Annotated in this window: 52 protein-coding genes (1 of these 52 cut by a window edge); 48 read left to right on the top strand and 4 right to left on the bottom strand. The window is 65.8% G+C overall.

The window, feature by feature from the left end; all coding sequences use genetic code 11:
- The first annotated feature begins 76 nt into the window (after nt 1-76).
- The 22 genes from CH339_RS06035 to CH339_RS05930 all read left to right on the top strand — a co-directional run bounded on the left by CH339_RS06035 (nt 77) and on the right by CH339_RS05930 (nt 22,986).
- Nucleotides 77-442, top strand: a complete 366-nt coding sequence (locus CH339_RS06035; protein WP_111433431.1) for an NADH-quinone oxidoreductase subunit A — start codon at nt 77-79, stop codon at nt 440-442.
- Entirely contained in the window at nt 433-1,014 is a 582-nt protein-coding gene (locus CH339_RS06030) for a NuoB/complex I 20 kDa subunit family protein (RefSeq protein ID WP_111433430.1), read from the top strand. The genes CH339_RS06035 and CH339_RS06030 overlap by 10 nt, the downstream gene beginning before the upstream one ends.
- Nucleotides 1,015-1,031: 17 nt before the next feature.
- Complete coding sequence (locus CH339_RS06025; protein WP_111433429.1) at nt 1,032-1,640, top strand: NADH-quinone oxidoreductase subunit C; 609 nt, start codon at nt 1,032-1,034, stop codon at nt 1,638-1,640.
- 105 nt (nt 1,641-1,745) lie between these two features.
- Complete coding sequence (locus CH339_RS06020) at nt 1,746-2,936, top strand: NADH-quinone oxidoreductase subunit D (protein WP_111433428.1); 1,191 nt, start codon at nt 1,746-1,748, stop codon at nt 2,934-2,936.
- Between the two features lie 58 nt (nt 2,937-2,994).
- Complete coding sequence (nuoE, locus tag CH339_RS06015) at nt 2,995-4,203, top strand: NADH-quinone oxidoreductase subunit NuoE (protein WP_111433427.1); 1,209 nt, start codon at nt 2,995-2,997, stop codon at nt 4,201-4,203.
- Nucleotides 4,204-4,217: 14 nt separating this feature from the next.
- The gene (gene nuoF / locus CH339_RS06010; RefSeq protein WP_111433426.1) at nt 4,218-5,522 is read left to right on the top strand and encodes an NADH-quinone oxidoreductase subunit NuoF; all 1,305 of its coding nucleotides are present in this window, start codon (nt 4,218-4,220) and stop codon (nt 5,520-5,522) included.
- 26 nt (nt 5,523-5,548) lie between these two features.
- Nucleotides 5,549-7,630: an NADH-quinone oxidoreductase subunit NuoG gene (nuoG, locus tag CH339_RS06005; RefSeq protein ID WP_111433425.1), complete on the top strand. Its 2,082-nt coding sequence runs from the start codon at nt 5,549-5,551 to the stop codon at nt 7,628-7,630.
- A gap of 9 nt (nt 7,631-7,639) precedes the next feature.
- Nucleotides 7,640-8,710 carry an NADH-quinone oxidoreductase subunit NuoH gene (gene nuoH / locus CH339_RS06000; RefSeq protein ID WP_111433424.1) on the top strand — a complete coding sequence of 357 codons (1,071 nt, stop codon included), beginning with the start codon at nt 7,640-7,642 and terminating at the stop codon, nt 8,708-8,710.
- Between the two features lie 12 nt (nt 8,711-8,722).
- Nucleotides 8,723-8,965 (top strand): hypothetical protein, encoded by a 243-nt coding sequence (locus tag CH339_RS05995; protein ID WP_111433423.1) that lies wholly within the window; start codon nt 8,723-8,725, stop codon nt 8,963-8,965.
- A 46-nt stretch (nt 8,966-9,011) separates the two neighbouring features.
- Nucleotides 9,012-9,500 (top strand): NADH-quinone oxidoreductase subunit NuoI, encoded by a 489-nt coding sequence (nuoI, locus tag CH339_RS05990; RefSeq protein ID WP_111433422.1) that lies wholly within the window; start codon nt 9,012-9,014, stop codon nt 9,498-9,500.
- Nucleotides 9,501-9,576: 76 nt separating this feature from the next.
- Entirely contained in the window at nt 9,577-10,188 is a 612-nt protein-coding gene (locus CH339_RS05985; RefSeq protein ID WP_111433421.1) for an NADH-quinone oxidoreductase subunit J, read from the top strand.
- 136 nt (nt 10,189-10,324) lie between these two features.
- Complete coding sequence (gene nuoK, locus CH339_RS05980) at nt 10,325-10,633, top strand: NADH-quinone oxidoreductase subunit NuoK (RefSeq protein WP_111433420.1); 309 nt, start codon at nt 10,325-10,327, stop codon at nt 10,631-10,633.
- Nucleotides 10,634-10,639: 6 nt separating this feature from the next.
- The gene (gene nuoL, locus CH339_RS05975; protein WP_111433419.1) at nt 10,640-12,580 is read left to right on the top strand and encodes an NADH-quinone oxidoreductase subunit L; all 1,941 of its coding nucleotides are present in this window, start codon (nt 10,640-10,642) and stop codon (nt 12,578-12,580) included.
- Nucleotides 12,580-14,094 (top strand): NADH-quinone oxidoreductase subunit M, encoded by a 1,515-nt coding sequence (locus CH339_RS05970; RefSeq protein ID WP_111433418.1) that lies wholly within the window; start codon nt 12,580-12,582, stop codon nt 14,092-14,094. The genes nuoL and CH339_RS05970 overlap by 1 nt, the downstream gene beginning before the upstream one ends.
- A 26-nt stretch (nt 14,095-14,120) precedes the next feature.
- Nucleotides 14,121-15,563 carry an NADH-quinone oxidoreductase subunit NuoN gene (gene nuoN, locus CH339_RS05965; protein ID WP_111433417.1) on the top strand — a complete coding sequence of 481 codons (1,443 nt, stop codon included), beginning with the start codon at nt 14,121-14,123 and terminating at the stop codon, nt 15,561-15,563.
- Between the two features lie 6 nt (nt 15,564-15,569).
- Entirely contained in the window at nt 15,570-16,346 is a 777-nt protein-coding gene (locus CH339_RS05960) for a biotin--[acetyl-CoA-carboxylase] ligase (protein ID WP_111433416.1), read from the top strand.
- A gap of 13 nt (nt 16,347-16,359) precedes the next feature.
- Nucleotides 16,360-18,024: a ribonuclease J gene (locus CH339_RS05955; RefSeq protein WP_111433415.1), complete on the top strand. Its 1,665-nt coding sequence runs from the start codon at nt 16,360-16,362 to the stop codon at nt 18,022-18,024.
- A 242-nt stretch (nt 18,025-18,266) separates the two neighbouring features.
- Nucleotides 18,267-18,671: a methylmalonyl-CoA epimerase gene (gene mce / locus CH339_RS05950; RefSeq protein ID WP_111433448.1), complete on the top strand. Its 405-nt coding sequence runs from the start codon at nt 18,267-18,269 to the stop codon at nt 18,669-18,671.
- 6 nt (nt 18,672-18,677) lie between these two features.
- Nucleotides 18,678-18,938, top strand: coding sequence for a DUF1467 family protein (locus tag CH339_RS05945; protein ID WP_111433414.1), 261 nt, complete (start codon nt 18,678-18,680; stop codon nt 18,936-18,938).
- 701 nt (nt 18,939-19,639) lie between these two features.
- Nucleotides 19,640-20,974, top strand: a complete 1,335-nt coding sequence (gene proS, locus CH339_RS05940; RefSeq protein WP_111433413.1) for a proline--tRNA ligase — start codon at nt 19,640-19,642, stop codon at nt 20,972-20,974.
- Between the two features lie 23 nt (nt 20,975-20,997).
- Nucleotides 20,998-22,278, top strand: a complete 1,281-nt coding sequence (locus tag CH339_RS05935; RefSeq protein WP_244668979.1) for a lipoprotein-releasing ABC transporter permease subunit — start codon at nt 20,998-21,000, stop codon at nt 22,276-22,278.
- A gap of 3 nt (nt 22,279-22,281) precedes the next feature.
- Complete coding sequence (locus tag CH339_RS05930; protein WP_111433412.1) at nt 22,282-22,986, top strand: ABC transporter ATP-binding protein; 705 nt, start codon at nt 22,282-22,284, stop codon at nt 22,984-22,986.
- Between the two features lie 19 nt (nt 22,987-23,005).
- Here the strand turns inward: CH339_RS05930 and CH339_RS05925 are convergent, their stop codons facing one another.
- Entirely contained in the window at nt 23,006-23,992 is a 987-nt protein-coding gene (locus tag CH339_RS05925) for a sensor domain-containing diguanylate cyclase (RefSeq protein ID WP_111433411.1), read from the bottom strand.
- 632 nt (nt 23,993-24,624) lie between these two features.
- Here CH339_RS05925 and dnaE point away from each other — a divergent pair.
- The 15 genes from dnaE (at nt 24,625) to lpxB (ending at nt 43,304) form a co-directional block, all read left to right on the top strand.
- Nucleotides 24,625-28,107 carry a DNA polymerase III subunit alpha gene (gene dnaE, locus CH339_RS05920; RefSeq protein WP_244668972.1) on the top strand — a complete coding sequence of 1,161 codons (3,483 nt, stop codon included), beginning with the start codon at nt 24,625-24,627 and terminating at the stop codon, nt 28,105-28,107.
- Between the two features lie 214 nt (nt 28,108-28,321).
- Nucleotides 28,322-29,446 (top strand): 30S ribosomal protein S2, encoded by a 1,125-nt coding sequence (locus tag CH339_RS05915; RefSeq protein WP_111433409.1) that lies wholly within the window; start codon nt 28,322-28,324, stop codon nt 29,444-29,446.
- A gap of 127 nt (nt 29,447-29,573) precedes the next feature.
- On the top strand, nt 29,574-30,500 hold the full coding sequence (gene tsf / locus CH339_RS05910; RefSeq protein ID WP_111433408.1) for a translation elongation factor Ts: 927 nt from the start codon (nt 29,574-29,576) through the stop codon (nt 30,498-30,500).
- Between the two features lie 88 nt (nt 30,501-30,588).
- Entirely contained in the window at nt 30,589-31,308 is a 720-nt protein-coding gene (gene pyrH, locus CH339_RS05905) for a UMP kinase (RefSeq protein ID WP_111433407.1), read from the top strand.
- A gap of 64 nt (nt 31,309-31,372) precedes the next feature.
- Nucleotides 31,373-31,936, top strand: a complete 564-nt coding sequence (gene frr / locus CH339_RS05900; RefSeq protein ID WP_111433406.1) for a ribosome recycling factor — start codon at nt 31,373-31,375, stop codon at nt 31,934-31,936.
- A 33-nt stretch (nt 31,937-31,969) separates the two neighbouring features.
- On the top strand, nt 31,970-32,740 hold the full coding sequence (locus CH339_RS05895; protein ID WP_111433405.1) for an isoprenyl transferase: 771 nt from the start codon (nt 31,970-31,972) through the stop codon (nt 32,738-32,740).
- Nucleotides 32,737-33,618 (top strand): phosphatidate cytidylyltransferase, encoded by an 882-nt coding sequence (locus tag CH339_RS05890; RefSeq protein ID WP_111433404.1) that lies wholly within the window; start codon nt 32,737-32,739, stop codon nt 33,616-33,618. The genes CH339_RS05895 and CH339_RS05890 overlap by 4 nt, the downstream gene beginning before the upstream one ends.
- 5 nt (nt 33,619-33,623) lie before the next feature.
- On the top strand, nt 33,624-34,850 hold the full coding sequence (locus CH339_RS05885; RefSeq protein WP_184443285.1) for a 1-deoxy-D-xylulose-5-phosphate reductoisomerase: 1,227 nt from the start codon (nt 33,624-33,626) through the stop codon (nt 34,848-34,850).
- 160 nt (nt 34,851-35,010) lie between these two features.
- A complete protein-coding gene (gene rseP, locus CH339_RS05880; protein ID WP_111433401.1) occupies nt 35,011-36,162 on the top strand; it encodes an RIP metalloprotease RseP in 1,152 nt (383 codons plus the stop codon).
- A gap of 247 nt (nt 36,163-36,409) precedes the next feature.
- Nucleotides 36,410-38,737 carry an outer membrane protein assembly factor BamA gene (gene bamA, locus CH339_RS05875; RefSeq protein ID WP_201240901.1) on the top strand — a complete coding sequence of 776 codons (2,328 nt, stop codon included), beginning with the start codon at nt 36,410-36,412 and terminating at the stop codon, nt 38,735-38,737.
- A 64-nt stretch (nt 38,738-38,801) separates the two neighbouring features.
- Entirely contained in the window at nt 38,802-39,857 is a 1,056-nt protein-coding gene (gene lpxD / locus CH339_RS05870; protein WP_111433397.1) for a UDP-3-O-(3-hydroxymyristoyl)glucosamine N-acyltransferase, read from the top strand.
- Nucleotides 39,858-39,925: 68 nt separating this feature from the next.
- A complete protein-coding gene (gene fabZ / locus CH339_RS05865) occupies nt 39,926-40,390 on the top strand; it encodes a 3-hydroxyacyl-ACP dehydratase FabZ (protein WP_111433395.1) in 465 nt (154 codons plus the stop codon).
- 11 nt (nt 40,391-40,401) lie between these two features.
- Complete coding sequence (gene lpxA, locus CH339_RS05860) at nt 40,402-41,202, top strand: acyl-ACP--UDP-N-acetylglucosamine O-acyltransferase (RefSeq protein WP_111433393.1); 801 nt, start codon at nt 40,402-40,404, stop codon at nt 41,200-41,202.
- Between the two features lie 33 nt (nt 41,203-41,235).
- Nucleotides 41,236-42,111 (top strand): LpxI family protein, encoded by an 876-nt coding sequence (locus CH339_RS05855; RefSeq protein ID WP_111433391.1) that lies wholly within the window; start codon nt 41,236-41,238, stop codon nt 42,109-42,111.
- Nucleotides 42,108-43,304, top strand: a complete 1,197-nt coding sequence (gene lpxB / locus CH339_RS05850) for a lipid-A-disaccharide synthase (protein ID WP_111433389.1) — start codon at nt 42,108-42,110, stop codon at nt 43,302-43,304. Before CH339_RS05855 ends, lpxB begins: the two co-directional genes overlap by 4 nt.
- Before the next feature lie 3 nt (nt 43,305-43,307).
- Here lpxB and CH339_RS05845 read toward each other — a convergent pair whose 3' ends face one another.
- Nucleotides 43,308-44,531: an SPOR domain-containing protein gene (locus CH339_RS05845; RefSeq protein WP_146610120.1), complete on the bottom strand. Its 1,224-nt coding sequence runs from the start codon at nt 44,529-44,531 to the stop codon at nt 43,308-43,310.
- A 250-nt stretch (nt 44,532-44,781) separates the two neighbouring features.
- On the opposite strand from CH339_RS05845, the gene glmU reads away from it, so the two are divergent.
- From glmU to CH339_RS05790, 11 genes are all read left to right on the top strand, one after another.
- Nucleotides 44,782-46,137, top strand: coding sequence for a bifunctional UDP-N-acetylglucosamine diphosphorylase/glucosamine-1-phosphate N-acetyltransferase GlmU (gene glmU / locus CH339_RS05840; RefSeq protein WP_111433385.1), 1,356 nt, complete (start codon nt 44,782-44,784; stop codon nt 46,135-46,137).
- A 166-nt stretch (nt 46,138-46,303) separates the two neighbouring features.
- Nucleotides 46,304-48,130, top strand: coding sequence for a glutamine--fructose-6-phosphate transaminase (isomerizing) (gene glmS, locus CH339_RS05835; protein WP_111433383.1), 1,827 nt, complete (start codon nt 46,304-46,306; stop codon nt 48,128-48,130).
- A gap of 165 nt (nt 48,131-48,295) precedes the next feature.
- Entirely contained in the window at nt 48,296-49,039 is a 744-nt protein-coding gene (locus CH339_RS05830; RefSeq protein WP_245408101.1) for a DUF502 domain-containing protein, read from the top strand.
- A gap of 150 nt (nt 49,040-49,189) precedes the next feature.
- On the top strand, nt 49,190-49,510 hold the full coding sequence (locus tag CH339_RS05825; RefSeq protein ID WP_111433379.1) for an FtsB family cell division protein: 321 nt from the start codon (nt 49,190-49,192) through the stop codon (nt 49,508-49,510).
- 179 nt (nt 49,511-49,689) lie between these two features.
- Nucleotides 49,690-50,757 (top strand): pyruvate dehydrogenase (acetyl-transferring) E1 component subunit alpha, encoded by a 1,068-nt coding sequence (pdhA, locus tag CH339_RS05820; RefSeq protein WP_111433446.1) that lies wholly within the window; start codon nt 49,690-49,692, stop codon nt 50,755-50,757.
- A 15-nt stretch (nt 50,758-50,772) separates the two neighbouring features.
- On the top strand, nt 50,773-52,206 hold the full coding sequence (locus tag CH339_RS05815) for a pyruvate dehydrogenase complex E1 component subunit beta (RefSeq protein WP_111433377.1): 1,434 nt from the start codon (nt 50,773-50,775) through the stop codon (nt 52,204-52,206).
- Between the two features lie 57 nt (nt 52,207-52,263).
- Nucleotides 52,264-53,634 (top strand): pyruvate dehydrogenase complex dihydrolipoamide acetyltransferase, encoded by a 1,371-nt coding sequence (locus CH339_RS05810; RefSeq protein WP_111433375.1) that lies wholly within the window; start codon nt 52,264-52,266, stop codon nt 53,632-53,634.
- Nucleotides 53,635-53,716: 82 nt separating this feature from the next.
- Nucleotides 53,717-55,132: a dihydrolipoyl dehydrogenase gene (gene lpdA, locus CH339_RS05805; protein WP_111433373.1), complete on the top strand. Its 1,416-nt coding sequence runs from the start codon at nt 53,717-53,719 to the stop codon at nt 55,130-55,132.
- 73 nt (nt 55,133-55,205) lie between these two features.
- Entirely contained in the window at nt 55,206-55,454 is a 249-nt protein-coding gene (locus CH339_RS05800; RefSeq protein ID WP_111433371.1) for a GlsB/YeaQ/YmgE family stress response membrane protein, read from the top strand.
- 103 nt (nt 55,455-55,557) lie between these two features.
- Nucleotides 55,558-56,544 (top strand): lipoyl synthase, encoded by a 987-nt coding sequence (gene lipA, locus CH339_RS05795; protein ID WP_111433369.1) that lies wholly within the window; start codon nt 55,558-55,560, stop codon nt 56,542-56,544.
- Nucleotides 56,545-56,561: 17 nt separating this feature from the next.
- Nucleotides 56,562-57,053, top strand: a complete 492-nt coding sequence (locus tag CH339_RS05790) for a type II toxin-antitoxin system RatA family toxin (RefSeq protein WP_111433368.1) — start codon at nt 56,562-56,564, stop codon at nt 57,051-57,053.
- A gap of 18 nt (nt 57,054-57,071) precedes the next feature.
- Here the strand turns inward: CH339_RS05790 and CH339_RS05785 are convergent, their stop codons facing one another.
- Both CH339_RS05785 and CH339_RS05780 read right to left on the bottom strand, forming a co-directional pair.
- The gene (locus tag CH339_RS05785; protein WP_111433445.1) at nt 57,072-57,569 is read right to left on the bottom strand and encodes a CinA family protein; all 498 of its coding nucleotides are present in this window, start codon (nt 57,567-57,569) and stop codon (nt 57,072-57,074) included.
- On the bottom strand, nt 57,562-57,671 hold the end of the coding sequence (locus tag CH339_RS05780) for a bifunctional 2-C-methyl-D-erythritol 4-phosphate cytidylyltransferase/2-C-methyl-D-erythritol 2,4-cyclodiphosphate synthase (RefSeq protein WP_111433366.1). Its footprint extends 1,123 nt past the window's final position; only the last 110 of its 1,233 coding nucleotides appear in the window; the start codon falls outside the window, past its right edge — the gene reads right to left on this strand; it ends in the stop codon at nt 57,562-57,564. Before CH339_RS05780 ends, CH339_RS05785 begins: the two co-directional genes overlap by 8 nt.

Raw genomic sequence — 57,671 nt, 5'->3', positions numbered from 1 at the left:
GCCCGGCTCATGTGCCGCTGAAATCCCAGGCGGTCGATGGTTCGAGCGGCAGGCATTGCGCGAGGGCCGCGATACGATGGAAGAGCTCTTGAAGGAATACGTGCCGATTATCGTGTTCATCGGTATATCGGCGTTTATCGGGCTGGCCCTGTTGGTCGCGCCGTTCCTGATTGCGTACAAGCAACCCGATTCGGAAAAGCTGTCGGCCTATGAATGCGGCTTCGAGGCGTTCGACGACGCCCGCATGAAATTCGACGTCCGATTCTATCTCGTCTCCATCCTCTTCATCATCTTCGATCTGGAAGTGGCCTTCCTGTTTCCCTGGGCCGCGGCCTTCAAGGAGGTCGGCTGGCTCGGCTTCTGGTCGATGATGACGTTCCTGGGCGTGTTGACGATCGGCTTCATCTACGAATGGCGAAAAGGGGCACTTGAATGGGATTGACCCCGACTTCCGGCACGGTGATGGCGCCCCAGCCAAAGGGCATCATCGACCCGCGCACCGGCAAGCCTGTCGGTGCCGACGATCCGACGTTCATCGGCATCAATGACGAACTGGCCGACAAGGGCTTCGTCGTCACCGCCACCGACAATCTCATCCAGTGGGCGCGCACCGGCTCGCTGATGTGGATGACGTTCGGGCTGGCCTGCTGCGCCATCGAGATGATGCAGATGTCGATGCCGCGCTATGACGGCGAACGCTTCGGCTTTGCGCCGCGGGCGAGCCCGCGCCAGTCGGACGTGATGATCGTCGCCGGCACGCTGACCAACAAGATGGCGCCCGCGATCCGCAAGGTCTACGACCAGATGCCGGAGCCGCGCTACGTCATTTCCATGGGCTCGTGCGCCAATGGCGGCGGCTACTATCACTATTCCTATTCGGTCGTGCGCGGCTGCGACCGGGTTTTGCCGGTCGACATCTACGTACCCGGCTGCCCGCCGACCGCCGAGGCGCTGCTTTACGGCGTCATGCTTCTGCAAAAGAAGATCCGGCGCACCGGAACCATCGAACGCTAGGGACGGACGGCCAGGACATGGACGAAACCCTTGAGGAAATCGGCGCCTATCTGGAGCTTTCGCAGGGCGAGGCGATCGAGAGCTGGCACGTTCGCCACGGCGAGCTGACGGCGACGGTCTCGCGCACCTCGATCGACAGCGTCGCACGGTTCCTGCGCGACGACCCGCGCTGCCAGTTCGTCTGTTTCATCGATGCCTGCGGCGTCGATTATCCTGAGCGCGAGAAGCGCTTCGACGTCGTCTATCACCTGTTGTCGCCGAAGCAGAACATCCGCATCCGCCTCAAGGTCGAGACCGACGACGCCTCGCCGGTGCCCTCGCTCACCGGTGTCTATCCGGGCGCCGAATGGTTCGAACGGGAGGCCTACGACCTTTACGGCGTGCTCTTCTCCGGCCATCCGGACCTGCGCCGCATCCTCACCGACTACGGCTTCGACGGCCATCCGCTGCGCAAGGATTTCCCGCTCACCGGCTTCGTCGAGGTGCGCTACGACGACGAGGCCAAGCGGGTCGTCTACGAGCCGGTCCGGCTCGCCCAGGAGTTCCGCAGCTTCGACTTCCTGTCACCGTGGGAGGGCGATGCGCCCGTATTGCCCGGCGACGAGAAAGCGCAGGAAAACCAATGATGAAGCGGTATCGGCATGGGGCAGGCCGGTGCAAGGCGGCGGCCGGAACCAAGGCTTCCCGGTTGTCCCGGCCCCGGAAGGCGCGTTTGAACGGAGCCGCTGAGCATGGCTGAGGCACAGATCCGCAACTTCAACATCAATTTCGGCCCGCAGCATCCGGCGGCCCACGGCGTGTTGCGCCTGGTGCTGGAGCTCGACGGCGAGATCGTCACCCGCGCCGATCCGCATGTGGGCCTGTTGCACCGCGGCACCGAAAAGCTGATCGAACACAAGACCTATCACCAGGCCGTGCCCTATTTCGACCGCCTCGACTATGTGGCGCCGATGAATCAGGAGCACGCCTTCTGCCTGGCCGCCGAAAAGCTCCTTGGCGTCACGGTGCCGATCCGCGGCCAGCTCATCCGCGTGCTCTATGCGGAGATGGGCCGTCTGCTCTCGCATGTCCTCAACATCACCACCCAGGCGATGGACGTCGGTGCGCTGACGCCGCCGCTGTGGGGGTTCGAGGATCGCGAGAAGATGATGGCGTTCTACGAGCGTGCCTGCGGGGCGCGCCTGCACGCCGCCTATTTCCGCATCGGCGGCGTCCACCAGGACCTGCCGCAGGAGCTGCTCGACGACATCTGGGACTTCCTCGATCCGTTCCTGAAGACGATCGACGACCTGGAAGGCCTTCTGACCGAAAATCGCATCTTCAAGCAGCGCAATGTCGACATCGCCGCCTTCACGGCCGAAGAGGGATGGTCCTGGGGCTTTTCCGGCGTGATGATGCGCTCGGCCGGCGTCGCCTGGGACCTGCGCAAGGCGCAGCCCTATGAGTGCTACGACCAGCTCGACTTCGACATTCCCGTCGGCAAGCACGGCGACTGCTACGACCGCTACGTCATCCGCATCCTGGAGATGCACGAATCCGTCAAGATCATGAAGCAGTGCCTGGAGCGGCTCGGCTCGGCCGCCGGCAAGGGGCCGGTGTCGACGACGGACGGCAAGGTCGCCCCGCCCAAGCGCGGCGACATGAAACGCTCCATGGAAGCGCTGATCCACCACTTCAAGCTCTATACCGAAGGCGTGAAGGTGCCAGAAGGCGAGGCCTATGCCGCCGTCGAGGCGCCGAAGGGCGAGTTCGGCGTCTATCTGGTCTCCGACGGCACCAACAAGCCCTATCGCTGCAAGATCCGCGCGCCGGGCTTTGCCCATCTGGCGGCCATGGACTTCCTGTCCCGCGGCCACATGCTGGCGGACATCGCCGCCATCATCGGCTCCATCGACGTGGTGTTCGGGGAGGTCGACCGGTGATCCGCGCAGCAGCAAGATCAAAAACAACTCATTTCGCGACGGAGTAGGGACAACATCGATGTCGGTCCGACGCCTCTACAACGACCAGCCCGAGAGTTTTGCGTTTACGCCCGAGAACGAGGCGTGGGCGGAAAAACGCGTCGCGCTCTACCCGGAAGACCGCAAGCAGTCGGCCGTCATCCCGCTGCTGATGCGCGCACAGGAACAGGACGGCTGGCTCACCCGCGCCGCCATCGAGGCCATCGCCAGGCGGCTCGAAATGCCGGTGATCCGGGTGCTCGAGGTCGCCACCTTCTACACTCAGTTCCAGCTCGCCCCGGTCGGCTCCAAGGCCCATATCCAGGTCTGCGGCACGACGCCGTGCATGCTGCGCGGCTCGGAGGACATTCTCCGCGTCTGCCGCACCCGCATCGCCGAACGGGCCCATGAGCTGTCGGCGGACGGCGCCTTTTCCTGGGAAGAGGTCGAGTGCCTCGGCGCCTGCGTCAACGCGCCGATGGTCCAGGTCGGCGCCGACACCTACGAGGACCTGACGGTGGAAAGCTTCGAGGCAGTCCTCGACGCCTTCGACCGCGGCGAGACGCCGACGCCGGGCCCGCAGGTGGACCGCCAGTTCGCAGCCCCCGAGGGCGGTGCGACGACGCTGACCGAACCCGCGCTCTATGACGGCTCGGCGCCGGCGCGCTGGGAAGAGACCCGGGCCAAGAAGGCGGCCGAGGCGGAAAAGGCAAAGGCCTCCGAAGAGGCCAAGAAGGCCGACAAGGAAAAGCCGGCGCCGCCGGCCCCGCCCGCCGCCGAAGGCAAGGGCAGCACGGGCAAGACCGCCGCCGAAGGCAAGGGCACCGCGGGCAAGACCGCCGCCGAAGGCAAGGGCCCCGACGGCAAGACCGAAGACGGCAAGACGGCCGATATGGAGGCCGCGCTCGCCAAGCTTCCGGCCGATGCGTCCAACGAAGACAAGGCCAACGCCGTCGGCACCCGGCCGGAAGGTCTCGATGCCCCGCGCGGGGAGGCCGACGACCTGAAGCGGATCCGCGGCATCGGCAAGGTCAATGAGGGCAAGCTCAACGACCTCGGTATCTTCCATTTCGACCAGATCGCCGCCTGGGACGAGGCGCAGATCCGCTGGGTCGGCACCTATCTGGCGTTTCCCGGCCGCATCGAGCGCGAAGACTGGGTCGGCCAGGCCGGAACGCTCGCCGAAGGCGGTGCGACCGAATTCTCCAAGCGCGTCGATGCCGGCGACGTGCCGTCGAGCCAGGAATAGGGTGGAGCCAAGCGATGCTGCAGGACAAGGACCGCATCTTCACCAACATCTACGGTGTCCACGACTGGGGCCTTGAGGGCGCCAAGAAGCGTGGCCAGTGGAGTGGCACCAAGGACATCATCGCGCGTGGGCGCGACTGGATCATCGACCAGGTCAAGGCCTCGGGCCTGCGCGGCCGCGGCGGCGCCGGCTTCCCGACCGGCCTCAAATGGTCGTTCATGCCCAAGGAATCCGACGGCCGGCCGAGCTATCTGGTCGTCAACGCCGACGAATCGGAACCCGGTACCTGCAAGGACCGGGAGATCATGCGCCACGACCCGCACCATCTGGTCGAGGGCTGCCTGATCGCCGGCTTTGCCATGAACGCCCACACCGCCTTCATCTATGTGCGCGGCGAGTTCATCCGCGAGCGCCAGAACCTGCAGGCGGCCATCGACCAGGCCTATGACGCCGGGCTGCTCGGCAAGAACAACGTCCATGGCTGGGATTTCGACATCGTCGTCCACCACGGCGCCGGCGCCTATATCTGCGGCGAGGAATCGGCACTCCTGGAATCGCTGGAAGGCAAGAAGGGCCAGCCGCGGCTGAAGCCGCCGTTCCCGGCGGCTGTCGGCCTCTATGGCTGCCCGACCACCGTCAACAACGTGGAATCGATCGCCGCCGTGCCGACGATCCTGCGCCGCGGCGCCGACTGGTTCTCCAGCCTCGGCAAGCCCGGCAACGCCGGCACCAAGCTGTTCTGCATCTCCGGCCACGTGGAACGGCCGTGCACGGTGGAAGAGGAGATGGGCATTCCGCTGCGCGAGCTTCTCGAAAAGCACTGCGGCGGCGTGCGCGGCGGCTGGGACAATCTTCTCGCCGTCATTCCCGGTGGCTCGTCGGTGCCTTGCGTTCCGGCGAATATGTGCGATGACCTCGGCATGGACTTCGACTCGCTGAAGGCCGTGAAGTCCGGCCTCGGCACCGCCGCGGTGATCGTCATGGACAAGTCCACCGACATCATCAAGGCGATCGCCCGGCTCTCCTACTTCTACAAGCACGAGAGCTGCGGCCAGTGCACGCCGTGCCGCGAGGGCACCGGCTGGATGTGGCGGGTGATGGAGCGCATGGTCCGCGGCGAGGCGGAAAAGCGCGAGATCGACATGCTGATCGAGGTGTCGACCCAGATCGAGGGTCACACCATCTGCGCCCTCGGCGATGCCGCGGCCTGGCCGGTCCAGGGCCTGGTACGGCATTTCCGGCACGTCATCGAGGCGCGCATCGACGAATACACCGCCCGGGCCACCCGTGAGGGCTCGGTGATGGAAGCAGCGGAATAGACGGGATAGAAGGCGGAATAGAAGACATGCCAAAAATCATCGTCGACGGAAACGAGATCGAGGTCCCGGCGGACTACACGCTGATGCAGGCGTGTGAGGCCGCGGACGTCGAAATTCCGCGGTTCTGCTTCCACGAGCGCCTCTCGGTCGCCGGCAACTGCCGCATGTGCCTGGTCGAGCTGAAGGGCGCGCCGAAGCCGGTCGCCTCCTGCTCCTGGCTGGTGCGCGACTGCCGGCCCGGCCCGAACGGCGAGCTGCCCGAGGTCAAGACCAAGTCGGACGTCGCCAAGAAGGCGCGCCGCGGCGTCATGGAGTTCCTGCTCATCAACCATCCGCTCGACTGCCCGATCTGCGACCAGGGCGGCGAGTGCGACCTGCAGGACCAGGCGATGGCCTTCGGCGTCGACGGCTCGCGGTTCCACGAGAACAAGCGCGCGGTCGAGGACAAGTATATCGGCCCGCTGGTCAAGACGATCATGACGCGCTGCATCCACTGCACGCGCTGCGTCCGCTTCACGACGGAAATCGCCGGCGTCTCCGAACTCGGCCTCATCGGCCGCGGCGAGGACGCCGAGATCACCACTTATCTGGAAGCCGCTCTGACCTCCGAGATGCAGGGCAACGTCATCGACCTGTGCCCCGTCGGCGCGCTGACCGCGCGGCCCTATGCCTTCCACGCAAGGCCGTGGGAACTGGTCAAGACCGAGTCGGTCGACGTCATGGACGGCGTCGGCTGTGCGATCCGGGTCGACACCCGCGGCCGCGAGGTCATGCGTATCCTGCCGCGTCTCAACGAGGCGGTGAACGAGGAGTGGATCTCCGACAAGACCCGCTTCATCTGGGACGGGCTCCGCACCCAGCGCCTCGACCGGCCTTACGTCAAGAAGGACGGCCGCCTGACCCCCGCCTCATGGCAGGAGGCGTTCGCCGCCATCGCCGCCAAGGTGAAGGGCACGGATGCGAAAAAGATCGGCGCCATCTCCGGCGAACTGGCGAGCGCGGAAGAGATCTTCGCGCTGAAGAGCCTGATGGCGGGGCTCGGCGTTGCCAACACGGACTGCCGGCCGGCCCATTCGCCGCTGCATCCGGCGAGCGGCCGCGCCAGCTACCTCTTCAACACCTCGATCGCCGGCATTGAAGACGCCGACGCGATCATGCTGATCGGCACCAACCCGCGCAAAGAGGCGCCGGTGCTGAATGCGCGCATCCGCAAGCGCTTCCTGCGGGGCGGCCTGGAAGTCGGCCTCGTCGGCGCCAAGGCGGACCTGACCTATCCCGTCACCTATTGCGGCGCCGGTCCGGACAGCATCCAGGCGCTGATCGACGACAAATCCTATGACGGCAAGGCCGAGCGGCCGATGGTCATCGTCGGCGAGGGCGCCCTCAACCGGCCGGACGGCGCCGCGATCCTGTCGCTGGCCGCCAAGTTCGCCGTCGCCAGAGGCGCGATCCGCGAGGACTGGAACGGCTTCAACGTCCTCCATTCGGCGGCCGCCACCGTCGGCGGCCTCGACGTCGGCTTCGTGCCGGGCGAGGGCGGTCTGGGCACCGCCGGCATGGTGGAGGCGGCCGGAACGGGCGACCTCGACGTCCTCTTCCTGATGGGCGCCGACGAGATCGACATGCAGGCGCTCGGCAATGCCTTCGTCGTCTATATGGGCTCGCACGGCGATGCCGGCGCCCACCGCGCCGACGTCATCCTGCCGGGTGCCGCCTACACGGAAAAATCGGGCCTCTACGTCAACACCGAGGGCCGGGTGCAGCTTGGGCTCCGCGCCGCCTTCCCGCCGGGCGAGGCCCGCGAGGACTGGGCGATCCTGCGCGCACTGTCCGGCGAACTCGGCGCCAAGCTGCCCTTCGACACGCTGGTGGCGCTCCGCGCCGCGCTCGTTGCCGCCCATCCGCATTTCGCGCTCGTCGACGAGATCGCGGAAAGCGACCCCAAGGCGGTCGAGGCGCTGGCCGGCGCGGGCGGCTCGCTCGACAGCGCGCCGTTCGAGCCCTGGATCGACGATTTCTACCTCACCAATCCGATCGCCCGCGCCTCCAAGGTGATGGCGGAATGTTCGGCGCTGGCGCACGGCCTTCAGGCCGAGGCGGCGGAATAGGAAGCGACGATGACGTTTTGGGACGGACTATATTACCTCCTCGGCGTGAGCATTTCGCCGTTCTTCATCGGCGTCGTCTGGCAGACGCTGATCCTGATCGTCGTGCTCCTGGTCGCCATCGCCTACATCCTCTACGCCGACCGCAAGATCTGGGCAGCGGTGCAACTTCGCCGCGGTCCCAACGTCGTCGGGCCCTGGGGCCTGTTCCAGTCCTTTGCCGACATGCTGAAATTCGTCTTTAAGGAGCCGGTCATTCCGGCGGCCTCCAACAAGACGATCTTCATCTTGGCGCCGCTCGTGTCGGTGACCCTGGCGCTCGGCGCCTGGGCGGTGATCCCGGTCGCGGAGAACTGGGTGATCGCCGACATCAATGTCGGCATCCTCTACATCCTCGCCTTCTCCTCGCTCGGCGTCTACGGCATCATCATGGGCGGCTGGGCGTCGAACTCGAAATATCCGTTCCTGTCGGCGCTGCGCTCGGCCGCCCAGATGGTCTCCTACGAGGTCTCCATCGGCTTCGTCATCATCACGGTGCTGCTGTGCGCCGGATCGCTGAACCTGACGGAGATCGTCAAGTCGCAGGAATCGGGCCTTGCCAACATGATCGGCCTGCCCTGGCTGTCGTTCCTCAACTGGTACTGGCTGCCGCTGCTGCCGATGTTCGCAATCTTCTTCATCTCGGCGCTGGCGGAGACCAACCGGCCGCCCTTCGACCTTGCCGAAGCGGAATCGGAACTCGTCGCCGGCTTCATGGTCGAATACGGCTCGATCCTCTACATGATGTTCATGCTCGGCGAGTATGTCTCGATCTCGCTGATGTGCTCGCTGATGACGATCATGTTCCTCGGCGGCTGGGCCTCGCCCATCGACATCCCGCCCTTCACCTGGGTGCCCGGCGTCATCTGGTTCACGATCAAGGCCTGCGCCGTCTTCTTCATGTTCGCCATGGTCAAGGCGATGGTCCCGCGCTACCGCTACGATCAGCTTATGCGCCTCGGCTGGAAGGTGTTCCTGCCGCTGTCGCTGGCCGCTGTCTTCGTCGTCGCCCTGGTGCTGCAACTGACCGGGTGGGCATCGTGAGGAGCGTCAACCATGCTGTTTTCCCTGGCCGGACTGGTCGGCGCCCTGGTGGGGCTTGGAGTGGGCTGGCTCGACTGGCGGATGCTCTCCGGCATCCTTCGCGCGCGCCACGTCCAGAAATCGATGGCGATGCCGAAGGACGAAGCGGGACGGGCCGAAAAGCGGCTCAACGGCATCCTCGCCGTCATCTTTGTTCTCTGTTTCGTCGGAATTCCTCTCGTCGGGTACTGGACGGGGGTTGCCATCGCCGGCTGACCGTTATGTTGAGTGGTATGGATCACGGCCAGGAAAGGATTGTGCGATGAGGCTTGATCGTGCCGCGAAGTCGCTGCTGCTGCTGGAGTTCGTTTCGGCGTTCTTCCTGGCGATGCGTTATTTCTTCAAGCCCAAGGCAACGCTGAACTACCCCTTCGAGAAGGGGCCGCTGTCGCCGCGTTTCCGCGGCGAGCATGCGCTTCGGCGTTACCCGAACGGCGAGGAACGGTGCATCGCCTGCAAGCTGTGCGAGGCCGTCTGCCCCGCCCAGGCCATCACCATCGAGGCCGGACCGCGCGGCAATGACGGATCGCGCCGCACCACCCGCTACGACATCGACATGGTGAAATGCATCTATTGCGGCTTCTGCCAGGAAGCCTGCCCGGTGGATGCCATCGTCGAGGGACCGAACTTCGAATTTGCCACCGAGACGCGCGAAGAACTGCTCTACGACAAGCAGAAACTGCTCGACAATGGTGACCGGTGGGAGCGCGAAATCTCGCGCAGTCTGAGGGATGACGCGCCCTATAGATAGGCGCTCAATTTGATAACGCCGGCGGGCGCCGCGCATTTGCGGCGTCCCTGACCGGAGCAACGGGGATCTAATCGGAATGCTCTTGCAGGCGATCTTCTTTTACCTGTTCGCCGCGATCAGCGTGGCCGCCGCCGTGATGGTGATTTCGTCCCGTAATCCCGTCCACTCGGTGCTGTTCCTGATCCTGACCTTCTTCAGTGCCGCGGGCCTGTTCATCATGCTCGGCGCCGAGTTCCTGGCGATGATCCTGATCGTCGTCTATGTCGGCGCGGTCGCGGTGCTGTTCCTGTTCGTGGTGATGATGCTCGACGTCGATTTCGTCGAGCTGCGCCAGGGCTTCCTGCAATACCTGCCGGTCGGCGGGCTGATCGGCCTGATCCTGCTGGTCGAGCTGATTGCGGTGCTGACCTGGTCGACCATGTCGCCGGAGCTGACGGCGGTCGCCCAGGTGCCGATTCCGCCGGCGGGCGAGGTCTCCAACATCGAGGCCATCGGCCAGCTCCTCTACACCCGCTACATCTATTTCTTCCAGACCGCGGGCCTGATCCTCCTGGTCGCCATGGTCGGCGCCATCGTGCTGACCCTGCGCCACAAGGAGGGCGTCCGGCGCCAGAACATCGCCGACCAAGTCTATCGCGATCCCAAGACCGTCAAGCTGCACAAGGTCGAGTCCGGCAAGGGTATCTAGCGCGTATTCCCGAAAAGTGGGGGCCGGTTTTCGGACCAGAATACGCGTCAAGACAAATGCCTAGAGCATGTTGAGTGGTTCAAGAAACACTGGAAATGCCCTAGGGCGAAAAAGGAACGTTTGAGGCAAGACAACAATGGAAATCGGGCTGTCCCACTACCTGTCGGTCGCGGCGATCCTTTTCACGATCGGTGTTTTCGGCATCTTCCTGAACCGCAAGAACGTCATCGTCATCCTGATGTCGGTCGAACTGGTGCTTCTCGCCGTCAACATCAACTTCGTCGCCTTTTCCGCCTTCCTCGGCGATCTGGTCGGCCAGATCTTCGTGCTCCTGATCCTCACCGTCGCTGCCGCCGAGGCCGCGATCGGACTTGCCATCCTCGTGGTTTACTACCGCAACCGCGGCTCCATCGCGGTTGAAGACATCAACATGATGAAGGGCTAGGCGGAGATGTATTCAGCCATCGTCTTCCTGCCGCTGCTTGGCTTCCTGATCGCCGGCCTGTTCGGCCGCATCATCGGAGACAAGGCGTCGGAATATATCACCAGCGGCCTTCTCGTCGTGTCCTGCCTTCTGTCGTGGATCGCCTTCTTTTCCGTCGGTTACGGCGACGGCCCGGTCGAGCAGGTGCCGATCGCGACCTGGATCACGTCCGGCGCGCTCTCCATCGACTGGTCGCTGAGGATCGACACGCTGACCGTCGTCATGCTGGTCGTCGTCACCACGATCTCGGCGCTGGTCCACATCTATTCGATCGGCTACATGCACCACGACCCGTCGCGGGCGCGGTTCTTCGCCTATCTGTCGCTGTTCACCTTCGCCATGCTGATGCTGGTGACCGCCGACAACCTTTTGCAGATGTTCTTCGGCTGGGAGGGCGTCGGTCTCGCCTCCTACCTCCTGATCGGCTTCTGGTACCACAAGCCGTCCGCCAACGCCGCGGCCATGAAGGCCTTCATCGTCAACCGCGTCGGCGACTTCGGCTTCTCGCTCGGCATCTTCGCGCTGTTCGCGCTGACCGGCTCGATCGGCCTCGATGCGGTCTTCGCCGCCGCCGGCGATCTCCAGGAGACGACGTTCCTGTTCCTGTCCTGGGACGTGAACGCGCTCACCGTCATCTGCCTGCTCCTGTTCATGGGCGCCATGGGCAAGTCGGCCCAGTTCCTGCTGCACACCTGGCTGCCGGACGCGATGGAAGGCCCGACCCCGGTCTCGGCGCTGATCCACGCCGCGACCATGGTCACCGCCGGCGTCTTCATGGTGGCGCGCCTGTCGCCGCTGTTCGAGCTCTCCCACACAGCGCTCACCGTCGTCGTCATCATCGGCGCCACGACGGCGTTCTTTGCCGCCACCGTCGGCCTCGTCCAGAACGACATCAAGCGCGTGATCGCCTATTCGACGTGCTCGCAGCTCGGCTACATGTTCGTCGCCCTCGGCGTCGGTGCCTACGGCGCGGGCATCTTCCACCTGTTCACCCACGCCTTCTTCAAGGCGCTCCTGTTCCTCTCCGCCGGCTCGGTCATCCATGCCGTCTCCGACGAGCAGGACATGCGCAAGATGGGCGGCCTCAGGAACCACATCCCGGTCACCTTCTGGATGATGATCATCGGCACCCTGGCGCTCACCGGCTTCCCGCTGACCGCCGGCTTCTTCTCCAAGGACGCGATCATCGAATCCTCCTTCGTCGGCCATGGCGCGGCCGCCGAATACGCCTTCTGGATGGTCGTCATCGCCGCGCTCTTCACCTCGTTCTATTCCTGGCGGCTGATCTTCATGACCTTCTTCGGCAAGCCGCGGGCCTCCGCCGAGGTGATGGGCCACGTCCACGAGTCGCCGCGGGTGATGACCGTGCCGCTGATGATCCTGGCGCTCGGCGCACTCGCCGCCGGCGTGCTGTTTGCCGGCAGCTTCATCGGCGAGGGCTACGGCGAGTTCTGGAAGACGGCGCTGTTCGTCTCGGAGGAGAACCATATCCTCCACGAAATGCACAACGTGCCGCTCTGGGTGAAGTTCGCGCCCTTCGTGATGATGGTCGCCGGCTTCGTTATTGCCTTCTATTTCTACATCATGTCGCCGGAGACGCCGAAGAAGCTCGCCAAGCAGCATGACGGGCTCTACCAGTTCCTGCTCAACAAGTGGTACTTCGACGAGCTCTACGACGTCCTGTTCGTGCGCTCGGCCAAATGGCTCGGCCGCTTCCTGTGGAAGCAGGGCGACGGCAGGGTCATCGACGGCTACGGGCCGGACGGCGTTTCGGCCCGGGTGCTGCAGGCCACCGGCTGGGTGGTCCGGCTGCAGACCGGCTATCTCTATCACTATGCATTCGCGATCCTGATCGGCGTCGCCGCGCTGATCACCTGGGCGATGTTCACCGGCGGAGGGGCAAACTAATGGGCGACTGGCCACTGCTCACAATTGTCACCTTCCTGCCGCTGATCGGCGTGCTGGCGATCCTGACGGTCCAGGACGACGACGCGATCGCCCGGCAGAACATCCGCCGGGCGGCGCTGTTCGCCACGTCGATGACGTTCCTCGTCTCGCTCTTGATCTGGGCCTCCTTCGATCCCTCCGATCCGGGCTTCCAGATGGTCGAGAAGCGCGACTGGCTCGGCGGCGCGATGTCCTATCACGTCGGCGTCGACGGCATTTCGATGCTGTTCGTCATTCTCACCACCTTCCTGATGCCGTTCTGCATCCTGGCGAGCTGGAAGTCGGTGGAGGACCGGGTCAAGGAATACATGATCGCCTTCCTGGTGCTGGAGACGCTGATGATCGGCGTCTTCACGGCGCTCGACCTGGTCATCTTCTACGTCTTCTTCGAAGGCGGCCTGATCCCGATGTTCCTGATCATCGGCGTGTGGGGCGGCAAGCGGCGCATCTATGCCAGCTTCAAGTTCTTCCTCTACACGCTGCTCGGCTCGGTGCTGATGCTGCTGGCCATCATGGCCATGTACTGGCAGGCCGGCACCACGGACATCACGGTGCTGCTCGACCACGATTTCCCGGCCGGCATGCAGACCTGGCTGTGGCTTGCGTTCTTTGCCTCCTTCGCCGTCAAGATGCCGATGTGGCCGGTCCACACCTGGCTGCCTGACGCCCACGTCGAGGCGCCGACGGCCGGCTCGGTGATCCTTGCCGCGATCCTTCTGAAGATGGGCGGCTACGGCTTCATCCGGTTCTCGCTGCCGATGTTTCCGCTCGCCTCGGAGATGTTCGCGCCCTTCGTCTTCGCGCTCTCCGTCGTCGCCATCATCTACACCTCGCTGGTGGCGCTGATGCAGGAGGACATCAAGAAGCTGATCGCCTATTCGTCGGTCGCCCATATGGGCTTCGTCACCATGGGCATCTTCACCATGACGACCCAGGGCGTGCAGGGCGGCATCTTCCAGATGCTCTCCCACGGCATCGTCTCCGGCGCCCTGTTCCTGTGCGTCGGCGTCATCTACGACCGCATGCACACCCGCGAGATCGCCGCCTATGGCGGGCTCGTCAACCGCATGCCCTGGTACGCCGTCGCCTTCATGGTGTTCACGCTGGCCAATGTCGGGCTGCCCGGCACCAGCGGCTTCGTCGGCGAGTTCCTGACCCTGGTCGCCGCCTTCAAGGTCAACACCTGGGTCGCGTTCCTTGCCACCTTCGGCGTCATCCTGTCGGCCTGCTATGCGCTCTGGCTTTATCGCCGGGTCGTCTTCGGCACCCTCGACAAGGAGAGCCTGAAGTCGATCCTCGACCTCAGCACGCGGGAAAAGGCGATCCTCATCCCGCTGATCGTCCTCACCATCCTGTTCGGCTTCTATCCGATGCCGATCCTCGACGTGACGGCGGCCTCGGTCGACCAGCTCATCACCAAGGTTCAGGCGGCGACGGCCGCCGCCCAGCAAACCGCCCTGATCGTCGGCAACTGATTTAGGCCCGGCACGAGAGACGCCCAATGCAGACCGAACTTTACATGCTTCCCGATCTGGCACCGGTTCTCCCGGAGCTGCTGCTGGCGATCGGCGCGCTGGTCCTCGTTCTCATCGGCGCCGTCGCCGGCGAGCGCGCCACCTCCGTGGTCACCGGCATCAGCGCGGCGCTCCTCATCGTCGCCGGCCTCGTGCTCGTCGTCGTCACGCCCGACGGCACCTCCTTCCACGGCGCCTTCGTGCTCGACGCCTTCGGCCGCTACATGAAGCTGCTGGCCCTGATCGGCTCGACCTTCGCCATCGTCATGTCGGTGGGCTACGCGAGGGCCGAGCGTTTCGAGCGCTTCGAGTATCCGATCCTCATCGTGCTGGCGACGCTCGGCATGATGCTGATGATCTCCGCGACCGACCTGATCTCGGTCTATCTCGGCCTGGAACTGCAGAGCCTGGCGCTCTACGTCGTTGCCGCGATCAACCGGGATTCCACCAAGGCCACGGAAGCGGGCCTGAAATATTTCGTCCTCGGCGCCCTGTCGTCCGGCATGATGCTCTACGGCATGTCCCTGGTCTACGGCTTCACCGGCAACACCTCGTTCGACGGCATCGCCCAGGCGATCGCCGGCGAGGGCCGCTCGCTCGGCATCGTCTTCGGCCTGGTCTTCATGATGGTCGGCTTTGCCTTCAAGGTCTCGGCGGTGCCGTTCCACATGTGGACGCCGGACGTCTATGAAGGCGCGCCGACGCCGGTCACCGCGTTCTTTGCCGCCGCGCCCAAGATCGCCGCCATGGCGCTGTTCGTGCGCGTCGTCTTCACCGCCTTCGAGCCCGTCGCCGCCGACTGGCAGCAGATCGTCTCCTTCATCGCGATCCTGTCCATGGTGCTCGGCGCCTTTGCCGCCATTGGCCAGAGCAACATCAAGCGGCTGATGGCCTATTCCTCCATCGGCCATATGGGCTACGCGCTGGTCGGCCTGGCCGCCGGATCCAAGGCCGGTGTCCAGGGCGTCATCATCTATGTGTCGATCTATCTGGCAATGACGCTCGGCGCGTTCGCCTGCATCCTCGCCATGCGCCGGCGCGAGGGCATGGTGGAGGACATCAACGAGCTTGCCGGCCTCGGCCGCACCCGGCCGATGATGGCCTTCCTGTTCGCCATGATCCTGTTCTCGCTCGCCGGCATTCCGCCGCTCGCCGGCTTCTTTGCCAAGTTCTACGTCTTCCTCGCCGCCATCGAGGCCAACCTTTACGCGCTTGCCGTCATCGGCGTGCTGGCCAGCGTCGTCGGCGCCTACTACTACCTGCGCATCGTCAAGATCATGTATTTCGACGAGCCGTCCGAGGCGTTCGAGCCGATGTATGGCGAGCTCAAGGTGGTGCTCGGGGCGAGCGGCGTCTTCGTCATCTTCTTCTTCCTGTTCGCCGGGCCCATGGTCGGCGTGGCGGAAACCGCAGCGCGGGCGCTGTTCTGACGCCCGATGCCGCAGCTTAAGGAGACCAGTTCGGGGATCCGGCGCGACCATCGCGCGCTGGTCGATTCGACCAACGCGGCCGCGCTCGCCGAGGCCCGCAAGGGCTGGCGCGCACCGCTCTGGGTCACAGCCGACCGCCAGGAGGTCGGCCGCGGCCGCCAGGGCCGCCGCTGGGTGTCCGAGCCGGGCAACCTCTATGCCTCTCTGCTCCTCATCGATCCGGCGCCGCCGCATGCGCTGCCGCAGCTCGGCCTCGTCGCCGCCGTCGCGCTCGCCCGCGCCATCGAGGCGGCCGGGCCCCTGAGCGAGCCCGTCGGCCTCAAATGGCCGAACGATGCCATCGTCGCCGGCAAGAAGCTGTCGGGCATGCTGCTGGAAGCCGAGGTCGTCGACGACCACACGACCGCCACCGTCATCGGCATCGGCGTCAACGTCGTCTCTGCGCCGGAGGGTCTGGCCTATCCGACCGCCTCGACCTCCGCCCTGGGCGGCGTCGCCGATCCGGAGGTTCTGTTCGCCGCCCTCGACGTCACCCTGGCCGATGCCCTTGACGAATGGGCCCGCGGCGAGGGCTTTGCCGACATCCGCCGCCACTGGCTGGAGCGCGCCGTCGGCCTCGGCGGGCCGCTGAAGGTGCGCCTCGGCGACGACATGATCACCGGCATCTTCCGCGATCTCGACACCAATGGTCACCTGATCCTGGAAGCGGAAGACGGAACCTTGTCGACGATCGCCGCCGGCGACGTCTTCTTCCCCGACTGGCCGTCCGGCGAAGATCGCTGAGGACGGCAGGCGCATGGCAGACGACAACGAACTGGTCTTCCTCCCGCTCGGCGGTGTCGGCGAAATCGGCATGAACATGGCGCTCTACGGCTACGGGCCAGCGGACGCGCGCACCTGGATGATGGTCGATTGCGGCATCACTTTCGCCCATGAGAGCCTGCCGGGCGTCGACGTCATCTTTCCCGACACGCGCTTCATCGAGGAAGAGCGGGCGAACCTTGCCGGCATCGTCCTGACCCACGCCCATGAGGACCATTACGGCGCCGTACTGGAGCTGTGGCCGCGACTTGAAAAGCAGGTGTTCGCGACGCGCTTCACCGCCGGGCTGCTGGCCGCGAAGGCGGAAGGCATGCAGGGCGCGCCGAAGGTGCCGGTGACCGTGGTGGGGCAGGGCGACCGCGTCACCGTCGGCCCCTTCGAGGTCGAATATGTGGCGCTCTCCCATTCCATCCCCGAGCCGAACGCGCTCGCCATCCGCACCCCCCTCGGCACCGTGATCCATTCCGGCGACTGGAAGATCGACGCCGAGCCCGGCGTCGGCAAGGCGATCGACCTGCCGCGGCTTGCCGAGATCGGCCGGGAAGGGGTCCGCGCCCTCATCTGCGATTCCACCAACGCGCTCCGCGAAGGCCGCAGCCGCAGCGAGGCCGAGGTCGCAAAGGCCCTGAAGGAGGTCGTTGCCGCCGCCCCTGGCCGCGTCGCGGTGACGCTGTTCTCCTCCAACGTCGCCCGCATCCGTGCCGTCGGCGAGGCGGCCCGCGCGGCCGGGCGCAGCGTCGTCGTCGTCGGCCGCTCGCTGTGGCGGATGATCGATGTCGCCACCGAATGCGGTTATCTCGGCGACCTGACCTTCCTGGAAGAGGAAGCCTACAAGGACCTGCCGCGCCAGAACCTCGTCCTTCTGTGCACCGGCTCGCAAGGCGAAAGCCGCGCCGCGCTCGCCCGCATCGCCGGCGGCGACCACCGGCATATCGACCTAACGAAGGGCGATACGGTGATCTTTTCCTCGCGCACCATCCCCGGCAACGAACGCGCGGTGAACACCGTTATCAACCAGCTCTGCGACAAGGGCGTCAGGATCATCACCGACCGCGAGGCGCCGATCCACACCTCCGGCCATCCGTGCCGGGACGAGCTGCGCGAGCTCTACGGGTTGCTCAAGCCCGAGGTCGCCGTGCCGGTCCATGGCGAGGCGTTGCACCTCACGCGCCATGCGGAGCTTGCCCGCATCCTTGGCGTTCCGGAGGTGATGCTCGCCGAAAACGGTAAGATGGTCCGGCTCGCGCCGGGACCCGCCGAGATCATCGACGAGGCGCCCGTCGGCGTCCTTTACAGGGACGGCGACCTCATCGTCGACCCGGACGAAAGCGGCGTCCGCGAGCGGCGCAAGCTGTCTTTCGCCGGCGCCGTGTTCGTGTCGCTGCTGCTCGATTCCAAGGGCAACATCATCGCCGATCCCGACGTCGCCGTCATCGGCCTGCCGGACACCGACGACGTCGGCGAGCCGTTTCGGGCCATCGTCTTCGATGCCGTGGAGAACGCCATCCACAGCATCCCGCGCTCGCGCCGCCGCGATCCCGACCTGGTCGGCGAGGCCGCCCGCCGCGCGGCCCGCGCCGCCGTGCTGGAGCGCTGGGGCAAGAAGACCCATGTCGTTGTCATGGCCAGCATCGTGTGAGGCACATGCGTCCGCAATGGATACGACGTGGTCAGGCGTCGCAAGCCCGCCTCACGTCGGGTCTTGCCCGACTTGCGGAGTTTGGGTGTTCAACGCGGAAACATCCGCGTTGAATGCGCCGGCGCCAATGCGCCGGAAAGCCTGCATGGCGTCTGAACGCACAGATCGATTCCACCATTCGGAGCATTTGCGGACCGGGGCGGATGCACTAGAACGATGGAAACGATGAGGAGTTGAAGGACATGATCGGACGTCTGAACCATGTGGCGATTGCCGTTTCCGACATCGATGCGGCGACCGCGGTCTATCGCGACACCCTCGGCGGTACGGTGTCGGACAAGGTGCCGCAGCCGGACCACGGCGTCACCACGGTCTTCGTGGAGCTGCCGAACACCAAGATCGAGCTGCTGGAGCCGCTCGGCGAGGGCTCGCCGATCCAGAACTTCCTCGATCGCAACCCGACCGGCGGCATCCATCACCTGTGCTACGAGGTCGACGACATCATCGCCGCCCGCGATCACCTGAAGGCGGAAGGCGCGCGCGTCCTCGGCAACGGCGATCCGAAGATCGGCGCCCACGGCAAGCGGGTGCTGTTCCTGCATCCCAAGGACTTCTGCGGCACCCTCGTCGAGCTGGAAGAAGCCTGATCGACCATGTCGTTCTGGAGCGCCCTTGCGATCTATTTCATCATCTGGTGGGTGGTGCTGTTCGCCGTCCTGCCCTTTGGCGTGCGCACCCAGGCGGAGGAAGACGACATCGTGCCCGGCTCCGCGCCGAGCGCTCCGGCGCGGCCGATGCTGATCCGCAAATTCCTCGCCACCACCGTCGTTGCGGGACTCATTTTCGCCGGCCTCTACGCCCTGTGGGCAGCCGGCTTCCGAATCGACGACATCCCGCTTCCGGGGCCGCGATAGGGCTCACGTCGCGGCTGCGGGCGTACGTTTTGGCCCGTGCCGCTGACGCGTCGCGCGATGGTCCCCCGATCGTAATTTCGACATCCTGACCACACCGCCGTTCTGAAAACGCGCGCCATCCTTGCGGGAAGAGGCGTCCGGACACACGGCGTGTCGCCCCCGCGCTGGCGGTAAGGTGTGCTGCGCGAATAACTACGGTGTTGAAAGATAAGTGACTTTTTTGGTGGCAGGAGAGGGCGCGATTGCGGGAGGCATTGGCAACAAAAAAATAAGCAAGGCCTTGTGAGCCTTGCTTACCAAAGTTACGCGTCTAAACTCCCATAGCTCTTTTACAGGAAATCAGGGATCTCCTGCGTTTGAGCGGCTGCGACCCTAAGGTGCGCCAGGGAGTCCTTCCTCCCAAGACTCAGACCGCGATGCCTCGTTAGGATCATCCACTTAGAGCGGCGATCCCTTGTATTTATCCTATAAGACTAACCCATCGAAATCGGTTTGTCATCATTTTGTGCACCTGTCGCCGCAAAATTGATCATATTTTCTGTGAGGGCTCTGACCGATCTAGGGAAAAGGTTAATTTCCGCCATTGGAGACCCCGGCGCGACGGCGCGCCTCTGTGCAAGGGCTTGTAATTTCCACCCGCATCCGGTTTGACTTCACACGCGTTTTCGAAACGCCCGATTCCCGATAAAGCGAGCTCCCCCATGCGATTGTCCCGGTATTTCCTGCCGATTTTGAAAGAGACCCCGAAAGAGGCGGAGATCGTTTCCCACCGTTTGATGCTGCGCGCCGGCATGATGCGTCAGCAAGCCGCGGGCATCTATTCCTGGCTGCCGCTCGGCCTGAAGGTGCTGCGCAAGATCGAGGGGATCGTCCGCGAGGAGCAGAACCGCGCCGGTGCGCTGGAAATGCTGATGCCGACGGTGCAGCCGGCCGATCTGTGGATCGAAAGCGGCCGCTATGACGACTACGGCAAGGAGATGCTGCGCATCAGCGACCGGCACGACCGCTCGATGCTCTACGGCCCGACGAACGAGGAGATGATCACCGAGATCTTCCGCTCCTATGTGCGCTCGTTCCGCGACCTGCCGCTCAACCTCTACCACATTCAGTGGAAGTTCCGCGACGAGGTGCGCCCACGCTTCGGCGTCATGCGCGGCCGCGAATTCTTCATGAAGGACGCCTATTCCTTCGACCTCGACAAGGAGAGCGCTCGCCGGGCCTATCACCGTATGTTCGTGGCCTATCTGAGGACCTTTGCCCGCCTCGGCATGCAGGCGATCCCGATGAAGGCGGACTCCGGCCCGATCGGCGGCGACATGAGCCACGAGTTCATCGTCCTTGCCTCGACCGGCGAGAGCGGCGTCTTCTGCCACAAGGACCTTCTCGACATGCCCGTGCCCGGCGAGGACGTCGACTTCGACAGCGACCTGTCGCCGATCGTCGATGCCTGGACCTCGCTCTATGCCGCCACCGACGAAAAGCACGACGAGGCGGCTTTCGCGGCCGTGCCGGAAGACAGGCGCATCGCCGCCCGCGGCATCGAGGTCGGCCACATCTTCTATTTCGGCACCAAATATTCCGATCCCATGAACGCCAAGGTGACGACGGCCGACGGCCAGAACGTGCCGGTGCATATGGGCTCCTACGGCATCGGCGTGTCGCGCCTCGTCGGCGCCATCATCGAGGCGAGCCATGACGACAACGGCATCATCTGGCCGGCCTCGGTCGCCCCGTTCGATGCCGCCGTCGTCAACCTGAAGCAGGGCGACGCCGCCACCGACGCCATGTGCGAGCGGCTCTATGGCGAGATGCGCGCCGCCGGCTTCGATGCGCTCTATGACGACACCGACCAGCGCGCCGGCGCCAAGTTCGCCACCATGGACCTGATCGGCGTGCCCTGGCAGGTCGTCGTCGGACCGAAGGGGCTGGCTTCGGGCGAGGTGGAGCTGAAGAACCGGGCGACCGGCGAGCGCGCCTCGCTGACGCCGGAAGCCGCCATGAACCGCCTTGTCGCGGAGGCAAGGGGCGCATCGTGACGGAGACAGGCGCACCCGACGCCATGGATGCTGCAGGCGCGCCGCCGGGTGCGACCCGCCCCTTTGCGGCGTTCGAGTGGATGCTCGCCTGGCGCTATCTGCGCGCCCGCCGCCGCGAGGCGTTCATCTCCGTCATCGCCGGCTTTTCCTTCTTCGGCATCATGCTCGGCGTTGCCACCCTGATCATCGTCATGGCGGTGATGAACGGGTTCCGGACCGAGCTCCTCGACAAGATCCTCGGCGTCAACGGCCATTTCCTGGTCCAGCCGATCGACGGCCCGCTGACCGACTATGCCGACGTCACGGCCCGCCTCGACATGGTCGACGGCGTCGTCTTTGCCATGCCCTATGTGGAGGGCCAGGCGCTCGTCTCCGGGCCGGCCGGCGCCTTCGGCGCGCTGGTCCGCGGCGTGCGCGACGTCGACCTGGAACGCCTGCCGCTGGTCGGCGGCACGGTGATCGCCGGCTCGCTGGAGAATTTCGACACCGGCAAGGGGATTGCCGTCGGCTCCCGGCTCGCCCGCTCCATGGGCGTTGCTGTCGGCGACCAGGTGACCATCGTCACCCCGCGCGGCAACGCCACACCGCTCGGCGTCACCCCGCGGGTGAAGGCCTATCCGGTCGCCGCCGTCTTTGAGGTCGGCATGTCGGAATACGACAACACCCTCGTCTTCATGCCGTTCGCGCAGGCCCAGCTCTATTTTAACCAGGAGGGCCGGGCGACGGCGATTGACGTCTTCGTCGACCATCCCGACGACGTCGGCGAGATGCGCCCGACGGTGGAAAAGGCGGCCGGGCGGCCGACCTTCATCGTCGACTGGCGACAGCGCAACACCACCTTCTTTTCCGCCCTTGAGGTGGAGCGAAACGTGATGTTCCTGATCCTGACGCTGATCGTGCTCGTCGCCGCGCTCAACATCATCTCCGGCCTCATCATGCTGGTGAAGGACAAGGGCAGCGACATCGCCATCCTGCGCACCATGGGCGCGACCCGCGGCGCCATCATGCGTGTCTTCTTCATCACCGGCGCGGCCATCGGCACGATCGGCACGCTCGCCGGGTTCCTGCTCGGCGTCGTCGTCTGCGCCAACATCGAATCGATCCGCCAGTTCACCGCCTGGCTGACCAGCACCGAACTGTTCTCGCCGGAGCTTTATTTCCTCGCCGAGATGCCGGCCGACATGGACAATGGCGAGACGGTCACGGTCGTCGTCATGGCCCTGGTGCTTTGCTTCCTTGCCACCCTTTACCCGGCTTGGCGCGCCGCCCGCCTCGATCCCGTCGAAGCGCTTCGCTACGAGTAGGCGATGACCGACACCGCACCCACTGCCGACCGGCCGCCGACCCTGCAGCTTTCCGGCGTTCAGCGCGCCTATCGCGAGGGCGAGGGGCGGCTCGACGTCCTCACCGGTGCCGACCTTGAGATCGGTGCCGGCGAACTGGTCGCGCTGGTCGCACCGTCCGGCGCCGGCAAGTCGACGCTTCTGCACATCGCCGGCCTCCTGGAGCGGCCCGACGAGGGCGAGGTCTATATCAACGGCACCGCCTGCGGCTCCTTGCGCGATGCCGACCGCACCCGCATCCGCCGCCTCGACATCGGCTTCGTCTACCAGTTCCACCACCTGCTGCCGGAGTTCACCGCGGTCGAGAATCTCGTCCTGCCGCAGATGATCTGCGGCCTCGGGCGCAAGGAAGCGGCCGTGCGCGCCGAGCAGCTTCTCGCTTATATGCGGCTGAAGGATCGCGGCGACCATCGCCCGGCCGAGCTGTCCGGCGGCGAGCGCCAGCGCGTGGCGATCGCCCGCGCCGTCGTCAACGCGCCGCGGCTGGTGCTGGCCGACGAGCCGACCGGCAACCTCGACCCGCGCACCTCGGCCCATGTCTTCGACGCGCTGGCAGCCCTCGTGCGCGCCACCGGCCTTGCCGCGCTGATCGCTACCCATAACCTGGAGCTTGCCCGCCGCATGGACCGGCGCATCACGCTGCAGGAGGGAAGGGTGGTGGAGATCTGATCGGGCTCGGGCCGCCGGCCTAGCCGGTCGCCGCCTCAGCCGGCGCCAGCAGCATGGTGCTGACGACCCGGTTCCGGCCGTCCGCCTTGGCCTTGTAGAGCGCATTGTCGGCGGCCATCAACAGGCCTCCGGGCGTGCCCATCGTGCCGCCGCTGCGGGCAAGCGCCGTGGCAACGCCGATGCTGGCGGTCACCAGTCCGTTGCCCGCCGTATTGTCCTCGTTCGGCAGGCCGAGATCCTCTATCGCCTTGCGGACATGCTCGGCAACCGCCGTGGCATCGGCAGAGCCGGTGTCGGGCAGGATGACGACGAGTTCCTCGCCGCCATAGCGCGCCGCAAGGTCGCGCCGCCGCCGTGCCCCGGCCTTCATGAGCGTCGCGGACACCGTCCGCAGACAGTCGTCGCCGACCTGGTGGCCGTAGCGGTCGTTGAGGCCCTTGAAGCGGTCGAGGTCGAGAAGCAGCAGCGACAACTGGCTGCTTGAGCGCAGCGAGCTGTGCCAGGCGCGTTCCAGCGCCTCATCGAAGGACCGCCGGTTGGCGAGGCCCGTCAGGACGTCGGTGGCGGCGAGCTGGCGGACTTCCTGCTCTTCCAGCTTCTCGCTGGTGACGTCGCGCAGCGTCACGACGATGTTCGGCTCCCTCCCGCCGACGGCATCCTTGAGGACATGGGCGCACCCGTCCAGCCATTTCAGCGTGCCGTCCTTGGCAACGGTCCGGAACGTCTTGCGGGAGCTGACGATCTCGCCCTGGAGGATCTTTTCGCCGCGCTCCACCAGACAGAACATCTCCTCTTTCACGGCCATGCGTTCCGGATGATCCAGCATTTCTTCCGGCGTCCACCCGAGAACTTCAGTAACCGAGGGCGAGACGTAAATGAAGCGGTGTTTGCGGTCAACCTGGATAACAATATCCATGCTCGACTCGACCAATGCGCGAAAATCGACGGAAGACCGCTTTCGTAGAAAACGTTTCAATACTTCCGAGAAATTGGCGAGAGGATGCATCAAGGGTTGTCCATACCTTGTTAGACTGAACGGTTTCTAGCCGTGAGCAGCCGAATAAAGTGTTAAAATACAAAACGAGCCGCGCTGTCAAAATCCCGCAAATCCGCGGATTTTCGCACCGCTCAATGAAATGTGATCCGTCTTGCGGGGCCCCGGTCCGCATCCGCACCTGCTTCGGAGGCTGGCGGACGCTTCGTCTTCGGCCCCGGTCGCGGGCGCATTTGCAGGCGGCATCCTGACATTTCAAACGCCTGCAAGATCCCGGGCGGGGAGAACTTGACAGGAGAACAAAAAACGAACATAGTCCGGAAGAACAAATGGTGTACAAGGAGATTGACCGATGCAAGCCCTTGCCCGCGACGTTGCCGCCCTCGTTGCCCTTGCCCTCTTTGCTTCCTCGCTGACGCTCTGGATCAACATCCTCGCCCAGGTCGGCTGACGCCGCCCGCCGGCGCGCCGGCGGCGCTTCCCCGCGAGGGGGCGGCCGACCGGCAGGCCATGCCGACGGTTCCCCGCGAAAAGGGATCGGCTGTGGACGAGGACGGCGGGACAGTCGCCGCAGGCCCCTTAAGGGTCGACTCCGCCACCCGTTCTTTTCAAACTCGCCCCGACGGGCGGCGTGAGTCGCCGCCATGCGGATGGGGACGATGGACGCGGTCGGCTTCTTACATTTGCGGGTGCATTCCGGCTACTCGCTGCTGGAAGGGGCGCTGCCGCTCAAGCGGCTGCTGGACCTGGCGCTTGGTGACCGGCAGCCTGCGCTCGGCATCGCCGACACCGGCAACCTCTTCGGCGCGCTGGAATTTTCCGAAAAGGCTGCCGGCGCCGGTATCCAGCCGATCGTCGGTTGCCAGCTCGCCGTCGATTTCGAGGATGCCACCGCCGACGAGCGGCGGCCCCACAACGGCGGCCAGCACAAGGGCCGGGAGCTCCCGAGCCTTGTGCTCATCGCCGCCGACGAGGCCGGCTACGGCAATCTCGTGCGCCTCGTCAGCCACTCGTTCCTCGACACCGACAATACCATGAAGCCGCACGTGACCATGGACCGGCTCGCCGCTGCAAGCGACGGCCTGATCGTTTTGACCGGCGGCACCGGCGGCCCGGTCAACCAGGCGCTTCTGGCAGATAGTCCGGTCCAGGCCGAGGCCCGCCTCGACCGGCTTGCCGCCGCCTTCGGCAACCGCCTCTATGTGGAACTGCAGCGCCACGAAGACCCGCGCGAGGCCCGCACCGAAGGCCCGCTGGTGGAGCTTGCCTACAGGAAGGGCCTGCCGCTCGTTGCCACCAACGAGCCGTTCTTTCCCGCCCGCGACGATTTCGAGGCCCATGACGCGCTGATCTGCATTGCCGAAAGCCGGGTCGTCATCGAGGAGGACCGGCGCCGGCTGACCCCCGACCACTATTTCAAGACCCGCGCGGAAATGGTCGAGCTCTTTGCCGACCTGCCGGAGGCGGTTCAAAACACCGTCGAGATCGCCCGGCGCTGCCATTTCCGCCCGCATACCCACAAGCCGATCCTGCCGCGTTTCACCGCCGATGCGGAGGGCGCCGATCCGGGGGAAGCCGCTGCCGCCGAGGCCGAGGAGCTGCGCGCCCAGGCGATCCGCGGCCTGGAGCACCGGCTGGAGGTGCACGGCCTTGCGCCGGGCGTCGAACGCGACGCCTACGAGGCGCGCCTGGAACACGAACTCGGCACCATCAGCCGCATGCAATATGCCGGCTACTTCCTGATCGTCTCCGACTTCATCAAATGGGCCAAGGGCGAAGGCATCCCGGTCGGCCCGGGCCGCGGTTCGGGCGCCGGCTCGCTGGTCGCCTATGCGCTGACCATCACCGACCTCGACCCGCTGCGCTTCGGGCTCCTGTTCGAGCGCTTCCTCAATCCTGAACGCGTGTCGATGCCGGACTTCGACATCGACTTCTGCCAGGACCGGCGCGACGAGGTCATCCGCTACGTCCAGGAGAAATACGGCCGCGACCAGGTCGCCCAGATCATCACCTTCGGAACCCTGCAGGCCCGCGCCGTGATGCGCGACGTCGGCCGCGTCCTGCAGATGCCCTACGGCCAGGTCGACAAGCTGGCCAAGCTGGTGCCGAACAATCCGGCCAACCCGACGCCGCTGCACAAGGCCATCGCCGAAGAGCCGCGCCTGCAGGAAGAGGCCAAGGCCGAGCCGATCGTCGAAAAGCTGTTCTCGATCGCAACCCGGCTGGAAGGCCTCTACCGCCACGCCTCGACCCACGCCGCCGGCATCGTCATCGGCGACCGGCCGCTCGACGAGCTGGTCCCGCTCTACCGCGATCCGCGTTCCGACATGCCGGTCACCCAGTTCAACATGAAGTGGGTGGAACAGGCGGGGCTGGTGAAATTCGACTTCCTCGGCCTGAAGACGCTGACGGTCCTGCAGACGGCGGTCCGCCTCATTGCCCGTCGCGGTATCGACATCGACCTGTCGACCCTGCCGCTCGACGATGCAACCACCTACGAGATGCTCGGCCGCGGCGAGACGGTCGGCGTGTTCCAGGTGGAAAGCCAGGGCATGCGCCGGGCGCTCGCCGGCATGCGCGCCGACCGCTTCGAGGACATCGTCGCCCTCGTTGCCCTCTACCGGCCGGGCCCGATGGACAACATCCCGATCTACAACGCCCGAAAGCACGGCGAGGAGGAGCCGGACTACCTGCATCCGCTGCTGGAGCCGATCCTGAAGGAGACCTTCGGCGTCATCATCTACCAGGAACAGGTGATGCAGATCGCCCAGGTGATGTCGGGCTATTCGCTGGGCGAAGCCGACCTTCTGCGCCGCGCCATGGGCAAGAAGATCCAGGCGGAGATGGACGCCCAGCGCGAGCGCTTCGTGGGCGGCGCGATCGACAACGGCATCGGCAACGCCAAGGCCAACCAGATCTTCGATCTTCTCGCCAAGTTCGCCAATTACGGCTTCAACAAGTCGCACGCCGCGGCCTATGCGCTGGTCGCCTACCAGACCGCCTATCTGAAGGCCAACTATCCGGTGGAGTTCCTGGCCGCCTCCATGACGCTGGACATGGGCAACACCGACAAGCTGCACGAGTTCAAGCGCGAGGCGGAACGCCTCGGCATTCCGGTCGTGCCGCCCTCGGTCAACCGCACCGCGACCGAGTTCGACGTCGCCGACGGATCGATCGTCTATACGCTTGCCGCGCTGAAGGGCGTCGGCCGCCAGGTCGTCGAACACATCGTCGAGACGCGCGGCGACAAGCCGTTCAAGGATCTTACCGATTTCGCCGGCCGCATCAGCCCGCGCTACGTCAACAAGAGGTGCCTGGAAAGCCTCGTTGCCGCCGGCGCGCTAAGCGACATGGAGCCGAACCGGGCCCGGCTGATGAACGGGCTCGACCGCATCCTCGGCGAGGCGGCCCGCACCAGCGCCGACGAGGGCGCCGGCCAGAGCCAGCTCTTTTCCGGCTTCGATGCCCCGAGCGTCCGTCTCGATCCGGTCGATGCCTGGCTGCCGGCCGAGCAGCTCCAGCGCGAGTTCGACGCCATCGGTTTTTATCTCTCCGCCCACCCACTCGACGAATACCGCTCCGTCCTGAAGAAGCTGAACATCCAGTTCTGGGCCGAGTTCGTGGAGGCGGCAAAGGGCGGCGCGCCGGGCGGCCGCCTCGTCGGCACCATCACCTCGCGCCAGGAGCGCCGCTCGCGCAACGGCAACCGCATCGGCATCATCCAGCTCTCCGATCCGACCGGCCAGTTCGAGGCGATGCTGTTCTCCGACATGCTCAACGAATACCGCGACCTGCTGGAGCCGGGCACCTCCGTGGTGCTGGACGTGCTGACGCGGCTGGAAGAGGACAGCGTCGGCGTCCGCGTCCAGACGATCCGCCCGCTCGACGACGTGGCGGTCAAGGCGAACAAGGAAATGCGCGTCTATGTGCGCGACGGAAAGCTGGCGGAAAACCTGTCGCGCCGGCTCGACAAACGCGGCGGCGGCGGCGACGTCAGCGTCGTCCTCTTGCTCGACGGCGGCATGCGCGAGGTCGAGATCCGGCTTCCCGGCAGCTACAACGTCTCGCCGCAGATCGCCGGCGCCCTGAAGACGATTTCCGGCGTCATTCAGGTGGAAATGCAGTAGGCGCCGCCGTAACGCCCGCCACCGGCGCGGCGGTTTCGCGGATTTTCAGGCCCGAAGCCGCTTGCAACGGGCGGAATCCCGCCTTATAAGGCGCCCATTCCACACGCGAGGGCAGGGCGCGTCCCCACACAGGGACGGGTCCATCCGGTGTATCGACGGCCATGAGGCCGTGCTCTCGCGGAGGCTGAACCGGAAAAACGGAGAAACGCGAGCCATGGCTCTGCCTGATTTTACCATGCGCCAGCTCCTGGAAGCAGGCGTGCACTTCGGACATCAACGTCACCGCTGGAACCCGAAGATGGATCCCTTCATCTTCGGTCTTCGCAACAACGTCCACATCATCGACCTCGCCCAGACGGTGCCGCTGCTGCATCAGGCGCTGAAGGTCGTGTCCGACACCGTCTCCGGCGGCGGGCGCGTGCTGTTCGTCGGCACCAAGCGCCAGGCCCAGAATTCGGTCGCCGATGCGGCGCGGCGCTCGGCCCAGTATTTCGTCAACGCCCGCTGGCTCGGCGGCATGCTGACCAACTGGAAGACCATTTCCAACTCGATCCAGCGCCTGCGCAAGCTGGAGGAGATGCTGGACGGTGGCTCCGCCCAGGCGCTGACCAAGAAGGAGCGCCTGTTCCTGTCGCGCGAGCGAGAGAAGCTTGAGCGCAACCTCGGCGGCATCAAGGACATGGGCGGTATCCCGAACCTTCTGTTCGTGATCGACACCAACCGCGAATCGATCGCCATCCAGGAAGCGCGCCGGCTGAACATCCCGGTCGCCGCCATCCTCGACACCAACTGCGATCCGGCCGGCATCGACTTCCCGATCCCGGGCAATGACGACGCCGCCCGCGCCATCGACCTTTACTGCGACCTGATCGCCCGCGCCGCCATCGACGGCATCGGCCGGGCCCAGGGCTCCATGGGTGTCGACATCGGCGAGGCCGAGGAGATCTTCACCGAGGAGCCGGCGCTCGCCGACGTCGCGACCGAGGCCCCGGCAACCGAGGAAGTCGCCGCTGAGGCTCCCACCGCCGAGGAGGTTGCCGCCGAGGCGCCGGCCGCAGAGCCTGCCGCCGAAGCTGCTTCCGAAGATGCGGGCGAGGAAGAGCTCGTCGCGCTCTTTGAGGCGCCGGAAGGCGAGCCGGACGATCTGAAGAAGATCAACGGCATCGGCCCGGTGATCGAGACCAAGCTCAACAAGCTCGGTATCGCCAAGTTCGCGCAGGTGGCCGGCCTTTCCGCGGAAGACATCGCGCGCATCGACGAGGCGCTGGCCTTCAAGGGCCGCATCGAGCGCGAGGAATGGGTCTCCCAGGCCGCCACCCTCGCAGGCGCGGACGCGTAACACCACGCCGCCGGCCGGCAGACGGCCGGAGATCATAAATGTGTCGCACCGTCGATGGATTGTGTCCGCCGGCGGTGCGCGCCTTTGACACCCCTTCGCTGAGACAAACCGACAACGAGGCGATCCGATGAGCATTTCAGCCACCCAAGTCAAGGAACTGCGCGAGAAGACCGGCGCAGGCATGATGGACTGCAAGAAGGCCCTGATGGAGAACGACGGCGACATGGAAGCCGCCATCGACTGGCTGCGCACCAAGGGGCTTGCCAAAGCCGCCAAGAAGGCCGGCCGCGTCGCCTCCGAGGGCCTCGTGGGCGTGGCAACGGACGGCGCCAAGTCGGCCATCGTGGAGATCAACTCCGAGACCGACTTCGTCGCCCGCAACGACGGCTTCCAGAAGCTGGTGCGCGACATCGCCGAGACCGCGCTGACCGTCGGCGGCGACCGCGACGCGACGGCCGCTGCGACCTATCCCGGCAAGTCGCACAGCGTCGACGACGAGCTGCGCGAGCAGATCGCCACCATCGGCGAGAACATGACGTTCCGCCGCGCCGCCGGCCTTGCCGTCGATGCCGGCGTCATCTCGTCCTATGTGCACAACGCGATCGCGCCGGGTCTTGGCAAGATCGGCGTCATCGTCGCCATGGAATCGACCGGCGATGCCGAGGCCGTCAACGCGCTCGGCCGCCAGATCGCCATGCACGTTGCCGCCTCCAATCCGCTCGCCGTGACGCCCGATGAGGTCGATGCCGACGTCGCCGCCCGCGAGCGCGCGGTCTATTCGGAGCAGGCGCGCGAATCCGGCAAGCCGGAGAACATCATCGAGAAGATGGTGGAAGGCCGCATGCGCAAGTTCTTCGAGGAAGTGGCGCTCCTGAAGCAGCCCTTCGTCGTCGATCCGGACAACACCGTCGAAAAGGCCGTCGAGGCCGCATCGAAGGAGATCGGCGCGCCGATCAAGGTCGCCGGGTTCGTCCGCTTCGAGGTCGGCGAGGGCGTCGACAAGAAGGACGACGACTTCGCCGCCGAAGTCCAGGCGATGGCCGGCGGCAACTGATTTGGCAAACGGCGCCGGACGAAAAATCCGGCGCCGTTTTTGTATCTGCGTTGCGCACCGATAACCCGACCCGGATAAGGAACGTCCGATGACGGAAACCGCCCGCTACGGCAAGGTCATCCTGAAGCTGTCCGGCGAGGCCCTGATGGGCGACAAAGGCTACGGCATCGATGGCGCCTTCGTTGACCGCATCGCCGGCGAGATCGCCGAGGCGGTCGACCTCGGGGTCAAGGTCGGCCTCGTCATCGGCGGCGGCAACATCGTGCGCGGCATGACGGTGGCGGCCGAGGGCGGCAACCGCGTCGCCGGCGATCACATGGGCATGCTGGCGACGGTCATCAACTGCATCGCCGTCCACGGCGCACTCGCCAAGCGCGGGGTGCCGGCAACCGTGCTCTCTGCGGTGCCGATGCCGAACATCTGCGAGCCGTTTTCCCAGCGCGCGGCGACGGCCGCGATGGACGAGGGCAGGGTGGTGCTGTTTGCCGGCGGTACCGGCAATCCGTTCTTCACCACCGATTCCGGCGCCGCGCTGCGCGCCGCCGAGATGGGCTGCGACGCCATCCTGAAGGGCACCCAGGTCGACGGCGTCTATTCCGCCGACCCCAAGACCGATCCCTCCGCCGTCCGCTACGAGCGCCTCGGCCACCGCGAGGCGATCGAAAAAGGCCTCGCGGTGATGGATATGGCCGCCTTTGCTCTTGCCCGCGACAATTCGATTCCGATAATCGTGTTCTCGATTCACCAGGCCGGTGCGATTGTTGACGTCTTGTGTGGCAGCGGCCGGGCGACCGTCGTCGGCGACTGACCACCACTGGCCTGCTTCTCTCTGCGTCCGGCCGACGCCAAAAGCATATGTTTGCGAGGAAATCATGGAACATCAATCAGTCGATTTCGACGACCTCGGTCGGCGCATGGACGGCGCGGTCTCGGTACTGAAGACGGAGCTGTCGGGCCTGCGCACCGGGCGCGCTTCGGCGGCGCTGCTTGAGCCGATCACCGTGGAGGCCTACGGCCAGCAGATGCCGATCAACCAGGTGGCCACGGTCAGTGTTCCCGAGTCGCGCATGATTTCCGTCCAGGTCTGGGACAAGTCGATGGTCCATGCCGTCGACAAGGCGATCCGCGAATCAAGCCTCGGCCTCAACCCGGTCATGGACGGGCAATTGCTGCGCCTTCCGATCCCGGAGTTGAATGAGGAACGCCGGTTGGAATTGGCCAAAATCGCCCACAAGTATGCCGAGCAGGCCCGCGTTGCAGTGCGTCATGTCCGCCGCGACGGCATGGAGACCTTGAAAAAGCTCGAAAAAGAAGGCGTTATGAGCAAGGACGAGCATCACGCCCAAGGCGAAGAAATTCAGGCCCTGACGGACACATATATTGAAAGCATTGATGAATTGCTCGCCCATAAGGAAGAAGAAATCAAGCAGGTCTGAGGCGGTCGCCGCGGACCTTTGGTGGTAGACGCAATGACCGTGCGCCTCGAAGCCTCTACTCTTCCGCTGGAGTTGCCCGGCGACGATCTGGCACCGTCGCATGTGGCGATCATCATGGACGGCAACGGTCGCTGGGCAAGCGCCCGCGGCCTGCCGCGCGCGGAGGGGCATAGGCGCGGGGTGGAAGCGGTGCGCAAGACGGTGCGCTATGCCCGCGAGCGCGGCATCGACTATCTCACCCTGTTCAGCTTTTCGTCCGAGAACTGGTCGCGGCCACCGGCAGAGATCGCCGAGCTGATGCTGCTCCTGAGGCTGTTCATCCGCTCCGATCTCGCCGACCTCAACCGCAAGAATGTCCGGGTGCGCATCATCGGCACCCGCGACCGGCTCAATCCCGACCTGCGCCGGCTTCTTCACGACGCCGAGACGACGACCCGCAGCAATACCGGCATGACGCTGGTCATCGCTTTCAACTATGGCGCCCGCGACGAGATCGTGCGCGCCGTGCAGCGCATCGCCGCGGCCGTCGCAGCCGGCGAGATGAGTCCGGACGCCATCGACCAGACGGCGCTGACGGCCGCCCTCGACACCCGCGACGTGCCCGATCCGGACCTCATCATCCGCACCAGTGGCGAGCAGCGCCTTTCCAATTTCCTGCTCTGGCAGGCCGCCTATTCGGAATTCGTTTTCATTCCGACCTACTGGCCGGATTTCGATGAAACCGCCTTCGGGGCGGCCCTTGCCGAATTCAACGCCCGCGACCGGCGTTTCGGGGGTGTCGAGGCGCGCGCGAGGCCGAGATGAGCGGCGCCGAGCCGCTACGGCCCAGGGTTCGCCGGCCGGTGCGGCCGGCGGCGCCCGTTCAGCCGAAAAAGCACGAATTGCTGCTGCGCATCGCCTCTGCGGTGGTGCTGCTGCCGCTCGCCGTTGCCGCGACCTGGTTCGGCGGTCTCTTCTATGCCGGCCTCGTCGTTCTCGGCACGGCCATCGTCTTTCTGGAATGGGCCTCGATCACGATCCGCGGCGCCTCCAAGGTCGGCGTCGGCATCGTCGGCGCCGCGACGGTCGCCGCCGTTGCCGCAACGGCGGTTCTCGGGCCGGTGCCTGGGCTGGCTCTCATCGCGGTCGCGACCGGAATCCTGTTCATGCTGGTCAGGCTCGTGCGCTCGTCCTTCGGGCTCGCCACCGGCCTCCTATACGCCGGCCTCGGCGGCGTCGCGCTGATCTCGCTGCGCGCCGGGCCGCTCGGCCTTGCCGCCGTCCTGTTCCTGTTCGCGGTCGTCTGGGCGAGCGACATCGCCGCCTATTTCACCGGCCGCGGGCTCGGCGGGCCGAAGCTCTGGCCGAAGGTCTCGCCGAACAAGACCTGGTCCGGCGCCATCGGCGGCCTCGTCATCGGCGTTGCCGCCGGCATGGGTGTCGTCATTGCCGCAGGCCTTCCGGCCGGCATCGGCGTTGCCGCCACCGCCGCGCTCCTTTCCGTCGCCGGCCAGCTCGGCGATCTCTTCGAATCGGCGATCAAGCGCCGGGTCGGCCGCAAGGATTCCGGATCGCTGATCCCGGGCCATGGTGGGCTGATGGACCGCGTTGACGCCCTCATTGCCGCTGCCATTCTGGGCGCATTGATCGGCTGGCTCCGCGGCGGACTGTTCCACCCGGCCGCCGGATTGCTGTTATGGTAGATGTGATGTCGAGACCCCAACCGGACCTTACGATCGCCGAAGCGCCCGACGCCCGACCCAGCGCTGCCGGGCAGATGAGCCTTTCCGTCTTCGGCGCCACCGGGTCGATCGGCACCAGCACCCTCGATCTCGTGGACCGCGCGCCGGACCGCTACCGGCTGGTTGCCGTCACCGCCCAGTCGAGCGTCGACAAGCTGATCGAGATCGCGCTGAAATTCCGGCCCGAGCGCGCCGTCATTGCCGACGATGCGCATTATGCAACGCTCGCCGACGCCCTTGCCGGCACCGGCATCGAGGCAGCTAGCGGCCGTGCCGCCCTGATCGAAGCGGCGACCATGCCGGCCGACATGGTGATGGCCGGCATCACCGGGGCCGCCGGCCTTGAGCCGGCCCTGCGCGCCGTCCAGGGCGGCGGGCGCATCGGCCTTGCAAACAAGGAATGCCTCGTCTGTGCCGGATCCCTCTTCATGGCCGAGGTGGCGCGCGCCGGCGCCCGGGTGCTGCCGGTGGATTCCGAGCACAACGCCGTCTTCCAGGTCTTCGACCGGGAAAATGTCGGCCGCATCGAAAAGGTGATTCTGACCGCGTCGGGCGGCCCGTTCCGCACCTGGACCCGCGCGGAGATGGAACAGGCAAAGCCCAGCCAGGCCCTCAAGCACCCCAACTGGTCGATGGGCGCCAAGATCACCATCGATTCGGCGACCCTGATGAACAAGGGCCTGGAGATCATCGAGGCCTTCCATCTGTTCCCGCTCGAAGCGCATCAGTTCGAGGCCCTGATCCACCCGCAATCGGCGATCCACGGCCTCGTCCAGTACGAGGACGGCTCGCTGCTCGCGCAGTTGGGCGCGCCGGACATGCGCACGCCGATCGCCCATTGCCTGTCCTGGCCGGAGCGCGGCACCGCGCCGAGCGCCCGGCTCGACCTGGCGGCGCTGGCGACACTCACCTTCGAAAAGCCCGACTTCGACCGCTTCCCGGCATTTGCCCTGGCGCTTGCCGCGCTGAAGCGGGGCGAGGGGGCACCGACGGTTCTCAACGCCGCCAACGAGATCGCCGTCCACGCCTTTCTCGCCGAGCGGATCGGTTTTCTCGACATCGCCGGCACCGTCGAGGCGGCGCTGGATGCCGCCGAAAAGCGCGGTCTCCTGAAGGAGCCCGGCTCGCTCGAGGCCGCCCTGGAGCTCGATTCGGAAACCCGCGCCCTGACCCGCCACATCATGGCCGCATGATGGGCGTAACGAGGGCGCCAACGACAACCGCAGTCGAGCGATACCGGGCACGCAGCGGTTGACGACGCCCGGCAGGTAACATTTTGTAGGAAAGTTCGGTTAGCCTGGCGCTTTCCCGGCGCGGTGCTGCCGTCGACGCATGATTTAAGAAGGCCGTCACATGGAAATCATCACTGGAACCGGGTCGGTGCTGGTAGGAACCATCCTGCCGTTCCTCATCGTCCTGACCGTCGTCGTGTTTTTCCACGAGCTCGGCCATTTCCTCGTCGCCCGCTGGTGCGGCATCCGGGTGCTGGTGTTCTCCATCGGCTTCGGCCCGGAGCTGTTCGGCCGCGTGGATCGGCACGGCACCCGCTGGAAGGTCTCGGCCATCCCGCTCGGCGGATTCGTCAAGTTCTACGGCGACGAGGGCGCCGCCAGCACGCCGGACCGGGATGCCGTCGCCGCCATGAACGCCAGCGAACGCTCCGTCAGCTTCCCGGCCAAGCCGCTGTGGCAGCGCGCCGCCGTCGTTGCCGCCGGACCGCTTGCGAATTTCGTCCTGGCGATCGCCATTTTCACGCTGTTTTTCAGCATTTACGGCAAGCAGATGGTGTCGGCCCGCGTCGATACCGTGCAGCCGCAGAGCGCCGCGGCGGCAGCCGGTTTCGAGCCCGGCGACCGGATCGTGGAGATCGACGGCCAGTCGATCGAGAGCTTCGCCGACGTCCAGCGCATGGTCAGCGTCAATGCCGGACTGCCGCTCGACGTCGTCGTGGAGCGCGACGGCACCCGCCGCGACCTGGTGGTGACGCCGGAGCTGCGCACCATCGAGGACCGCTTCGGCAACGAGCAGCGCCTCGGCATTCTCGGCATCGGCCGCAGCACCAAGCCGTCCGACGTCATCGTCAAGACCTACCTGCCGCACACCGCCTTCGCGGCAGCGGTCGAAGAGACCTGGGACGTCCTGGAGCGCACCGTCGACTATGTCGGCGGCGTCATCGCCGGCCGCAATCCGGCCGACCAGCTCGGCGGCCCGATTCGTGTCGCCCACATCTCCGGCCAGGTGGCGTCCCTCGGCGTCATGCAGCTCATCAACCTGATCGCGGTGCTGTCGATCAGCATCGGCCTCATCAACCTGGTGCCGATTCCGCTGCTGGACGGTGGCCATCTGGCCTTCTACGCGATTGAGGCGGTGCGCGGCCGGCCGCTTTCCGAACGTGTCATGGATCTCAGCTACCGCGTTGGATTCGCACTGGTTTTGTCCCTCATGATCTTTGTCACATGGAACGACATAACCACCCTCAGCTTCTTTGGCGCCGCAAAACCGTGACCGCCGCGCAACGGTGTGACCGAAATTAGGTGCTTTCCCCCAAAGGCCGGCTTGCACGGCCTCTCAAACCCTGTAAAACGTCAAGGAACCTCGGGATGATAGGCCAATTCGTCTCGGCGAAACCTTCGGCAGAAAAGGGCGACCAACCCCGATGCGAGTTATAGGAACTGCTCTGCGGGCGACGACCATCGCCGCGTTGTTGCTGGCAGTAGCATGCGTTGCACAGACGTTCAGCGTCACGAGTGCCGTGGCCGCTGTTGTCAATCGAATCGATGTCACCGGCAACGAACGGGTCGAGGACGAGACCGTCCGCGCCTACATGACGGTCCAGCCGCGGCGCGCATACAGCGACCAGGACGTCGACGATTCCCTCAGGGCTCTCTACGCCACCGGTCTCTTCTCCGACGTCGCCATCAACAAGCGCGGCGCCGTGCTCGTCGTCTCCGTCACCGAGAACGCGCTGATCTACAAGGTCTCGTTCGAGGGCAATGACAAGTACGACGACAAGATGCTGTTGACGCAGGTCAAGTCGAAGCCGCGCTCGGTCCTCAGCCGGGCCAAGGTCGAGGCCGACACGCAGCTTCTTCTGGAGTTGTACCGGCGCAAGGGCCGCTACCGCGCGACGGTCGAGCCGAAGATCATCAAGCTGGCCCAGAACCGGGTCAATCTGGTCTTCGAGATCAACGAGGGCGACAAGACCGGCGTTGCCCGCATCAATTTCATCGGCAACCACGCATTCAGCGACAGCCGCCTGCGCGACGTCATCAAGACGCGCGAATCGGGCCTGTTGAGCTTCATCCGCAGCACAGACAGCTACGACCCGAGCCGGCTTGAGTCCGACCAGGAGGCCCTGCGCGAGTACTATCTGCGGCACGGCTATGCCGACTTCCGGATCATTTCCGCGGTCGCCGACCTCGACCGTGAGCGCAACACCTTCTTCGTCACCTTCACCGTCGAAGAGGGCGAGCAGTACACCATCGGCGAAGTCAACGTCCAAAGCTCGCTCGCGTCCGTCGGGCCGGAGGAGCTGGCCAGTGCCGTGCGCACCGATCCGGGCGACACTTACGATTCGCGCGAGGTCGACAAGACCCTCGAAGACATCGTGCTGGAAGTGTCCGAACGCGGCTACGCCTTTGCCGAGGTCAATCCGCGCGGCGAGCGCGACTACGAAAACCACACCATCAACATCACCTATCACGTCGACGAGGGCCCGCGGGTCTACATCGAGCGCATCGATATCCGCGGCAATACGCGGACCCGCGACTACGTCATCCGGCGCGAGCTCGACTTCGCCGAGGGTGATGCGTTCAACCGCGTGCTGATCAACAAGGCCAAGCGCCGGCTGAAGAATCTCGGCTTCTTCAAGGACGTGGCGATCACGACCCAGCGCGGCAGCTCCGCCGACCGCGTGGTCATCGTCGTCAACGTCGAGGAGCAGGCGACGGGTGAACTCTCCTTCGGTGCGGGCTATTCCTCGGCCGAAGGCGTCATCGGCGACGTCTCCATCACCGAGCGCAACTTCCTCGGCCGCGGCCAGTTCGTCCGCGCCGCCGTCGGCGGCGGCGAGAGCACCCGCACCTACGAGTTCTCCTTCCGCGAGCCCTATTTCATGGGCCGCCGCCTGTCGGCCGGCTTCGATCTCTACCGGCGGCAGTACGAGGAGACCGATTATCGCTCCTATGAGGAGACGACGACCGGCGGCAACCTGACCTTCGGCCTGCCCCTCAACGAGGAAGTCCAGCTTAACCTGACCTACTCCGCTTACCAGCGCGACTTCGACGTCGCCGACGAGCTGAAGGACGGGTGCTACATGCGGAAATACAACCGGGGCGATCCGATCCCTCGGTCGTGTGATCGCAATGGCGACGGGAAGTTCGACCGCAACCTGGATACGGACGAAGCCTCGCTCGCGGTCAAGGATGCCATCGGCGAGACCTTCACCTCGATCATCGGCTACTCGCTGATCTATGACACCCGCGACGACATCAAGCGGCCGCGCGATGGCTACTATGGCAAGTTCCAGCAGGAATTCGCCGGCGTCGGCGGCGACGTGGCGTTCATCCGCACCACCGTCGAGGGCCGCGCCTATCGCGAGATCTGGGCGGACCGCGGCATCGTCGGCATGCTGAAGGTCAAGGCCGGTCACATCGAAAGCCTCGACGACCGCCTGAAGCTGCCGGATCACTTCTTCCTCGGCGGCGAGACCATCCGCGGTTTCGGCACCAAGGGCATCGGTCCGCGTGACGGCATGACCCGCGACGCACTCGGCGGCCGCTACTATATCGCAGGAACGGCCGAAGCGACGTTCCCGCTGCCGGCCGTGCCGAGCGAGATCGGGCTTGAAGGCGCGCTCTTCACCGATGCCGGCACGCTGGTCGACGTCGACGACAGCGCCAACTTCTTCCGCCGCGTCAATGTGGTGGGCGACAATGGCGACCTGCGCTGGGCGGCCGGCTTCGGCGTCATCTGGCACTCGCCGTTCGGTCCGATCCGCGCCGACTTCGCCTGGCCGATCGTCAAGAGCAAGTGGGACGAGACGCAGGTCTTCCGGATCGGCGGCGGCACCCAATTCTGATCGCTCCCGGCGCCGGCGGCATCTCGCTGCCGGCGCCGGCAAGGCGGCCTTCGCGGCGCACTCCATGAACGAACCTGCGTTTCTCACCCCCCCCGAGCCCGTTGCGCTTCGCGACATTGCGGCCTGGGTCGGCGGGCGCATCGCGCGCGGCGGCGAGATCATGATCACCGGCATTGCGCCGCTCGATCTCGCGGGCCCCGGCGATCTCGCCTTCATCGAAAACACCCGCTACATCGACCAGCTCGGCGAGACGAAGGCGTCCGCATGCCTGTGTTCGCCGAAATTCGCCGACCGGGTGCCGACGAATGTCGTCGCCGTCGTCGTCGACCGCCCCTATGTGGCGTTCGCCGAGGTCACCAGGCGCTTCTACCCGCGGGCGATGCGGCCGGAAGGCTTTTTTGATGACACGCGCGGCATTTCGGACCGCGCCGTGGTGCACGAGAGCGCCCGTCTGGAGGACGACGTCACCGTCGAACCGGGCGCCGTCATCGGAGCGGGCGCGGAGGTCGGCGTTGGGTCGGTAATCTGCGCCAATGCGGTGATCGGCGCGGGCGTGCGCATCGGCCGCGGCTGTTCGGTCGGCGCCAATGCGGTCCTGCAATTCGCGCTCATCGGCAACGACGTCATCATCCATCCCGGCGTCAAGATCGGCCAGGACGGATTCGGCTTCGCGATGGGTGCGGGCGGCCACAAGAAGGTTCCCCAGATCGGCCGCGTCATCGTCCAGGACAATGTCGAGATCGGCGCCAATTCGACGATCGACCGCGGCACCAACCGCGACACGATCGTCGGCGAGGGAACGAAAATCGACAATCAGGTCCAGATCGCCCATAACGTCGTCATCGGCCGCCATTGCGTCATCGTCGCCATGGCGGGGATCTCCGGATCGACCGTGCTGGAGGACTATGCGGTTCTGGCGGGCAAGGCAGGCCTTGCCGGCCATCTGCGCATCGGCATGGGGGCACAGATCGCCGGCGGCAGCAATGTCGCCAACGACGTGCCGGCAGGCGAACGCTGGTTCGGAACGCCGGCCAAGCCGATCCGCGAATACATGCGCGAGGCCCGGGCCCTGCGCGAACTCGCCGAGGAGCGACGGCCGGGCAAAAAAGAGAGGGAATAGGGCGCTCCCTGAAAAGGACGGATCGCGCCCGAGGCGCCGGGGGGCGCCGTTCGAAGGGATGAATGCATATGTCTGAGGCAGAACCGGCAACGCTAGATGCGGTCGACATCCTCCAGATCATGGAGCTGTTGCCGCACCGCTACCCTTTTTTGATGGTCGACCGGATCATTGAGATCAACAAGGACGACTCCGCGATCGGCGTGAAGAACGTCACCATAAACGAGCCACATTTTCTTGGGCATTTTCCCGGTCAGCCGGTGATGCCCGGCGTCCTGCTGATCGAAGGCATGGCCCAGACGGCAGGTGCCATCTGCGTCCACGCCCGCCAGGGCTCGGCACGCCCGAAGCTGGTCTATTTCATGACCATCGACAAGGCCAAGTTCCGCAAGCCGGTGGTGCCGGGCGACACGGTCGAGTACCACGTCAACAAGATCAAGAGCCGCGGTACGATCTGGAAATTCAGGGTCGAGGCGATAGTCGCCGGCGGCAAGGTCGCCGAGGCCGAGATCAGCGCCATGCTCGTCGACGAGTGAGAAGGTAACGAATGCCCCATATCCACCCGACCGCGGTCGTCGACGCGGCGGCAACACTTGCCGACGACGTCCGCATCGGACCCTATTGCGTCATCGGCCCCGATGTGGTGCTTGCCGAGGGCGTCACGCTGGAAAGCCACGTCGTCGTCGACGGACGTACCGAAATCGGACCGCGCGCCAAGCTGTTTCCGTTCTCCAGCATCGGCCTACCGCCGCAGGACCTCAAATATCGCGGCGAGGAGAGCCGGCTGGTGATCGGTGCCGACACGGTCGTGCGCGAGCACGTCACCATGAATCCGGGCACGGAAGGCGGCGGCCTCGTCACCGAGATCGGCGAGCGCTGCCTGATCATGGTCGGCGCCCATGTCGCCCATGACTGCCGCATCGGCAACGACGTCATTCTCGTCAACAACGCCACGCTCGCCGGCCACGTCACCATCGAGGACCACGCCATTCTCGGCGGCCTTTGCGCCGTCCACCAATGGGTCCGCGTCGGCGCCCACGCCTTCGTCGGCGGCATGAGCGGGGTCGAAAACGACGTCATTCCCTTCGGCTCGGTGATCGGCAACCGCGCCCATCTCGGCGGCCTCAACATCGTCGGCCTGAAGCGGTGCGGCTTTTCCCGCGAGCAGATCCACGCGCTGAGAAAGGCCTACCGCCTGCTCTTTGCCGACGAGGGAACGCTCCTGGAGCGCGTCGAGGACGTCGCGCGAACCTTCGAGGACGAACCGCTTGTCCAGACCATCGTCGAGTTCATCCGCTCCGGCTCCGACCGGGCGCTGTGCACGCCGCGCACCAGCCAGGGGGCCTAGGGCGGCCGACGCGCCGACGGGGATGGCGCAGCCATGAGCGCGGCAAAGAGCGTGGCCGGGCCCCTTGCGATTGTCGCCGGCGGCGGCGCGCTGCCGGCCGAGGTGGCCGCTGCGGTTGCCGCGAGCGGCCGTCCCTTCATCGTCATCGCTATTCGCGGCGAGGCCGGCCCGGAAATGGAGCCGTTCTCGCCCCACTGGCTCGACTGGGGCCAGATCGGCCGCTTCTTCGACATCCTGAAATCGGCCGGCTGTCGCCAGATAGTGATGATCGGCAGCGTCACCAGGCGTCCGGATTTCCGCGCCGTGACGCCGGATCTCGGGGCGCTCGCCCGGCTGCCGAAGATCGTTGCCGCGCTCATCGGCGGCGACGACACCGTCCTGAAGCGGGTGATCCGCATCTTCGAGGATGAGGGGGTGACCATCGTCGCAGCCCAGGACGTCGCGCCGCAATTGCTGGCGCCGCAGGGGCCTTTGACGCGCGGCAGGCCGGACGCCGCCGCCCTTGCCGATATCGAGGCCGGAAGCCGGCTGGTCGCGACCCTAGGCGCCTTCGATATCGGCCAGGGCGTCGTCGTCCTCGGCGGCCGGGTCGCGGCGGTGGAAGCCGCCGAAGGCACCGATCGCATGCTGGAGCGCGTCGCCGAACTGAAGACGATCGGCCGCCTGCCGGCAAAGGGCCGGCGCGGCGTCCTTGTCAAGCGCACCAAGCCGGGCCAGGAGCTGCGCACGGATCTGCCGACCGTCGGGCCGCGCACCGTGGAGCTTGCCGCCGCCGCGCGCCTTGCCGGCATCGCGGTGGAGGCCGGCGGCGTGCTGATTGCCGAACGGGGCGCGACCATCGCCGCCGCCGACAAGGCGAAGCTGTTTCTTGCCGGCGTCCGCCTCGACAGCGCGGAGCCGGGCGCGTGACCGCCCCCACCAGGATTGCGATCATTGTCGGCGAGGAATCCGGCGACCAGCTCGGCGCGGCCCTGATGGATGCGCTCATCGCCCGCTGCGGAAAGGACGCGCTGCAGTTTTCCGGCACCGGCGGCGAGCGGATGGCCGCCCGCGGCTTCAAAAGCCTGTTCGGGCTCGACGACATCGCCGTCATGGGCATCACCGCCGTCATCGGCCGGCTGCCGCTGATCCTGCGGCGGATCCGCGAGACGGCGGAGGCGGTGCTCGCCGCCGATCCGGACGTCCTCGTCCTCATCGACAGCCCCGATTTCACGCACAGGGTCGCCCGCAAGGTCAGAAACGCGCGGCCGGACATTCCCGTCGTCGACTACGTCTCGCCGAGCGTCTGGGCCTGGCGGCCGGGGCGGGCGAAGGCCATGCGCGCCTATGTGGACAGGGTGCTCGCCATCCTGCCCTTCGAGCCGGAGGCCCACCGGCGGCTGGGCGGGCCGGACTGCGATTATGTCGGCCACCCGCTGATCGAGCGGAACGACCTGTGGCAGGAGACAGGCGAGCGCGCGCGCCTTGAGGATGCCGGGCGGCCGGTGCTGCTCGTCCTGCCGGGAAGCCGCCGCGGCGAGATCGAGCGCATGATGCCCGTTTTCGGCGAGACGCTCTCCCGGATCGCCGCCGGCGCGGCGCGTGCGCCGCAAGTGCTGCTGCCCGCCGTGCCGCATCTTCGCGGCGAGATCGAGGCCCGGCTCGCCGACTGGTCCGTCAAACCGGAGATCGTCTCCGGAGAGGCAGAGAAATTCGCCGCTTTCCGGCGCGCCCATGCGGCGCTGGCAACGTCCGGAACGGTGTCGCTGGAACTGGCGCTTGCGGGCGTTCCCACCGTCATCGCCTACCGGCTCGATGCCGTCTACCGCCAGATCAATCGCCTGCGCCGGCTGTTCCCCGGGATCGTCCAGGTCGACACCATGGTGCTGCCGAACCTCATCCTGAAGGAAAATGCCGTGCCGGAGTTCCTCGACCTTGAGGGAACGCCCGAACGGCTGGCCGCGGCGGTGCTGCCGCTATTGTCGGAGACGCCGGAGCGGGCGCGTCAGGTCGCGGCCTTCCTGCGGCTTCAGGGCGAGATGACGCTTGAGGGCGGCGAGGCGCCAAGCGCCAAGGCCGCGCGCATCGTCCTCGATGTCGCAGGCTCTTGCGAAACGAGCTGAGGCTCAGGGCAGGCGCAGCGCCTGGCCGGAGAACAGGGTCGGCTGGCAGAGATTGCCGCTCGACATCAGCTTGGCACAGGCCCGGACCGCGTCGTTGGCGTTGACGAAGGGTCCGACGACCAGCCGCGCTTCCAGCGTGCCGTCGCGCTCGCTCATGCTGGCGAGCGGCTCCAGATCGCCGGCAAGGGCTGGATTGTTCTGGGAAAACGACGACCAGCCCATCCGAAGCTCGGTGAGTGACTTGTAGCCACCGAGATCGATGCCGAACCGCGACTGGCTGAGTTGCGAGGTTTCCGGCTTGTCGGCGGCTTCGGAGCTCGGTTCCGGCGCCGGATCGGGCGGCAGCGAGACCGGTTGCAGGCGGGGCTTTGCCCGCGGCACCAGCTTGTCGCGCTCCGGGGCACGGATCGATCCCGTGGTCACGGGGTCGTCGACCTCGGCCGGCGCGCGCGCCACCTCTACCGCGGGTCGGTCGATCTCCACGACCTTTTCCGGACCGTTGACCTCGGGCGCCGTCGTCGGCGCGGCGGCAACCCGCTGTGGCGGCGGCGCCGCTGCCGCCGTCGGTCCGGGCATGATGACGCGCACGGGCTTGGTCTCGGCCGGTTTGGCCGCAGGCGGCGAGACTGCCGCCGCGGCCTGTTGTGCCGGCGGCGCCTTGGCGCTCTCTGCCGGTTTTTCCGCCGGCGCGGCGGCGACCTTCGGCAATTCCTTTACCGGATCGAACGGCCGGACAGCGATGTCGAGCCCGGACTTTTCGGCCTTCGGTACCGCCGCGTCCGAAGGCGTTGCCGCCATCTCGCGGGACGTTTGCGGCTGCCTCAGGCCGGCCGTCTTGCGAAGCTCGGCCTCGAGCCGGTCGACCCGGCCCTGCAGCCGGTCGTTGATGTCCCGGACCATGATGACGGTGCGGCGCAATTCGGCGATCTCCCGACGCAGCACATCGGCCTCGACGGTCGTCACTTCGGTGATCGGGGCATCGGCATTAGCGTTGTCGGAAAAGGTGCCGAGTGGCTGCGTCGACCTGGTGCTGCCGGTGATGACCACGTCGCCGGCCGGCGGCAGCTCGGCAAGGCTGGTGCCGTTGAGCGCGCCGAACTGCCAGGCGGCATAGGCGAACACGAAGGCAAGCACGGCCGTGAAGCCCCAGCCCGCAAGGGTGAAGCCGTCAGGACCATCCTCCTGATCGGAGAAGCCCCCATAGAGTGAGCCGGTATCGGTTTTCACGCCCTCGTCGCTGCTGCCAGCGCCCCTGTCGTCCGATTCCGCGACCAACGGATCGCCGTTACCAACGTACCGTTGCGGACCGCCGCTTTCGGACCAACCCGATTCGATTTGTAAAGTGAGTCGCGGCAACACCCAACTGCGGCCGCATTTCGGCTGTGGATGACGGCTTGACGGATGCGGCCGATTTTGGCCACTTGCTGCAGCGCAAAGAACCGGCGCAAGGGGGATGCCGGCGCGAAGGAGGGATCGGATGTCGGATCGGAGCTTTCTGGCCGTGGTGCTCGCCGCCGGCGAAGGCACGCGGATGAAGTCGTCGCGGGCAAAGGTGCTGCACGAGGTCGGCGGCCGAGGCCTTCTGGGCCACGTCATCGACACGGTGAAGGCGGCCGGTGCGGATCGCCTTGCCGTCGTCGTCGGGCCGGACATGCGCAACGTCGCCGAGGCGGCGCGTAGCGACTGGCCGGAGTGCGGCGTCTTCGTCCAGGACGAGCGCAAGGGAACGGCCCATGCGGTGCTCGCGGCCCGCGCCGCGCTCCAGGCGCCGGCCGACGACGTCATCGTGCTCTATGGCGACACACCCCTGGTCGCGCCGGCAACGCTGAAAAGCGTCCGCGACAAGCTCGCCGCCGGCGCCGACCTGGTGGTGCTCGGCTTCGAGCCGGACGATCCGGCAGGCTATGGCCGGCTGATCGTGGAGGACGGCGCCCTCGTCGCCATCCGCGAGGACCGCGACGCCGATCCGGCCGAGCGCGGCATCCGGCTCTGCAATTCCGGCATCATGGGTTTTCGCGGCACCCATCTTCCCGCGCTTCTCGACGAAATCGGCTGCGACAACGCCAAGCACGAATATTACCTCACCGACGCCGTGGAGATCGCGCGGGGGCGGGACCTCTCGATCCTGGCGGCCAAAGCCGACGCCGACGAGGTCATGGGCATCAACGATCGCGCCCAGCTCGCCGACTGCGAGGCCGTATTCCAGGCGCGGCGTCGCGTGGCCGCGATGGCCGCCGGCGTAACGCTGGTGGCGCCCGAGACTGTCTTCTTTTCCCATGACACGGCGCTGTCGCCGGACGTCGTCGTCGAACCCAATGTCGTCTTCGGTCCCGGCGTCTCCGTGGCCTCCGGCGCTTTGATCCGCGCCTTTTCCCACCTGGAAGGGGCGAGTGTCGCGGAAAACGCGCAAATAGGCCCCTATGCCCGGCTTCGGCCGGGGGCGGAGATCGGCGCAAAGGCCCGGGTTGGCAATTTCGTGGAGATCAAGAAGGCAGTCGTCGACGAGGGCGCCAAGGTCAATCACCTGACCTATATCGGCGATGCCCATATCGGCGCGGCGGCCAATATCGGCGCCGGCACCATCACCTGCAACTATGACGGCTTCAACAAGTACCGCACCGAGATCGGCGCAGGGGCCTTCATCGGCTCCAATTCCTCGCTGGTCGCACCGGTCACGATCGGCGATGGCGCCTATGTCGGCTCCGGCAGCGTCATCACCGAGGACGTGGAAAAGGATGCGCTCGCCATCGGCCGCGGTCGCCAGGTGACGAAGCCGGGGAGGGGCGCAGAACTGCGCGAGCGCCTTGCCGCCGAAAAGGCCGCCCGCAAGTAGCGGTTCCGCCGCGAAACCCTATTGCAACCTTCTTCGGCCAGTATACATCGGCATCCGCGGCCGGGGGACGGTCACAGAACGATACCTTTGTTGATTGTACGAACGTCGTTTGGCTTCGCTAAAACGGCTGAGACCGGCGATGGCGGGCGACGAGGGGAGTATTTCTATGTGTGGAATCATCGGCATCCTTGGCAACGACAGCGTCGCCATGCAACTGGTCGACGCGCTGAAGCGGCTGGAATATCGCGGCTACGATTCTGCAGGCGTCGCCACGCTTGAAGGCGGCGTGCTGACCCGCTGCCGGGCCGAGGGCAAGCTGACCAATCTGGAACAGCGCCTTGGCAGCGAGCACCTCGCCGGCGTCAGCGGCATCGGCCACACCCGCTGGGCGACCCACGGTGCGCCGACCGAGATCAATGCCCATCCGCACATGAACGCCCGCGTTGCCGTCGTCCACAACGGCATCATCGAGAATTTCCGGGCCCTGCGCGCCGAACTCACCGAGGCCGGCATCGCCATCGAGACGGACACCGACACCGAAGTGGTCGCCCACCTCGTCGCCCACGAGATGGCCGGCGGCGCGAGCCCGGAAGAGGCCGTCGGCAAGGTCCTGCCGCGGCTGGAAGGCGCCTTTGCGCTCGCCTTCCTGTTCGACGGCCACGACGATCTGATGATCGGCGCACGCCGCGGCAGCCCGCTCGCCATCGGCTATGGCGACGGCACCATGTATGTGGGCTCCGACGCCATCGCGCTCGCGCCGTTCACCGACCGGATCGCCTATCTTGAGGACGGCGACTGGGCGGTCGTTCGCCGCTCGGGCGTCCATATCTATGAGGAAAGCGGCGCCGAAGTGCAGCGCCCGGTGCGCCAGTCGCAGACATCGGCGCTGCTCGTCGACAAGGGCAACTTCCGCCACTTCATGGCCAAGGAGATTCACGAGCAGCCGGAGGTCGTCAGCCACACGCTTGCCCGCTATCTCGACCTCAACGCCATGAAGACGCGCCTGCCGGACGACCTGCCGTTCGACTTCCGCACCCTCAACCGGATCGCCATTTCCGCCTGCGGCACGGCCTTCTATGCCGGCCTCGTCGCCAAATACTGGTTCGAGCGCTTCGCCCGCCTGCCGGTCGATATCGATATCGCCTCGGAATTCCGCTACCGCGAGATGCCGCTGGAGCCGAACGGGCTGTCGCTGTTCGTCTCCCAGTCCGGCGAGACGGCCGACACGCTGGCGAGCCTGCGCTACTGCAAGCAGGAGGGCCAGCACATCGCGGCGATCGTCAATGTCGAGGAATCGACCATCGCCCGGGAATCCGACGTCATCTTTCCGACGCTTGCCGGACCGGAGATCGGCGTCGCCTCGACCAAGGCCTTCACCTGCCAGCTTGCCGTGCTGACGGCGCTGGCCATCGCCGCGGGACGCGCGCGCGGACATCTCAGCGAGGAGGACGAGAGGAAGCTCGTCGAGGCGCTGGTCGAGATCCCGCGCTTTGCCGCGCAGGCGCTGCGCCTGGAGCCGCAGATCGAGCGGCTGGCAAAGACCTTCTCCCACGCCTCCGACGTCCTCTATCTCGGCCGCGGCACCTCCTATCCGCTGGCCATGGAGGGTGCGCTGAAGCTGAAGGAGATCTCCTACATCCACGCCGAGGGCTATGCCGCCGGCGAGCTCAAGCACGGGCCCATTGCGCTGATCGACGAGACCCTGCCGGTGGTGGTGATTGCGCCCTACGACCGGATCTTCGACAAGACGGTCTCCAACATGCAGGAGGTCGCCGCCCGCGGCGGGCGCATCGTGCTGATGACCGATCCCAAGGGCGCCGAGGCCGCCTCCATCGATGCGCTGGAAACGCTGGTGCTGCCGGACATGCCGGCGACCATCACGCCGATCGTCTATGCCCTGCCGGTCCAGCTTCTCGCCTACCACGTCGCCGTCTTCATGGGCACCGACGTCGACCAGCCGCGCAATCTGGCGAAGTCCGTGACGGTCGAATAGGCGACCGGGCCGGCACTTCTTTCACACATTGCTAAGGCGCTGCACAAAAATTTTTTGCGGTGCCCTATATTGATGTAGAAAGAGATGCAGCGGACCCAGGACGCGCCGACAGGACGACCCAGCGTGAAACCGAAAGATCAGAAAAAACAACGGCCGATCGAAAAGATCGGCCCGCCCGAAAGCACGACGCGGGTGAGCGGTGCCGCGCGTCTTCGCAATTACCTGCTGACCGGCATCATCGTCGCCGGCCCGCTCGGCATCACCCTCTATCTGACCTGGTCGTTCATCCGCTGGGTCGACGACTGGGTGAAGCCGCTGATCCCGACGGTCTATAACCCGGAGCACTACCTGCCCTTTGCGGTGCCGGGGCTCGGCCTGATCTTTTCCGTCGTCGGCCTGATGCTGCTCGGCTTCCTGACCGCCAACATCGCCGGGCGCACGATCATCTCCTATGGCGAGCTGATCCTCGGGCGCATGCCGCTGATCCGCAATCTCTACCAGGCGCTGAAGCAGATCTTCGAGACGGTGCTGTCCCAGCGCGGCCAGTCCTTCAAGAAAGCCGCGCTCGTCGAGTATCCGCGTCGCGGCCTGTGGGCGATCGTCTTTCTGGCCACCGACACCGTCGGCGAGGTTGCCGACAAGATGCCGGTCGACGACAGCATCATCAGCGTCTTCCTGCCGACGACCCCGAACCCGACCTCCGGCTTCCTGCTGTTCGTGCCGCGGAAGGACGTCATTCCGCTGGAAATGACCGTGGAGGAGGCGGCCAAGCTGGTCATCTCTGCCGGTCTCGTCTCGCCGCAGTACCAGGCCAAGACCCGCGAGCTGGCGGCGGGCGCCGGGGTTCCGCTCGACACGCCCGAGCCGGCGGACGCACCGTCGAACGAACGGCGTCCGGAACGGGTCTGACCCCGCACTCTGTGGCCGGAACCCGCCATACGGCGCCGGCTACCGCAGGTGCGAAACCAAGCGTTAAGCACATTCGGCCATGATGGTTCGTGGGGGGCGCAGTAAGCGCCGAGCAGGTACTCGCGTAACCAGTCCTTGCGTAAAAAATCCATGGCCACTCGACACCGTCGCAAGACCGTCCTGCAGCAGCTCTATCTGCCTGCGATCACGGTCATGTTTCTTGCCTATTTCGCCTATCACGCCTTTCATGGCGACTATGGGTTGTTCGCCCGCGAGCGCTTCGACAGCGAGGCGGTGCGGCTCGGCGAGGAACTGGTCGATCTGGAGGCCACCAAGGGAAAGCTCGAACGGCGGGTGGCGCTGCTGCGCCCGGAAAGCCTCGATCCGGACATGATCGAGGAGCGGGCGCGCGAAAGCCTCAACGTCGTCCACCAGGATGAGGTGGTGATTTTCCGCAACCGGATTAGGTAAGCACACATTACCTAAATCCGGTTAACCCGACCAATCAACCGGATTCGGGTTCATCTGGAATATCCAATAAAAATAAGTGGTTATAACTTCCCGGCCGTTACCATTTGGAATTGGAAACGTCCCGCGCCCGCGCTATCTTTCTGGTCAAGCGATCATCGCTGCACAGCGCGGAGGAACGCATGGCAACGAAAGCGCAGAAAACGTCCGAGACCGCATCGAAGTCCCGGACAAGATCCGCCAAGGCGAAGTCGGACGCCAAAAAACCGGCATCGGCGGACACCCCGCCCGCTCTCACCGAAGACCAGGAACGCCACGCCTATCGGGAAATGCTGCTGATCCGGCGCTTTGAGGAAAAGGCCGGCCAGATGTACGGCATGGGCCTGATCGGCGGTTTCTGCCACCTCTATATCGGCCAGGAGGCCGTCGTCATCGGCATGCAGATGGCGCTGGAGGAGGGCGACCAGGTTATCACCGGCTACCGCGACCACGGCCACATGCTGGCCTGCGGCATGGACCCCAAGGGCGTCATGGCCGAGCTGACCGGACGCCGCGGCGGCCTGTCCAAGGGCAAGGGCGGGTCGATGCACATGTTCTCCCGCGAAAAGGATTTCTACGGCGGTCACGGCATCGTCGGCGCCCAGGTCTCGCTCGGCAACGGCATCGCCTTTGCCAACCGCTACCGCAAGAACGACCGGGTCTGCCTGACCTATTTCGGCGACGGCGCGGCCAACCAGGGCCAGGTCTATGAGAGCTTCAACATGGCCTCGCTGTGGAAGCTTCCCGTGGTGTTCGTCATCGAGAACAACAAATACGCCATGGGCACCTCGACCCAGCGCGCCACCGCACAAGGCGACTTCTCCCAGCGCGGCGCCTCCTTCGACATCGAGGGCGAGCAGGTCGACGGCATGGACGTCAGGGCCGTCCGCGAGGCGGGGCTTCGCGCCGTGGAGCGCTGCCGCAAGGGCGAGGGGCCGTACATCCTGGAGATGATCACCTACCGCTACCGCGGCCATTCCATGTCCGATCCGGCCAAATACCGGTCCAAGGAAGAAGTGCAGAAGATGCGCACCGAGAACGACCCGATCGAGCGGGTGCGCGTGCGCATGATCGATCGCGGGCTGGCCAGCGAGGACGACCTCAAGGCCGTCGACAAGGAGGTCCGCGGCATCGTCGGCGAGGCGGCGGAGTTCGCCCAGACGGATCCGGAGCCCGATGTCTCGGAGCTCTACACCGACATCCTGCGCTAGAAAGGACGGACGAAGATGCCGATCGAAGTATTGATGCCCGCCCTTTCGCCGACCATGGAAGAGGGCACGCTTTCCAAATGGCTGAAGGCCGAGGGCGACCCGGTCTCGGCCGGCGACATCCTCGCGGAGATCGAGACCGACAAGGCGACCATGGAGGTCGAGGCCGTGGACGAGGGCGTCCTCGGCAAGATCATGGTCGCCGACGGCACCGAGAACGTGAAGGTGAACACGCCGATCGCCATGATCCTGGAAGAGGGCGAGGACAAAAGCGCGCTCGACGCCGCCGCGAAGGGCGACAAGACGCCTGAAAAGTCCGAAGCGAAGTCCGAGGACAAGGCCGAAGCGCCGAAGGAAGAGGCCTCAGAGGAAAACGGCGATGACGACACCGAAAAGCCGGCCGGTCCGCCGCTTGCGGCGACCCCGCTGCTGAAGCCCGACGACGATCCGGAGATCCCGGACGGCACCGAGATGGTCAAGACCTCGGTGCGCGAGGCGCTGCGCGATGCCATGGCCGAGGAGATGCGCCGCGACGAGGCCGTCTTCGTCATGGGCGAGGAGGTCGCCGAATACCAGGGCGCCTACAAGGTGACCCAGGGGCTCCTGCAGGAGTTCGGCGACATGCGCGTCATCGACACGCCGATCACCGAGCACGGCTTCACCGGCCTCGGCGTCGGCGCGGCGCTGACCGGCCTGAAGCCCATCGTCGAGTTCATGACCTTCAACTTCGCCATGCAGGCGATGGACCAGATCATCAACTCGGCGGCGAAAACCCTCTATATGTCCGGCGGCCAGATGGGCTGCCCGATCGTCTTCCGCGGACCGAACGGCGCGGCCGCCCGCGTCGCCGCCCAGCACAGCCAGGACTACTCGGCCTGGTACTCCCAGATCCCGGGCCTGAAGGTGGTGATGCCGTGGACGGCAGCCGACGCCAAGGGCCTCCTGAAGGCGGCGATCCGCGATCCGAACCCGGTCGTCTTCCTGGAAAACGAGATGCTCTACGGCCAGTCCTTCGACGTGCCGAAGCTCGACGACTACGTGCTGCCGATCGGCAAGGCCAAGATCGCCCGTCCGGGCACCGACGCCACCATCGTCTCCTGGGGCATCGGCATGACCTACGCGGTGAAAGCCGCCGAGGCGCTGGACGAGATGGGCATTTCGGCCGAACTCATCGACCTCAGGACCATTCGTCCCCTCGACATCGATACGGTCATTGAGTCGGTGAAGAAGACCGGCCGCTGCGTCACCGTGGAAGAGGGCTGGCCGATCTGCTCGGTGTCTTCAGAGATCGCCAAGCAGGTCCAGGAAAAGGCCTTCGACTGGCTCGACGCGCCGATCCTGTCGATCACCGGCAAGGACGTGCCGATGCCCTATGCGGCCAATCTGGAAGTGCTCGCCAAGCCCTCGGTTCCCGAGCTGATCGAGGCCGTCAAGGCGGTCTGCTACAGGTGAGGGCGCATCAACCGCTCAAATGAATGATGCAGGCATGAAAATGCGGGGAGCGCAGCAATGCCCATAGAGATTCTTATGCCGGCCCTGTCGCCGACCATGGAAAGCGGCAATCTCGCCAAGTGGCTGGTGAAAGAGGGCGATTCGGTCGCCCCCGGCGATATCATCGCCGAAATCGAGACCGACAAGGCGACCATGGAAGTGGAAGCCGTCGACGAAGGCACTGTTGGCAAGATCGTCGTCGACGAGGGCACCAGCGACGTGCCGGTCAACCAGTTGATCGCGCTCTTGCTGGAAGAGGGCGAGGACGAAAGCGCGCTGGACGGCGCGGCCGACAAGGCGGCGCCGAAAAAGGACGCCAAGCCGGAAAAGGCCGAGGCACCCAAGACGGACGAAAAGCCCGAACAGAAGACCGAAGACAAAACGGCCGAGCCGAAAAAGCCGGCCCCTGCGGAGGCACCGGCAGAGGCCGGTCCGGCGCCGACGACCGGCGACGGAGACCGCATCTTTTCCTCGCCGCTCGCCCGCCGCATCGCCAGGCAGAACGATCTCGACCTGTCCGCCGTCAAGGGCTCCGGCCCGCACGGCCGCATCATCCAGCGCGACGTCGAAGAGGCCCTTGAGAAGGGCACGGCAGCCGCCAAGCCGGAAAAGGCTGCGGCCGCGGCTCCCGCCGCCGCCCCGGCAAAGGGTATGGGCGCCGATGCCGTGCGCGCCATGTTCGAGGAGGGCTCCTACGAGACCGTTCCGCACGATTCCATGCGCAAAGTCATCGCCCGGCGCCTGACGGAATCGAAGACGACGATCCCGCATTTCTACCTCACCATCGACTGCCGCATCGATGCGCTTCTCGCCTTGCGCAAGCAGCTCAACGACGCAGCGCCGGTGACCGACGACAAGCCGGCCTACAAGATCTCCGTCAACGACATGGTCATCAAGGCGCTGGCCCTGTCGCTGAAGGCCGTGCCGGACGCCAACGTCACCTGGACCGACGAGGCGATGCTGAAGCACAAGGCCGCCGATGTGGGCGTTGCCGTCGCCATCCCGGGCGGTCTCATCACCCCGGTGGTGCGCCGCGCCGACGAAAAGACGCTCTCCGTCATCTCCAACGAGATGAAGGATTTTGCCAAGCGCGCCCGCGACCGCCGGCTGAAGCCGGAGGAATACCAGGGCGGGGCGACGGCCGTCTCCAATCTCGGAATGTTCGGCATCAAGGACTTTTCCGCCGTCATCAACCCGCCGCACGCGACGATCCTTGCGGTCGGGGCCGGCGAGCAGCGGCCGGTCGTTACCGATGGCAGCATCGAGGTGGCGACCATTATGTCGGCGACCCTTTCCACCGACCACCGCGCCGTCGACGGGGCGCTCGGCGCCGAACTGATGGCCGCCTTCAAGCGCTACATCGAGAACCCGATGGGAATGCTGGTCTAGCACCCATCCTTCGCCACGCGCGACACAATCGGCAGGCACCAATTCGGCGCCCGCCGCACGGCACCGCACAACGAGGCAAGCCATGTCCAACGCTTACGACATCATCGTGATCGGCGCCGGCCCCGGCGGCTACGTCACGGCCATCCGCGCCGCCCAGCTCGGCTTCAAGACGGCCATCGTGGAGAAGAAACATCTCGGCGGCATCTGCCTCAACTGGGGCTGCATCCCGACCAAGGCCCTGCTGAGGTCGGCCGAGGTCTACCACCACATGGAACACGCCAAGGATTTCGGGCTGTCGGCGGAAAAGATCGGCTTCGACATGGACGCCGTCGTCAAGCGCTCGCGCGGCGTCTCCAAACAGCTCGCCACCGGCGTCGGGTTCTTGCTCAAGAAGAACAAGGTCGACGTCATCTGGGGCTCGGCCAGGCTGACGGCGCCCGGCAAGATGACCGTGACAGCGGCCGACGATGCCCCGAAGGGCGCCCTCGGCGGCGGCGACTATTCGGCCAAGCACGTTGTCGTCGCCACCGGCGCCCGGCCGCGTGTGCTGCCGGGGCTTGAGCCCGACGGGAAACAGGTCTGGACCTATTTTGAGGCCATGGTGCCGAAAGAGCTGCCGAAGAAGCTTCTGGTCGTCGGCTCCGGCGCCATCGGCATCGAATTCGCTAGCTTCTACCGCACCATGGGCGCGGAGGTGACGGTCGTCGAAGTGCTGCCGCAGATCCTGCCGGTGGAGGACGCGGAAATCTCCGCCCATGCCCGCAAGCGGCTGGAAAAGGCCGGCCTCAAGATCCACACCGACACCAAGGTGGCCAAGCTCGACAAGGGCAAGGACAGCGTCACCGCGACCCTGGAATTCAAGGACGGCAAGAGCGACAAGATCACCGTCGACAAGGTGATCTCGGCCGTCGGCGTCGTCGGCAACATCGAGAAGCTCGGCCTGGAAGACCTCGGCGTGAAGACCGACCGCGGCTGCGTCGTCACCGACGGGCTCGGCCGCACCAACGTCAAGGGCCTCTATGCCATCGGCGACGTCGCCGGCCCGCCGATGCTCGCCCACAAGGCCGAGCACGAGGGCGTCATCTGCGTGGAAGGCATCAAGGGCCTCGACGTGCATCCGATGGACAAGCTGAAGATACCGGGCTGCACCTACTGCAACCCACAGATCGCCTCGGTCGGCCTGACGGAGGCAAAGGCCAAGGAGGCCGGCTACAAGGTCCGCGTCGGCCGCTTTCCCTTCATCGGCAACGGCAAGGCGATCGCCCTCGGCGAACCGGACGGCCTCGTGAAGACGGTGTTCGACGATGCGACCGGCCAGCTCCTCGGCGCCCACATGGTCGGCGCGGAAGTGACGGAACTGATCCAGGGTTTTGTGGTCGCCATGAACCTTGAGACCACCGAGGAAGAGCTGATCCACGCCGTTTTTCCGCACCCGACGCTGTCGGAAATGATGCACGAAAGCGTCCTCGACGCCTATGGCCGCGTCATCCATACGTGATAGGCTGTAGCTGTCATTGTAGGGGCTCCAGCCGGCGCGCGGCGACGGCAGTCAACGGGGAGACAAACGCAACATGGACACACGGTCTATCATCATCTGGATCGTCATCGGCCTGATCGCCGGCTGGCTCGCCAGCTTCGTCGTCGGCGGCGGCGGTCTTCTGAAATACATCCTGTGGGGCCTCGTCGGCTCCTTCGTCGGGGGGTTTCTTGCCCGGCAGTTCAACATCAGCCTCAACATCGGCAACGCCTTTGTTGAGCAGATCATCGTCGCAACGGTCGGCGCCATTGTCGTCGTCCTGATCGCGCGGCTGATTTCCTGACCAAAGGTCGCGTTTGCGGATAAGGCCGCACGCGCTATATGGCCCTTCGACCGGCGGCCGGCCGCGGCCGCCGGTCAAGGTTTGAAAGACGGAAGGACCGCCCATGGCAATCGCCCCCGACGCACAGCCCGAGACCGGGACCGACACCGAAAAGAGCAAGGCCGCAAGGCCGCGCCATCCGGAAAAGGCGCACCGGGCCGATACGCCGATCCTGAGGAAGCCCGCCTGGATCCGCGTCAAGGCGCCGGGCAACGCGGGGTTCCGCGAGACCGAGAACATCGTCCGCGACAACCGGCTGGTCACCGTGTGCCAGGAAGCGGGCTGCCCGAATATCGGCGAGTGCTGGGCCAAGAAGCACGCCTCCTTCATGATCATGGGCGACACCTGTACGAGGGCCTGCGCCTTCTGCAATGTCTCGACCGGCATGCCGAAGGGGCTCGACTTCCTGGAGCCGGAGCGTGTGGCGACCGCCGTTGCCCGCATGGGCCTCAACCACGTGGTCGTCACCTCGGTCGACCGGGACGATCTTGCCGACGGCGGCGCCGCGCACTTCGCCGCGACCATCAAGGCGATCCGCGCCGCTTCTCCGACCACCACCGTTGAAGTGCTGACACCGGACTTCCTGAGGAAGGACGGCGCGGTGGAGACGGTCGTCGAAGCCAAGCCCGACGTCTTCAACCACAATCTGGAGACCGTCCCGGGCCTTTACCTCACCGTTCGCCCCGGCGCCCGCTACTTCCATTCCATCCGCCTGTTGCAGCGGGTCAAGGAGCTCGATCCGACCATGTTCACCAAGTCCGGCATCATGGTCGGGCTCGGCGAGAAGCGGCACGAGATCCAGCAGCTCATGGACGATCTGCGCAGCGCCGACGTCGACTTCCTGACCATCGGCCAGTACCTGCAGCCGAGCCGCAAGCACCATCCGGTCGACCGCTTCGTGGAGCCGTCCGAGTTCAAGGCGCTGGAGCAGATCGCCTACGCCAAGGGCTTCCTGATGGTTTCGGCAACGCCGCTGACCCGCTCGTCGCACCATGCCGGCGACGATTTCGCCAAGCTGAGGGCGGCGCGCGTGGCGGCCAAGGGCTACTGATCCCAATCGGATGACAAATGCCGGAATTTGAAACGACCCGACGGGTTCGCCACACCGCCGAGAACATGTTCGAATTGGTCGCGGACGTGGAGAACTATCCGAAGTTCCTGCCGCTGTGCCAGGCCGCCCGGCTGCGCGGCAAGAAGGTGGTGTCGCCATCCTGCGACGTCATCGTCGCCGACATGACGGTCGCCTACAAGGTGATCCGCGAGACCTTCACCTCGCGTGCCACCCTCAATCGCGGCGACATGGCCATCGAGGTCGAATATCTCGACGGCCCGTTCAAATACCTGCACAACCGCTGGAAATTCGACGACCTGCCGGGGCACAACTGCGACGTCGCCTTCTTCATCAGCTACGAGTTCCGCTCGCGCATGCTGAGCGCGGTGATGGGCGCCGTCTTCGACAAGGCCTTCCGGATGTTCGCAACGGCCTTCGAGAACCGCGCCGACGAACTCTACGGCATCCATGACGCAAAGCTCGGCCAGGCCTCGCCGGTACGTCCGTAAGCACAAAGGTCGGTCGCCTCATCCGGCGACGGCCAGTTCCTCGATCAGCTTCAAGGCATCGGCGACGGTCGCGGCGCGCACCGCAGCGCGGCCGATATCGCCATAGCGCCGTTCCAGGTGCACCGTCTCGCCACCGCGCCGGCTTGCCGCAAGGTGGACGAGGCCGACCGGCTTTTCCGGCGAGCCGCCGCCCGGTCCGGCAACGCCGGTGACGGCAACGGAGATATCCGCAGGGGACTGCGCTATGGCGCCCTCGGCCATCGCCCGCGCGACCGCTTCGCTGACGGCGCCGTGGGCCTCGATGAGGTCGGCGGGAACGCCGAGCATCTCGGTCTTGGCCTCGTTGGAATAGGTGACGAAGCCGCGCTCCACCACGTCAGACGAGCCGGCGATCTCCGTCAGCATGCCGGCGATCAGTCCGCCGGTGCAGCTTTCCGCCGTCGCCACCATCAGGCCCTTGGCCCGGCACGTGTCGAGCACGGAGGTGGCGAGCGCCTTGAAGTCCTGATCAGCCATCGCCGGCACCATCCTCGAAGGGAAGGCGGATCGTGGCGGTCGCCTGGGCGGCGATGCCTTCCTTGCGGCCGGTGAATCCGAGTTTTTCCGTCGTCGTCGCCT

Origin of the sequence: Rhodobium orientis (assembly GCF_003258835.1) — a bacterium.
Taxonomy (GTDB): Bacteria; Pseudomonadota; Alphaproteobacteria; order Rhizobiales; family Rhodobiaceae; genus Rhodobium; species Rhodobium orientis.
This window is presented reverse-complemented; position numbering and strand designations above follow the sequence as displayed.

Bases quoted from the DNA above. Each gene is read 5' to 3' on its own strand.
- CH339_RS05930 (WP_111433412.1), top strand. From the start codon at position 22,282: ATGACCGACACCGCACCCACTGCCGACCGGCCGCCGACCCTGCAGCTT.
- nuoI (WP_111433422.1), top strand. From the start codon at position 9,012: ATGAGGCTTGATCGTGCCGCGAAGTCGCTGCTGCTGCTGGAGTTCGTT.
- CH339_RS05895 (WP_111433405.1), top strand. From the start codon at position 31,970: ATGACCGTGCGCCTCGAAGCCTCTACTCTTCCGCTGGAGTTGCCCGGC.
- CH339_RS05945 (WP_111433414.1), top strand. From the start codon at position 18,678: ATGTCGTTCTGGAGCGCCCTTGCGATCTATTTCATCATCTGGTGGGTG.
- lpdA (WP_111433373.1), top strand. From the start codon at position 53,717: ATGTCCAACGCTTACGACATCATCGTGATCGGCGCCGGCCCCGGCGGC.
- CH339_RS06020 (WP_111433428.1), top strand. From the start codon at position 1,746: ATGGCTGAGGCACAGATCCGCAACTTCAACATCAATTTCGGCCCGCAG.
- glmS (WP_111433383.1), top strand. From the start codon at position 46,304: ATGTGTGGAATCATCGGCATCCTTGGCAACGACAGCGTCGCCATGCAA.
- CH339_RS05885 (WP_184443285.1), top strand. From the start codon at position 33,624: ATGTCGAGACCCCAACCGGACCTTACGATCGCCGAAGCGCCCGACGCC.
- CH339_RS05855 (WP_111433391.1), top strand. From the start codon at position 41,236: ATGAGCGCGGCAAAGAGCGTGGCCGGGCCCCTTGCGATTGTCGCCGGC.
- CH339_RS05955 (WP_111433415.1), top strand. From the start codon at position 16,360: ATGGCAGACGACAACGAACTGGTCTTCCTCCCGCTCGGCGGTGTCGGC.
- glmU (WP_111433385.1), top strand. From the start codon at position 44,782: ATGTCGGATCGGAGCTTTCTGGCCGTGGTGCTCGCCGCCGGCGAAGGC.
- lipA (WP_111433369.1), top strand. From the start codon at position 55,558: ATGGCAATCGCCCCCGACGCACAGCCCGAGACCGGGACCGACACCGAA.
- rseP (WP_111433401.1), top strand. From the start codon at position 35,011: ATGGAAATCATCACTGGAACCGGGTCGGTGCTGGTAGGAACCATCCTG.
- CH339_RS05915 (WP_111433409.1), top strand. From the start codon at position 28,322: ATGGCTCTGCCTGATTTTACCATGCGCCAGCTCCTGGAAGCAGGCGTG.
- CH339_RS05810 (WP_111433375.1), top strand. From the start codon at position 52,264: ATGCCCATAGAGATTCTTATGCCGGCCCTGTCGCCGACCATGGAAAGC.
- tsf (WP_111433408.1), top strand. From the start codon at position 29,574: ATGAGCATTTCAGCCACCCAAGTCAAGGAACTGCGCGAGAAGACCGGC.
- frr (WP_111433406.1), top strand. From the start codon at position 31,373: ATGGAACATCAATCAGTCGATTTCGACGACCTCGGTCGGCGCATGGAC.
- CH339_RS05995 (WP_111433423.1), top strand. From the start codon at position 8,723: ATGCTGTTTTCCCTGGCCGGACTGGTCGGCGCCCTGGTGGGGCTTGGA.
- CH339_RS05825 (WP_111433379.1), top strand. From the start codon at position 49,190: ATGGCCACTCGACACCGTCGCAAGACCGTCCTGCAGCAGCTCTATCTG.
- CH339_RS06030 (WP_111433430.1), top strand. From the start codon at position 433: ATGGGATTGACCCCGACTTCCGGCACGGTGATGGCGCCCCAGCCAAAG.
- CH339_RS05800 (WP_111433371.1), top strand. From the start codon at position 55,206: ATGGACACACGGTCTATCATCATCTGGATCGTCATCGGCCTGATCGCC.
- nuoN (WP_111433417.1), top strand. From the start codon at position 14,121: ATGCAGACCGAACTTTACATGCTTCCCGATCTGGCACCGGTTCTCCCG.
- CH339_RS05935 (WP_244668979.1), top strand. From the start codon at position 20,998: ATGGATGCTGCAGGCGCGCCGCCGGGTGCGACCCGCCCCTTTGCGGCG.
- CH339_RS06025 (WP_111433429.1), top strand. From the start codon at position 1,032: ATGGACGAAACCCTTGAGGAAATCGGCGCCTATCTGGAGCTTTCGCAG.
- fabZ (WP_111433395.1), top strand. From the start codon at position 39,926: ATGTCTGAGGCAGAACCGGCAACGCTAGATGCGGTCGACATCCTCCAG.
- lpxD (WP_111433397.1), top strand. From the start codon at position 38,802: ATGAACGAACCTGCGTTTCTCACCCCCCCCGAGCCCGTTGCGCTTCGC.
- pyrH (WP_111433407.1), top strand. From the start codon at position 30,589: ATGACGGAAACCGCCCGCTACGGCAAGGTCATCCTGAAGCTGTCCGGC.
- nuoK (WP_111433420.1), top strand. From the start codon at position 10,325: ATGGAAATCGGGCTGTCCCACTACCTGTCGGTCGCGGCGATCCTTTTC.
- nuoL (WP_111433419.1), top strand. From the start codon at position 10,640: ATGTATTCAGCCATCGTCTTCCTGCCGCTGCTTGGCTTCCTGATCGCC.
- CH339_RS05790 (WP_111433368.1), top strand. From the start codon at position 56,562: ATGCCGGAATTTGAAACGACCCGACGGGTTCGCCACACCGCCGAGAAC.
- CH339_RS05925 (WP_111433411.1), bottom strand. From the start codon at position 23,992: ATGCATCCTCTCGCCAATTTCTCGGAAGTATTGAAACGTTTTCTACGA.
- CH339_RS06035 (WP_111433431.1), top strand. From the start codon at position 77: ATGGAAGAGCTCTTGAAGGAATACGTGCCGATTATCGTGTTCATCGGT.
- nuoG (WP_111433425.1), top strand. From the start codon at position 5,549: ATGCCAAAAATCATCGTCGACGGAAACGAGATCGAGGTCCCGGCGGAC.
- lpxA (WP_111433393.1), top strand. From the start codon at position 40,402: ATGCCCCATATCCACCCGACCGCGGTCGTCGACGCGGCGGCAACACTT.
- dnaE (WP_244668972.1), top strand. From the start codon at position 24,625: ATGCGGATGGGGACGATGGACGCGGTCGGCTTCTTACATTTGCGGGTG.
- CH339_RS05970 (WP_111433418.1), top strand. From the start codon at position 12,580: ATGGGCGACTGGCCACTGCTCACAATTGTCACCTTCCTGCCGCTGATC.
- nuoH (WP_111433424.1), top strand. From the start codon at position 7,640: ATGACGTTTTGGGACGGACTATATTACCTCCTCGGCGTGAGCATTTCG.
- proS (WP_111433413.1), top strand. From the start codon at position 19,640: ATGCGATTGTCCCGGTATTTCCTGCCGATTTTGAAAGAGACCCCGAAA.
- nuoE (WP_111433427.1), top strand. From the start codon at position 2,995: ATGTCGGTCCGACGCCTCTACAACGACCAGCCCGAGAGTTTTGCGTTT.
- pdhA (WP_111433446.1), top strand. From the start codon at position 49,690: ATGGCAACGAAAGCGCAGAAAACGTCCGAGACCGCATCGAAGTCCCGG.
- CH339_RS05960 (WP_111433416.1), top strand. From the start codon at position 15,570: ATGCCGCAGCTTAAGGAGACCAGTTCGGGGATCCGGCGCGACCATCGC.
- CH339_RS05890 (WP_111433404.1), top strand. From the start codon at position 32,737: ATGAGCGGCGCCGAGCCGCTACGGCCCAGGGTTCGCCGGCCGGTGCGG.
- nuoF (WP_111433426.1), top strand. From the start codon at position 4,218: ATGCTGCAGGACAAGGACCGCATCTTCACCAACATCTACGGTGTCCAC.
- CH339_RS05815 (WP_111433377.1), top strand. From the start codon at position 50,773: ATGCCGATCGAAGTATTGATGCCCGCCCTTTCGCCGACCATGGAAGAG.
- mce (WP_111433448.1), top strand. From the start codon at position 18,267: ATGATCGGACGTCTGAACCATGTGGCGATTGCCGTTTCCGACATCGAT.
- CH339_RS05785 (WP_111433445.1), bottom strand. From the start codon at position 57,569: ATGGCTGATCAGGACTTCAAGGCGCTCGCCACCTCCGTGCTCGACACG.
- CH339_RS05985 (WP_111433421.1), top strand. From the start codon at position 9,577: ATGCTCTTGCAGGCGATCTTCTTTTACCTGTTCGCCGCGATCAGCGTG.